Here is a 57,671-nt window from a genome sequence, read left to right on the forward strand (position 1 = left end):
CCGGAAGTTTCGTTGCCGTCGGTGACGAGGACGATCCGCTTGGCGGCGTCTTCGGGGAAGGTCGCCCGGGCCAGCTTCAGCGCCGAGGCGAGATCGCTCGCGTCGGTCCTCAGTTCCAGCGAGCTCTCGATCGACCCGAGCGCGGGGATGTCATCCTCGAACGGAGGAATCTCGACCCGGGCTTCGCGTCCGAAGACGATCAGGCCGGCCCGGTCCTCGCGTTGGGCGTTGCGATGCCGCGCGACTTCGGAGATGACGTAATTGAGCGCGGCCTGACGCTTGGCGGGCGAGACCGATTCCGACTGATCGACGACGAAGATCGTCGTCATCTTCTCGCTGACGCGCCGGACCTGCACCTCGGCCAGCGCGAGGACGAGCAGCAGGCAGACGATCGAGCGCAGGCCGAGCGCGAGCGCCCGGCGCCATTTCCCGAGTCCGCTGAGGCTCTTGTACGAGAACCACCAGAGCGCCGGCAGCAGGATCAGCAGCGCCAGCCACGCCGGTCGATCGAATCCGATATGCCAACCCCACATGGGCGGTCGCGGCCTGTTGCGAGATCGATGCGTGACGAAGGCCCGTCGCGAGAGACGACGAGCGAGCGATAAGGAGCGACGCCAGGACGAGGAGCGGCGAAACGTCGGCGGCAAGCCGTCGGCGACGAAAACGCCGAAGGGCGAGGTCGATTCTAGCCGAACGTTCAGGCCCGCAATAGCGATCCGGCGACCCGGCCGTAAACGACGGAACCGCGGCGCTTCGGCAAGCAGATTCGCCGGTCGGACGCGAATCTTGGTTCCTATCCGAAACCTTGTCCCGAAGAATTTCGCGCGAAGAGCGGTTAGGCGACCGTTGCCGCATGCGGTGGAAGGACGCAGAGGACGACTTACCCGAGGCCGCACGACGCGGCGCCTGCACCGACCGCGAGCTAGCGCGCAGCTTATCGGTCGGGCGGATGAATCGGGGGGAGTCGTCGCCTCTACCTCCTGCCGAAACGCTCCCTGCCGCGGTGTTCCGCGGCGCAACTTAAGGTCCCTGGTTATGAAGAAGCTGTTCGCTATCGCCGCGGTGTTCTGCGGTCTCGCCTCGTTCTCGGTTCTCTCGGCTGACGAGAAGCCCGCTGCCGCCGCCGCCAAGAAGGGCACGGGCGACATCGTCGACGTCGCCGTCGGCGCCGGTTCGTTCAAGACGCTGGTCGCCGCGGTCAAGGCCGCCGGTCTGGTCGAAACGCTGAAGGGCGAAGGCCCCTTCACCGTCTTCGCTCCGACCGACGAAGCCTTCGCCAAGCTGCCGGAAGGAACGCTGGAAGAACTGCTCAAGCCGGAGAACAAGGCGCAGCTCGTCAGCATCCTGACCTACCACGTCGTACCCGGCAAAGTCGACTCGTCGAAGGTCGTCGGCCTCAAGAGCGCCAAGACGGTCAACGGTAAGGAAGTCGCGATCAAGGTCGAAGGCAAGACCGTCATGATCGGCGAAGCCAAGGTCGTGAAGGCCGACATCGAAACCTCGAACGGCGTCATCCACGTCATCGACGCCGTCCTGCTCCCGTAAGCGGAACGCGAAAGCTCGAGTCACCCTCCGGGGCCGCGGACGTCATCTGACGTTCGCGGCTTTTTTCGTCGGCGATCGCCAGCCGAAATCGAACGGGCGAGCGGGGGATGGAAATCCTCCGAGTTCGTCGATCGAGCGCAGCGAAGATCGAGCATCGAGTCCCCGGGTGGCTCAGGTTGCTCGTCAACGTCGCTTGTCCACTTTGGTCGACGAGGTCTCCAAAAGCAGCGGCAGCCGGACGATTCGGCTAGATCGAACGACGTGGCGAACGAACCGTCGATCCGGGCCTCCCGAGCCGAGGCTCGGCACGCTTCGAGCGTCATGCCTGAGTCGACGCCCGGTCCGGTTCGGCGGTCGGCAGCGGCACGTCCAGCCACTCACGGACGGGAATCGCCAGCCGGCGGAAGGTGGCGGTCGGCATCGTGATCGTGTCCCACCGGGGCGAAAGCAATCGCGCGTGGGCGAGATAGTTCGCCAGGCGGATCGCGACGAAGCCGAACAGCTCGCCCCGGAAGGCGAACAGATCCTCGGGCGCCGTCGGGGACCGCTCCCCCAGCACGCGATAAGCGAAGACGAACCAGGCCGAGGCGCCGTCGCCGAATCGTTCTTCCCACCGCGTGAGCGACGCCACGTCCTCGCGCGTGGTCCAGTTCCGCCAGTACTGCTGGCGACGCTTGCCGGATGGGAAACGCCGGCCCTTCACGTCGACGACGTAAAACTGCCCGGGCGACGGCTGCAGGACGAAGTCGGGGCTCTTCAATGACGCCGCGCCGTCGGGCGCCCGGCGAGCTTCGTCAGTCGCGAGATAGGGAAAGCGGAGGCGCTGCAGGTAGGCCTCGAACGCCGCCTCATAAAGATTCGACCGGATGACCATCGTCCGCCTGCCGGCTTCCGCGACGCTTGTACAGTACGCGACGCCCCTGTTGTAACGATCGTGCGGGTCGCAAGGAAGCCGAACGCGTCCTTCCGCCGACGACGGCACGGGAAGTTTGACCCGGGCGAAGCGCGACCTACGCTTGGGCAGCAATTGAACTTCGAACGTCGATCCGGAACGTCGGCAGACTGCCGCGGTCCGGACGCATCGCCGCTTTCAATTCACGTTTTCGAACGCCGACGCAGTCGAGATGTTTCCGATGACCGAGCCCGCTTCCCCCGCCCCCTTCGTGGAACGCCGGGGCGCCAGACCCGACGGAGCGGTCGGTTCGGAGCGCCGGCAGTTCTCGAACAGCTATCGGGAACTCTCGCCCGAAGCCCGGGAACTGGCGCTGGCGATCGATCGCTACAAGGTCGAACGCCACCGTCGCATCATCAGCTTCGAAGAGATGCTGGCGGTGATGCGCGAGCTCGGCTATCGCAAGACGGACGCCGTCCCGACCGGCACTCCCGGCGGAGACTGAGGTCGTATCGCCGAGCGACGCAGGGCTGACCGATTCAGTCCGAGCCCTGTGTGCCATGCCGGAAATCGAGCAATCGGCGCACCGCTGCCTGTTTCGCGAACTTCGCTTCGGCGCCGGAAGACCGTCCCGCGCCCGCCCGTACGGTTTGGCTCATCCGGCCTCCCGGAAAGCGCCGAAGACTAGTCAGAGCGTTTCGTCGCGCGCTTCCGCAAGGATCGTGCGCGCCGCCATTCTCCCCGGGAGCCACGGATGGCCCGAATCGCCCGCGACGCGTCGCCTGTTCGACCGCCGGCAGTTCTTTCCGAATCGCTCTCGCACGCGATTTCGTCCTCGATGACTCCTTCGACGCCGGCGTCCGGGGCAGGTTTCGTGCTGGGACGCCGCAGCTTTCTGGGCTTCCTCGGGGCGCTCGCAATGGGCGGAGCGTCGCCTCTCTTCGCCGGCGCTCCGTCCGAAGCCGATACGTCGGACGAAGCCCGCCAGAAGGCGATCCAGGCGATTCCGTTCGACCGACTGACGCCGCAGTCGCAGGCCCGGCTGAAGGAAGCCCTGACGGGCGCCGGCACCTACCGCCGCGCTCCGGTCGAGGTCTTCCCCTGCGACCCGGATCTCTACCTGTTCCTGGTGCGGAACCCGGAAGTCATCGTCAACCTCTGGCGGACGATGAACGTGACGCAGCTCACCTGCAAGAAGGTCCAACCCTACGTCGTCGACGCCGAAGACGGCATGGGCACCTTCGCCCGGGCGGAGCTGCTGTACGGCGATCCCGCGCTGCACGTCGTGCTGGGCGAGGGGTATTACGAGGGGGCCCTGCTCCGTCGCCGGACGCACGGCAAAAGCGTGATGATCCTGACCAGCGGCTATTTCCGCGGAGATGACGGATCGCCCTACGTCTCGGCGCAGCTCGACTTCTTCCTTGACGTCGAATTCGGCGCCGCGGACCTGCTCACCCGCACGTTTCAGCCGATGGTGGGCAAGTCGATCGACATGAACTTCTCCGAATCGGCGAAGTTCCTGGGGAAGGTGCACCAGGTCTCCGAGACCAACGGTCCCGGCATGGCCGAACTGGCCGGCAAGCTGCACGATTGCGAGCCCGCGACGAGGCAGGAATTCGCCGCCGTGGTGCAGAGCATCCACGATCGCTTCCTGGCGCGGCACGGAATGGGGGAATCTCTCGCCGCGAACGCGACGCCCGGCGCCGGCACGATTCTTGCGACGCCGCGGAATTAATCGATTTTTCGGCAAGGCACCGTCGTGCCTCGTCTCCGAAGCGACGACGCCCGGGGCGGGCTCCGAATTTTCGCTCCAAGAGCGTTCGATCGACTCCGAATTACGATGCAGTCGCATCGCAACGAGGAGTCGTCATGCCGTCCCGTCGATCGCTCCGCTTTCTGTCGCCGTTTCGCCTCTTCGCGGCGTCGCTCCTGGGGTTCGGGCTGCTGTTCGTCGACCCTGCGACGCTGCACGCCGGGCCCGCGGTTCCCCCGCCGGCTGACGCCGCACAGTCCGCGCCGACGCCCTTGGCCGAGGCCAGAGCCGAGCTGAAGTCGCACTACGAAGCGCACCGGGAAGCGGTCGCGGCGGCGAATACTGAATCGGAACTCGCGAAGGCGGCGACGGACCTCCAGGAGGCGAAGTCGACCCTCGCCCGGCGAACGACGGAGTCCGCCCAGGCGGCGCCGCAAGGCGTCGAGACCGCCGAGCTTCTGACGTTCGTCCTCAACGAACTGCCTGCGACGGAGTCCGCGCCGGAAGCGGCGAACCTTCTCGCGCAGGAGCATCCCGCGAAAGGGGTGAGAGTCGCTTTCGCGGTCGCCGTTCAACCGCAGCCCTGGAGCGAGGACTTCTTAAGCGCTCTCGCGGCGTCGCCGAATCTGCCGGCGAATCAACGCATGCCGGTCGAGTTCTGCGGCGCCATGCACCAGCGCTCGCTCCTGTTTCTGCGGGACGAGGCCCTCCGCCCCTTTCCCGAGGCGATCGAGCTTCTGAAAGCGAGTCGCGGCGAAGCGTTCGTCGCCTGGCTCCAGTCGCTCGACGGCGACGACCTCGCCGGCGACGCGATCGCGCGGTTCGAGAACCTTCGCGCGGCATACGGCCCGAAGAAGCTGGGCGGTCCGACGGTGGAGGAGCACGCCGACGCTTCGATTCGAGCCGTTCGCGAATTCCGGCTCGGAATGCCGGCTCCCGCGATGACCGGGAAGGATCTCGAGGGAGAGCCGATGGATCTCGCTGACTCGCGCGGCAAGGTCGTGCTGGTGACCTTCTGGGCTTCGTGGTGCGCTCCCTGCATCACGGAGATGGCGCGAGAACGGGCTCTTCTTCAACGCTTCGAAGGCGCGGATTTCGAGATCGTCGGCGTCTGCCTCGACGAGAATCTCGAATCGGCGAGGAAGACGGCGCAAAACGCCGGCGTGACGTGGAAGTCGTTCGCCGATCGCAATCACTCGCTCGCCGAGGCGTGGTTCGCGATGCAGCTTCCGACGTGCGCAGTCGTCGATCGCGACGGCGTCCTCCAGGCGCGCGGCGTGCCCCTGGAGCGTGCGGAGAAAATCGTCGGGCGCCTGCTCCGCGAACCGATCGTCGACGCGGCGAAGGACTGATAGAGCGCGTCTCGCGAAACGGTAGCGGCCTGTGAGCCGATTCCGTGGCGATTCACATCGCCGGGTACGTTATTCGTCAGTGCGACACGCACGAGCGTCGCGACTCAGCGTCCCGTGCCGGCGTAGGCGCTTTCGACGGACTCATCGACGCGGATGTCGAGGACCGGGTCGCTGATCGCGCGGTCGATCGCTTCCCGACTGCCCAGGCCGAGTTCCATCCGGTCGCCGACGCGGATCTTGCCCATCCGGACCAGGATATGGGCCGAATCGGGCTGAGCGCCGGTCGTGGCGCCGAGCACGAACAGTCGCACCGGCTCGCCGAACGACGCCCCGTCCCGCGACAGCGCCAGTTCCATCTCGCCCGTCTGCGGATCGACCACGTGGCCGCGGTAGACGCGGGAATGGGTCGAAATGGCGATCTCCTGCCCCGCGGAGAGTTTGCGGACCGAGACCTGGTCGAGCGCCGCGTCCCGGCTCTGCTCGGCAGCCGACAGCGAGCCGCCGACGAGCGAGGAACCCGGGCCGAAGGCCGAAGCGGCGCCGCACAGGGTCAGAGCGCTTGCGAAGAGCCAGCGTTTCATCCGGCAATCCTTCCCTACGTCGAAGAGAGACGCGCGTTCGACCGAAGACGACCGCGACTTTAACGAAAAGAGCTGAGAAAAGAGAGAGCTAAACCGTGGGGATCATTTCGTCGCTGATCGAATTGCCGATTTCCCGGCCGTCGATCCCTGCGTCCCTAACGGTGAGCTAAAGGGACCGTATTACGAAACGGTTCCGGGTGCGGCGCTTTTCGTAAGCTAGCCGCCTCGACGGATGAGAAACCTTGTCGATTTCGCCGATTCTGCCGACCCTGCGGGGCGAATCGACTTTTCCGCCGCGCCGGCGATTCAGGCACCCTGGCGTGCCGCTGCGGGTCGCCCCGCTCGTTGTCGTAGGCGCCGTTGTCGCATACGCTTACGACTCGATTTCCACCTGACCGCTCCCGCTGCGTCGCCTGCGGCCTGCCGCACCGCCTGCGGCGCATTCCAATGCCCGTGGCGCGAAACAACGCGTACCGCAATCCCGGCTTCCGATGAAGAACGTCCGTCTACGACCGCGCAAGGCCCTTCCCTTTTACGGGCGCCATCCCTGGGTCCTCGATTCCGCGATCGAGAAGGTCGACGATTCGATCGCCCCGGGCGACGCCGTGGGCCTGGTCAACGACAAGGGCAAGTTCATCGCCCACGGGCTCTACAACCCGAACAGTCGCATCCGCGTCCGCCTCTACTCCTGGCGGGAAGAGACGCCGCTCGACGCCGCCTTCTGGAAGGACCGCGTGCATCGCGCCGTCCGCCTGCGCGAGGATCTGAACCTGCTCGGCGAAGACGAGGCCTGCCGTCTGATCTTCAGCGAATCCGACGGCCTCTCCGGCCTGATCGTCGATCGCTTCGCCGAGTGGCTCGTCATCCAGCCGACCGCGCTGGGCATCTACCAGCGTCGCGACGAGATCGTGGCCGCGCTGCAAGAACGCCTCAATCCGCGGGGCGTGCTAGTCCGTGCCGACGCTTCGACCGCGGAGCGCGAAGGCTTCGAAGAGGCCGAGCCGCAGTGGTACGGCGAGACGCCTCCCGGCCCGATCGTGATCCGCGAGAACGGCATCAAGTACGAGGTCGATCTGGTCTCCGGCCAGAAGACGGGCTTCTATCTCGACCAGCGCGATAACCGCCGGATCGCCGGCTCGCTCTGTCGCGGCAAGAGCGTGCTTGACGTCTGCTGCTACACGGGCGGCTTCGGTCTGAACGCGCTCCAGCAAGGAGCGGCGGAAGTCCTGGCCGTCGATTCCAGCGAACATGCCATCGAGCAGGCCCGTCGCCACGCCGAGATCAACGGCCTGTCGAACTACACGGTCGAAAAGGGGGACGCCTTTCCCTATCTCGAACGACTCGTCGCCGAGGGTCGCAAGTTCGACGTCGTGATTCTCGATCCGCCGAAGTTCGCCGGCCGCCGCAGCCGGGTCGAGGACGCCCTGCGTGCGTACCATCGGCTGAATCGCTTCGCCGTCGATCTGCTCGCGGAGGGGGGCTACCTCGTCACGTGCAGTTGCTCAGGCAACGTCACGCGGGAGCAGTTCCTCGTCAACCTGACCGCCGTCGCGCAGAAGTCCCGGCGAGAAGTGCAGGTGCTCGACCAGCGCGGCGCCGCGCCCGACCACCCGGTCAGCGCGACGTGCCTGGAAAGCGAGTACCTCAAGTGCTTCATCGCCCGCGTCGGCCCGATGGAGCGGACCATCGACCTGCCGGCTCCGGGCGCCGAAGGCTCGGCCCCCCCGGCGCGCGGGCACGGCGTGAAGCAGCGCAAGAAGCAGCCGCAGACGTCAGCGGACGGCACCAAGCACGGCGCCGTCCTCGACTTCGACGACGAAGCGGACGCCGCTCCTCCGGCGGAAGATCAGCGGGACGTGTAGACGACGGAGTTGCCCGCCTTCATCGCCTGCGATCGTCCAATTCGTTCTGTGTGCCATGGCTGGCTTGCCCAGCCGTGCCGCGGACAGCGGGGCGATGGTCTACTTGCGTCGTCTCTCGCACAGTCGGAATCTTCTCCGGGGTCCTGCACGGCTGGGCAAGCCAGCCGTGGGACACGCTCGCTCCATGAGTCGCGGGAGCAAGACGCGCGACTCGCGATGCCCAATCGGCTACTCTGTTAGGGCCAGCTTAAGTCGCGGCAGACGACGTCTTCCCGGCTGAAGTTCCCGCCCTGAAGGAGTTCCAGCCGATGATGCGTCTCTCGTCCCTTGCGCTCCCCGCCCTGCTCTGCCTCCTGCTTTCGTTCGCCGCCAGCGCCGAAGAGCCGAAGCATCTCGACCTGAACGACGACGCGGCCCGTCAGACGGTCGTCGATCGCGAGCCGGGGCAGTACCTGGGCCACGTCTCGACTTATCTGCTCGACGACGGCAAGACGATCCTCTGCGTCTATCCCAAGGGGCATGGTCGCGGCCCGATCCTCTACAAGCGGAGCGAGGACGGCGGAAAGACCTGGTCGGATCGGCTGCCGACGCCGGAGAACTGGGCCACGTCCGAAGAGACGCCGACGCTCTTTCCGACCGTCGACGCCGCGGGCAAGAAGCGGATCCTGATGTTCTCCGGCCTGCGGCCCGTCCGGCAGGCGATCAGCGAAGACGAGGGCAAAACCTGGACGCCCCTCGCCCCCATCGGCAAGTTCGGCGGCATCGTCCCGATGGGCGACCTCTCCGCGAACCGCCATCACCCCGGCGTCTACACGGCCTACTTCCACGACGACGGGCGCTTCATCCACGAAGGATCGAAGCAGGCGAACCCGCGCGTCATGACGCTGTACGCGACCGATACGAAGGACGGCGGCGTCACGTGGTCCGAGCCGCGCACGCTGCATGCCAGCGCCGACGTTCATCTCTGCGAGCCGGGCATCGTCCGATCGCCCGACGGCAAGACGCTGGCCATGCTGCTGCGAGAGAACAAGCGCGTGGCGAACTCGCAGATCATCTACTCGACCGACGAGGGCGCCACGTGGACCGACCCCGCTCCCCTGCCCGCGTCGTTGACCGGCGACCGACATCAGGCCGCCTACAGGCCGGACGGTCGACTCGTCATCTCCTTCCGCAAGGTTTCGCCGACGAAAAGCTTCGAGTGGAACAAGGCGACCGCCAGCGAGAAGTCACCCTTCGAGGGCGACTGGGTCGCGTGGGTCGGCACGTGGGAAGACCTCGCCGGACGCACCGCGGACAATGTCGAGCGAACGCCGGAGCGACTCGATCAACGCCCCGGTCAGTACGTCGTCCGTCTGAAGGACAACACGAAGGGCTACGACTGCGCCTATCCCGGCGTCGAGATCCTGCCCGACGGCACCTTCGTCCTCACCACCTACGGGCATTGGGAGCAGGGCGAGCCGCCGTACATCGTTTCGGTGAGGTTGAAGCTGGAAGAACTCGACGCACTGGCGAAGGCGAAGTGATTCTTCGTAGGGTGCGGCTCGCCGCACCTGTCACGTCGCGGCGAGCTGCCGTATCGGGTTCGCTTGCAGGTGCATCCGCAGCTCGACGCGTCCTTGCCGCTTCTCGGTCCGCGAGATCCCGTCGTGCGAATCGACCGGAGCCTCCCGATCGATCATCGTGAGAACGACAGGTGCGGCAAGCCGCACCCTACGAAACTAGATCAGTTCGCAGGGCGAGCGGTTCGCCCTGCGAACTGCGACGGCGGCATCCCATGCGCCCTCTTTCCTACGACGGAGACCGCAGTTGGAAACGGCTTATCATCCTCCCGGCGTGAAGTCGCTGTCGGACATCGACCCGGCCAGCGTCGACTACGACGAAACGACGACCCTGATCGAGGGAATCGTCGGTACGCGCAGCGGCTGCAGCGTCTGGAACGGCGAGAGTTACGACGTTCAGATCCTCGAGCTCGACGGCTACCGCATCGCAGGGAAAGCCTTTCAAGAACGGAAACTGGTCGTCCTGCTTCCGCTCCCCTCCGGCCAGCCTCCTCGCCGCGACTTTCCGCACTATTCGTTCTGGCAGATGACGGCGCTGCTCGCGAAGAGCGGCGACCGAGCGGTGCTGACGGCGTGGGAACCGTGCGCCGCGGATAAGGAGTCGCGAGCCTATGCGAGCCGCTTGCGCAAGCCCGCGATCGTTCGCAGCGAACTTCTGGGCGACTTGAAGCTCGATCGGGGCCTGAACCTGTTCCTGGGAGAGGCCGAGTGGAACGGACAGCCGGTCTCGGTTCTCCTTAAGTCGGACGCCGCCGGATCGCCCAACGCCGCGTTGAAGACGGCGAGCGCCCTATGGCCGGACCAGACCGCATGGAAACGACGCATCGACGAATTCGCGGCGGCGGAGTTGCTGGACCTGTTCAACGGCACGTGGCGTCAGGAAGACGTTCCCGAGCATTCCGCGGAAATGTTCGTCGCGAGAATGGGCCTGTCTTCGATCTCGCTGGCACCTGACGGCAAGTTCGAATTCTGGCATGACGACGACGAAATGTTCTTCGGCCATTCGATTCAGATCTGCGGAAACGTCGCGCAAGGCCCGCTTTACGCCGACATTCCCGGCTGAAGTTGACCGGATCGCGAGGCGTGTCGAGGCGAGTTGCCGCATCGGGTTCGCTTGCCGGTCGAACCGCCGTTCGATGCGACTTTGCCGCTTCTCGGTCCGCGAGATCGCGTCGTGAAAATCTACCGGCAGCTCCCGATCGATCGCCGTGAGAACGACAGGTGCGGCAAGCCGCACCCTACGAAGCTCCGCAATGCGCCGTGTTTCGCGGACGCGCTGTTTCCTGCATCTTGACGACGGGAGCCTGCCGGCCCGATGAAGATCGACATCGACCGCGTGCCTTACAAGCATCGATTCGCTGCGGCGTCGGCGCTGATGGCCAAAGGAAATCGGCTTACCGGCTTGACGTCGTTCGACGCCGAGCCGCTATCGAAGAAACAGATCGCCAAGATTCGCGAGGGGCTGTCGTATTACGACCTGGCCCTGTCGTTGCTCAAGCCGCACGATCCGAACTTCCAGACGCTGCTCAACTGGAAGTGCCTCGCGCTGATCTCGCTCGGTCAGTATCGCGACGCGCGAGAATGGTACGAGGAACTGGTGCGAACCGACGTCCGATCTCAGGGCGACGCGATTCGCAGCGCGACGGCGAAACTGGCTCTGGACCAGATCGTCGCCCTCGGAGACAAGGAAAACGAGCCGCTTCCCGATTTCGACCTGCGGGAGACGTCGCTGTTCGATGACCCGGCGTTCTGCACGGCTGCGGAAGATTTCTGTCTTCAACTTCGCGAAGGAAAGTTCTCGCACGCCCATCGGTTCCTCTCGCCGGCGCTGCGCACGGAATACTCGCCCGACGCTCTGAAGCGAGCGTGGCGTGAGCTGATCGGCGGAGCAAGGGACGTCGACGTCGGGCTCGAACGCTACGAACTCCTTCCGCCCGGTTCCGACCGGGACGAAATCGGGTGGTGCTACGTCGCCGTGCGAAGCGAAGGAGTCTCCGAGGCCATCAGCATGGGCCTCGGCATTGCACCGTCCAACGCCTTCGAGATACGGTCGCTCGAATTCGGTCGGCCGTAGGATCTTCGAAGGAAGCGTTTCGACGATCGTACAGCCTTTCGGTGAGGCTGAGGTTAGAAGAACTTGACACGTTGGCGAAGGCGAAGTGAATCCCTGCGCAAGACAGTTGCCGCATTCGCGGCGGGGCTAAGAAAGCGATCGACCGATGGATGTCGTCTACATTGAAACGTCGATCGTCAGTTTCGCGGCGGCTGCACCAAGTCGCGATGTGCAAACTGCCGCGTTACAGCAGCAGGCTCGAGAGTGGTGGACGACCGAGCTTCCGAGATTCGAGCTCGTCACCTCGCAACTGGTGATCGCGGAGGCGTCGGCGGGCGATCCGACCGCGGCCGCGAATCGACTCAAACTTCTCGAAGGCATTGCGATCGTTCCGATCGACCTCGTCGTCGAAAGACTCGCAGCGAAAATCCTCGCGGCTCACTTGATCCCCGAGAAGGCTGCCGCAGACGCTCTGCACATTGCCGCCGCAGCGGTCGCGGGCGTAGATTATCTATTGACGCTTAGCTGTAAGCACATCGCGAACGCCCATGAGCTCCCTCGCGTCTATCAGTTACTTCTCCGCGAAGGGCACAAACTGCCGCTCATCTGCACCCCATCACAGTTCCTCGGCGACGATGACGACCCTTCCGATTCTTGAAGAGCTTCGCGCGGTTCGCGAACGACTGCTCGCCGAATCTGGCGGTACGTTGGCTGGGCTCGTCTCGCGCCTCCAGCGCGATCAGAAGTCCTCGGGCCGAACGATTCGCGAGCGAGTCGCGGTTGCACCTTCGTCCGACGAACGTGCGGAAGAGGCTTCGTCTCGACGAGACCAGCGCTGAACGCGAGCACGACGCGAAAGCCTCACCCCTTCGGCACTTCCTCGATTCGCGCTCCCGCCAAGGCCGCGATGATGGGCGCCTGAGTCGGGTCGATGATCAGGCCGGCGACGGAGGCGGGGTCGAGGTGCAGGCCGTCGATGCGCGAGCCGCGGAGGTCGACGTTTTCCAGCGTCGCGCCGACGAAACGGACGCCGGCCAGATCGCACTCGCGAAAGACGACGTTCTTCAGCGTCGCGCCTTCGAAGCTGGCTTCGGCCAGGTCGCAGTCCTCGAACCGGCAGGAGTCGAACCGCGTCTGCTGCCAGACGGCCAGCCTGCCGGGCGACTTCCGGACGAGCACGTCCCGCCAGCGACTCTCGGCCGAGGCGAAGCCGATCAGCTTCGTCCCGACGATCTCCGATCTCACGAGCGAAGCGCCGGACCACTCGGCGTTCGACAGGTCGCATCGGTCGAATCGCACGTCGCGCAGGGCGACGTCCGGAAACTTCGATCGGGCGAGCGCGGCGCCGACGAAGAGCGCGGCTTCGAACGTCATGCCGGCCGCCGACTTCTCCCGCCAGTCGACGTCGTCGCCGCGACGCTCGACGAACTCCGCGTTGTCGGCAGGAAGGGCTTTCGCGAAAGGGGCGAACGCGTCTGCGTCGTTCAGCTTGGGCGAAGCGACGTTCGTCCGGTCGGTCATGGTCGTTCCTTCGGGCAAGACTCGTCGTCCGCAGGCTCGCGGAGAGAGGACGAATTTACCCGATGAAGGACGGGAGGTCATGCGAGGGACGAGCGGCCGGCTTCCTCCGTGTGCCATGGCTGGCTTGTCCAGCCGTGCGAATCCTCGAATCGGTCGAGAGTCCCTTCGCGCGGGACGAATCGCTTCGATCTCGCAAGAATAGGCGGACTACTCCTTGGTCAGGGCACGGCTGGACAAGCCAGCCATGGCACACAGGTCTTCTGACGCGCGGCAGTTCGCGAACCTACGCCGTCGCGCGATAATCGCTGGGATTGGGGCGCGAGGCGATAGCGTCGAGGACGATCAGTTCGATGCGGGCGCGTTCTTCGCCGACGAGGGGCATGCGGGGGAGGCGGACGGTCTCGCTGCCCAGGCCGGTGAGCTGCATCGCGAACTTGATGTACTGCACCAGCTTCACGTGCGTATCGAGATGCAGCAGGGGCATGTACCAGCGATAGACTTCGCGGGCCTCGTTCCAGCGACCTGCCGTGGCGAGATCCCAGATCAGGCGGTTCTCCGCCGGGAAGGCGTTCACGAGGCCGGAGATCCAGCCGGTCGCGCCGAGCATGCAGGCTTCCAGCGCCAGATCGTCGACGCCGCAGAAGATCGTGAAGCGATCGCCCGTGACGTTGATCAGGTCGGTGATCCGGCGGATGTCGTCGGACGATTCCTTGATCGCGACCAGATTCTCGACGTCGGCCAGCGCGGCGAACTCCTCCGGCTTGATATCGACGCCGTAGGAGACCGGGTTGTTGTAGGCCATGCAGGGTCGGGGCGTCGCTGCGAAGACCTGGCGGAAGTGAGCCGCCGTCTCCCGCGCGTCGGACTTGTACCCGACCCCGGGCAGCACCATATAGCCGTCGACGCCCGCGGCGTCCGCTTGCTCGACGAATCGCACGGCCGCGCGGCTCGATCGTTCGGAAACGCCCGAGAGGACCGGGACGCGGCCGTCGATCGCGGCCGTCGCCTCGCGGAGCAGTTCGATCTTCTCCTCCGGATCGAGCGAGCCGTTCTCGCCGACCGTGCCCAGCAAGATCAGCCCGTTGACCCCCTCGTCGACCAGCAGATGGAGATGCCGGACCGTCGAATCGATATCGAGCGATCCGTCTTCATGGAACTGCGTCGTCGCCGCGGGAAACACGCCTCGCCAGTCGCTCATGGTCGCCGATCCTGCTGTTGTACCCAAAAACAGATTTGTCGCCCTATTCTTGCCGATCCGGATACCGGATGCAACGGCCTTTCGTTTCGGCTTTTCTAAGCGGAAACTAATGGGAGAGCGTTGGGGGGATCGTCCGCCTGGAGAGAGCGAGAGCACGCGAATGTCCGACGGCGCCGCAATGACCGCTTCGCCCGCGCTGACGCGGCCGCTGCTGTCGTCCATGATCAAGCGGGATCTGGTCGCCTGCGTGGGCGAGGGAGCCGCCCTGCCCTATGCGCTGACGCTCAGCGCCATTTCGGATCACTACGCGGTCAGCGTCACCCCGGTGCGTCAGGCGGTCGCCGAGCTGATCCGTGCGGGCGTGCTGAACAAGCTTCCCAACGGGCGGCTGGAACTGCGCTCGGGCCTCACGCCCCATACGCTCGCGGCGGCGAGCGGTCCCCATCCGTCAGGTCCGGGGCGGGCCGATCTGGAGGTTCTCGTCCAGAAGCACGTGATCGAACTGGGCCTGGCAGGCGAGGCGAAGTTCCTCCGCGAAGAAGCGACGGCGGAAACCTTCGGCGTCGGGCGAACGGCCCTGCGGCAGACGTTCGGACGCCTCGCCGAGCGGGGCCTGCTGATCCATCGCGCGCGTCGCGGATGGGAGGTCCGCACGTTCAACCTGGGCGAGATCGATTCCTATCTCGACGTGCGCGACGCGCTCGAAGCGCTGGCGCTGTCGAAGGCGTTCCGCAAGCTCGATCGGGCGCAGCTTCTCGCGTACCGCGAAGGCAACCTGCCGACCGGGGAGGGCCAGCCGCAGATCGATAACCGCCTGCATCAGTACTGGATCGATCTGTCGGGCAACGCGACGCTGCAACGGTTCTTCGAACGGCAGGGGCAGGCGTTCAACCTGCTGTTCGACTACGCCGCGCCCGAGGCCGACGCCGTCCGCGCGATGGCGGCGGAGCATGTGGCGATCCTCGACGCGGCGATCGAGGGGGACCTGGAACGCTGCTGCCGCGAGAACTCCCGGCATATCGCTTCGCAGAAGAGCAATCTGCAGAAGCTGCTCGCGCGGCGACGCGGGCTCGAATCGCGAAGCGCGTAGTGGGCGAACGGGATGCAGTCGTTGTCTCGTAGGGTGCGTCTTGACGCACCTGTCGCGACAAGGCGAGCTGCGGCATCGGATTTCCGCGGACGTCGACACAAAGGTCGACGTGCCCTCAGCCTTCCTGTCCGTGAGTTCTCGTAGCGAGAATCGACCGGCGGCTCCTTATCGAGCGTCGTGAGAACGACAGGTGGGTCAAGACCCACCCTACGAGAGAGGGCGCCGCGTCCTCAATATTTCAGCATGCACCAGACGGCGCGAAAGGCGTCTTTCAGGCCGATCTTCTTGCCTTCGGCATAGGTCCGCTTGTCGTAGCGGATGGGCCGTTCGGCGAAGCGGGCGCCGGCGCGGACGAGCTTCATCGTCAGCTCGATCTCGATGCCGAAGCGTCGCTCCCGCAGGGTCGGCAGCAGGGGCGACAGGACCTCGCGGCGCATCAGCTTGTAGCAGGTCTCGACGTCGGTGAACGACTGGCCGCTGCGGAGGTTGAACAGCGTCGTGATGACCTGGTTCCCCATCCGATGCCACCAGGGGGTGACCAGCCGGTCGTTGGACGAGAACCGGCTGCCGTAGACGACGTCGGCTTCGCCCCTAAAGATCGGCTGCAGGAGCCAGCGGAACTCCAGCGGGTCGTATTCCCGGTCGGCATCCTGCACGGCGATCACGTCGCCGGTCGCCGCCGCGAAGCCGGTCATCAGCGCGGCGCCCTTCCCCTGATTCCGCTCGTGCAGGATCACCCGGCAGCCGGACGCCTCCAGGGCGGCGAGCTTGTCGCGGGTCCCGTCGTGACTGCCGTCGTCGACCAGAATGATTTCGGCGTCGGGTTCCGCCCGGCGGACCCGTTCGACGACCGATTCGATCGTCTTCGTCTCGTTGTAGATCGGGATCACGATCGAGAGCAGAAAGTCCGCCGGCGGCGCCGCGATCCCCAGACGCCGGCAGAGTTCCGTACCGAGCAGCGATTCGAGCAGGGCCGCCCGTTCCCGCGTCGGATGAGCCGCGGCCGGTGAGAACGCCTCGTCCGCGGAGCTCGCGCCGTCAGCGCGCACCGCCTCCGCGAGCAGCCGTACCGCTTCCTCCCGCGAAACCGTTTCCATGCCGAAACCGTGCTCCGGTGCCCTGTCCCGATTCTTACGCGTCATTCTGACCCGCGGCTCCCGGGCAGGAAAGCCGCATCGCTCACGGCCTTGGCGGGCGGACTCCATCGAGCCTCGCCAAGGTGAACGAACACGCCCTACTTGAACTGGTACGGCGAGTCGGCTTCCGTATGGAATTCCACCAGGTAAGAAACGTTGTCCTCAACCTGTTTCACCAATTGACGTTACGTCGTTCAACAAGAATCCGCCGGGACCGCGAAATCAGCCGCGAACGCCTTCGGCAGGCGGAACGTGGGACAAGTTCGGCAACGGACTAGAATCTGCCCTGCCGCTACTTGACGCACCAATTATCAAAAGATTTAATCATAGGTTCGCCGATTATTGAACGCGTCGCTGGTTCGTTCGCTTCGCGAACTGCTCTTCGTATCGCTCTCAGGAGGAGGCGACCGACCGACGACGGAGTTTTCCCGACGTACGTGCCGCCCCTCTCCCAGGCCGGTTCGGAATGCACCTGAAGCACCTCAAAGTCTTTTGCGACGTCGCCAACCTGCGAAGCTTTTCGCGGGCAGCGCGGGAGAACAACGTCTCCCAGCCGAGCGTGTCGCAGATGGTGCATCAGCTCGAAGAGCACCTGAAGGTGCAGCTCATCGATCGCTCGCGGCGCCCCTTCCTGCTGACCGAGGAGGGGAAGGTCTTCTACCAGGGCTGCAGCAAGCTGATCGAGCGATACTACGCCCTGGAAGAACGCGTCCGGACGCTGCATAAGGACATCGCCGGTCAGGTTCGCGTAGTGTCGATCTATTCGGCCGGCATGTCCCACCTGAACGGCTACATCACGCGGTTCCTGGAACAGCATCCGCAGGCTCGCGTTCGGCTGGAGTACCACACGCCGGACCGCGTCTATGAAATGGTCCGCAACGATCAGGCCCATCTGGGACTGGTGAGCTATCCCCGGCGGAGTCGGGTCATCCGCGTCCTGCCGTGGCGCGACGAGTCGATGGTGGTGGTCTGCAACCCGGACCATCCCTTCGGTCGGCTGGAACAGGTGACCCCGGCGATGCTGGACGGCCAGAAGATGGTCGGCTTCTATTCGAATCTGCGCATTCGCCGGGAGACCGACCGCTTTCTCGCCCAGCACGGGGTGACGGCTCCCATCGCGATGGAGTTCGACAATATCGAGGTGCTCAAGAAGGCGGTCGCCATCAACGCCGGCATCGCCCTGCTGCCGCTGCCGACCGTCGAGCGCGAGATCCAGATCGGCGACCTGAAAGCTCTCCCCATCGAAGGGGTCGATCTCAAACGTCGCTTGGGAATTATCGTCCGTCGCGGCAAGGGACTCGGTAAAACAGCCCAGGCGTTCATCCGCCTGCTCCGCGAACAGACGCCGGCGACGACCGAAGAGGAATCGGACGCGACCGAGGCTCTCGCCTCCGCCGTCGGTCTCCCGGTTCCGTCGGACGTGGCGGCAGAGTCGCCGAACGCGGACGGCATGACGACCGAGACGTCCGACCTGCCGGCGATCGACGCGGAGTCCGACTCCGACCAGCGCGTGCCGGCGACGGTCGGCGAAACCTGAGTCGGCGTGCCGGGCGAACCCGGGTCACTGCGACTCGCTCTTCCGTTCGACTTCTAATTTCCACTGCGGCAGTCCGCGGCTTTTCGCACGCGGCAAGCCGCGAACGGTCCAACGCGGCACGCCGCGAAACTACCTCGCGGCCTGCCGCAAAACATCCATCGCGGCAAGCCGCGACGTCGCATCCGAGGGGTGCGACTCAGGTCCTGACACTCCAGCGCCCGACGACGAAGATGTCCGCTAATCACGCACCCAACGGCTTTCCCGAAAAGCAGGGCCTCTACGATCCGCAGTTCGAGAAGGACTCCTGCGGCGTCGGCTTCGTCGCGCACGTGAAGGGCGTGGCCAGCCGTCAGATCGTGCTCGACGCCGATCACATGCTCCGCCGGATGAACCATCGCGGCGGATGCGGATGCGAGCCCAACACGGGCGACGGCTCCGGCATGCTGCTGGCCATCCCGCATCCCTTCTTCGCGCGGGTCGTGAAGGAAGAGCTCGGCAAGACGCTGCCCGAGAAGGGCCGTTACGGCGCCGGCATCGTGTTCCTGCCGCGGGACGCCAAGGAGCGGGCGTACTGCAAGCAGAAGTTCGAGGAACTGATCGCCGAACAGGGCCAGGTTCTGGTCGGCTGGCGCAAGGTGCCGCAGCAGACGGACGTCGCCGACGTCGGTCCCGCCGCCCGCGCCTGCGAGCCCTGGATGGAGCAACTGATCGTCGCCGCGCCCGAAGGCGCCGGCGCGGCCGAGGGATCGAACGGCAAGGCGTTCGACTCGGACGCCTTCGAGCGCCAGCTCTATCTCATCCGCAAGCGGGCGAGCAACCTGCTTCGCACCGACAAGTCGCTCAAGGAGGCGAAGACGTTCTACGTCGTGAGCCTGTCGAGCAAGATCATCATCTACAAGGGGATGCTGACCCCCGATCAGATCGTCCCCTACTACCCAGACATGCAGGCGGAGGACTTCGTCAGTCACCTGGCGATGGTCCATTCGCGGTTCTCGACCAACACGTTCCCCAGTTGGGACCGCGCGCAGCCGCTGCGGTTCATGAGCCACAACGGCGAGATCAACACGCTCCGCGGCAATCAGAACTGGATGCGCGCCCGTCAGGGCGCGGCGAGCAGCCCGCTGTACGGCGAAGAGCTGTCGAAGCTCTTCCCGATCGTGGAGCCCGACTGTTCCGACTCCGGTTCGTTCGACAACGTGCTGGAATTCCTGCTGCTGAGCGGTCGCTCGCTGCAGGAATCGGTGATGATGATGGTGCCCGAGGCGTGGCAGAATCATCGCACCATGTCGGAGACCAAGCGGGCGTTCTACGAATACCAGTCCTGCCTGATGGAGCCCTGGGACGGGCCCGCCTCGATCGTCTTCACCGACGGCAAGACCATCGGCGCCGTGCTCGACCGGAACGGCCTGCGGCCCAGCCGGTACTACCTGACGCACGACGACCGCGTGATCATGGCCAGCGAAGTCGGCGTCGTCGAAGTCGACCCGGCCATCGTCAAGGAGAAGGGTCGCCTGCAGCCGGGCCGCATGTTCCTGGTCGACTTCGACAAGGGATGCCTGATCCCCGACGAGGAGCTGAAGGAAGAGTTCGCCCGGCGGCAGCCCTACGCCCAGTGGCTGCGGGAGAACCGCATCGAGCTCTCCGAACTGCACACCGAAGAGGAGCCGCACGGCTTCTACCAGGAGACGCTTCTGCCGCGGATGCAGGCGTTCGGCTACACGGTCGAAACGATGCAGTTCATGCTCCTCCCGATGATCAAGGAGAAGCGAGATCCGCTCGGCTCGATGGGGAACGACTCGGCGCTGGCGTGTCTCTCCGATCAGCCGCGGCTGCTGTACGACTACTTCAAGCAGCTCTTCGCGCAGGTCACCAATCCCGCGATCGATTCGATCCGGGAAGAGCTGATCATGACGCTGGAGTGCTACATCGGACCGGAGCAGAACCTGCTCGAGCCGGAGCCGGGCCACGCACACCGCCTGCTCGTGCCGCACCCGATCCTGACCAACGAGGAGCTGGCTGCGCTGCGGCATCTCGATCATCGGGGCTGGAAGAGCCGCGTGATCGACATCACCTTCCCCCGCAGCGAAGGGAAGGCCGGCATGGTCGCGGCGCTCGATCGCATCTGCGCCGAAGCGGAAGCCGCGATCGACGAGGGCGATTCGCTGGTGATCCTCTCTGATCGGGAGATCTCCGCCGACCGGGCGCCCGTCAGCTCGCTCCTCGCCACGGGAGCGGTCCACCATCACCTCGTTCGCAGCGCGAAGCGGACCCGCATCGGCCTGATCGTCGAATCGGGCGAAGCGCGGGAAGTCCATCACCACTGCCTGCTGATCGGCTACGGCGCCGACGCGATCAACCCGTATCTCGCGTTCGAGTCGCTCTGGCAGGCGCAGCGCGACGGCCTGCTGTCGGGCGAATCGTTCGTCGGCGCTTCCGAAGTCGTCGACAAGAAGATCGTCGAGTCCTACCGCAAGGGCGTCCGGAAGGGCATCCTGAAGGTGATGGCCAAGATGGGCATCTCGACGCTGCAGTCCTACAAGGGCGCGCAGATCTTCGAGGCCCTCGGCATCAAGGACGAAGTCATCGAACGCTGCTTCGCCGGAACGGCCAGCCGCGTCCAGGGCGTCAGCTTCGACGTCATCGCCGAAGAGACGCTCCGCCGTCATGCGCTCGGCTACCCGACCGACGCCCGCAGCCGCTCTTCGCAGCTCCCCAACCCGGGCGAGTATCACTGGCGGGCCGAAGGCGAGAAGCACGCCTGGGAACCGCAGACGATCGCCAAGTTGCAGATCGCCGCGCGGACGGGCGACAAGAACGCCTACTGGGACTTCGCCAAGATCTGCGACGGCGAAGCGCGGCGCCTCCGCACGCTTCGCGGCCTCTTGAAGTTCAAGCCCGCCGTAGACGGTCCGATCCCGATCGAAGAGGTCGAACCGGCCAGCGCCATCGTGAAGCGCTTCTGCACCGGGGCGATGAGCTTCGGCTCGATCAGCGCCGAGGCGCACGAATCGCTCGCGATCGCCATGAACTCCATGGGGGGCAAGAGCAACACGGGCGAAGGGGGCGAAGACCCGGCCCGCTACGCTCCCCTGCCCGACGGATCGAAGAACCCTCGCCGGAGCGCGATCAAGCAGGTCGCGTCGGGCCGGTTCGGCGTGACGATCGACTACCTGACGAACGCGGACGAACTGCAGATCAAGATCTCGCAGGGCGCCAAGCCGGGCGAAGGGGGCGAGCTTCCGGGCAAGAAGGTCGACGCGAACATCGCTCGCATCCGCCATTCGACCCCGGGCGTGGGCCTCATCAGCCCGCCGCCGCATCACGACATCTATTCGATCGAGGATCTGGCCCAACTCATCCACGATCTGAAGAACGCCAACCCCGGCGCTCGCATCAGCGTGAAGCTGGTCGCCGAGGCGGGCGTCGGCACCGTCGCCACCGGCGTCGCCAAGGCGCATGCCGATCACATCCTGATCGCCGGCGATTCGGGCGGCACGGGCGCTTCGCCGCTGACCAGCATCAAGCATGCCGGTCTGCCCTGGGAACTGGGTCTGGCCGAAACGCACCAGACGCTGGTGCTGAACGACCTGCGCAGCCGCGTCACCCTTCAGACGGACGGCGGCCTCAAGACGGGCCGCGACGTCGTCCTGGCGGCGATGCTCGGCGCGGAGGAGATGGGTTTCGCGACCGCTCCGCTGATCGCGCTGGGCTGCATCATGATGCGGAAGTGTCACCTCAACACGTGCCCCGTCGGCATCGCGACGCAAGACCCCGAACTTCGCAAGAAGTTCGCCGGCAAGCCGGAGCACGTCGTCAACTATCTCTTCATGGTCGCCGAAGACGCCCGGCGGGTGATGGCCGAACTGGGCGTGAAGAACCTGGACGACCTCGTCGGTCGGACGGATCTTCTGGAAGCCGACGAAGCGATCGCGCACTGGAAGGCGGACGGTCTCGACCTGGCGCCCCTGCTGCGACCGGCGAAGCGCGCCCATGAGGGCGTCGGCGTCCGGAAGACGATGGAGCAGGATCACGGCCTGGACAAGTCGCTGGACGTGACGAAGCTCGTCCCGGCCTGCGAACCCGCGATCGAACGGGGCGAACCGGTGAAGGCCGAGTTCGACATCGTCAACATCAACCGCACGGTCGGCACGATCCTGAGCCACGAACTGACCAAGCGTTACGGCGCCGCGGGCCTGGCCCCGGATACGGTCCACCTCAAGTTCAACGGCAGCGCGGGTCAGTCCTTCGGCGCGTTCCTGGCGCCGGGCGTGACGCTCGAACTCGAAGGGGACGCCAACGACTACGTCGGCAAGGGCCTCTCGGGCGGGCGGATCGTGATCTATCCGCCGAAGAACAGCGGCTTCGCGGCGGAGGACAACATCCTCATCGGCAACGTCGTCCTGTACGGCGCCGTCAAGGGCGAGTGCTTCTTCCGCGGCCGCGCGGCGGAGCGCTTTTGCGTCCGGAACAGCGGCGCCGAAGTCGTCGTCGAAGGGGTCGGCGACCACGGTCTGGAATACATGACCGGCGGTCGCGCGATCATCCTCGGCCCGACCGGAAGAAACTTCGCCGCGGGCATGTCGGGCGGCATCGCCTACGTCTGGGACGCTGCGGGCGACTTCGAACTGAAGTGCAACCTGGAAATGGTGGAGCTCGATCCGCTCGACGAGCAGGACGTCGCCTTCGTTCGCGACGCCGTCGCCCGGCATGTCGATTACACCGGCTCCGCCGTCGGCCAGCGGGTTCTCGACGAGTGGGACACGATCGGCGACCAGTTCAAGAAGGTCATGCCGATCGACTACAAGCTGGCTCTGCAGCAGCGCAAGGTCCGCTCGGGCGACGAAGAGGAAGAATCCGCTTCCGCCGGAGCAGGCGCCCCCATGGTCGTCCGCCAGAAGGAAGTCTGAGACGCCGAACAATCGAGTTCGCTCGAAGCGAGGTTCGGCCCGTGTGCCACGGCTGGCTCGTCCAGCCGTGACTGAGGGTCGGAAGACGCCGAGACGTTCGATCGTCAGACACTACCGATTCGATGTAGTTTCGGATTCGATCTCGATGGATGGCGGAATCACGGCTGGACAAGCCAGCCGTGGCACACGGGCATGTCCCCGAGGAACGCCGCTCTAGGTCGACTCCGCATTTCATATTCCGCCCTCTCCGCCGCTGCCGTTCGTACGCCCATGGGAAAGCCCACCGGATTCAAAGAGTTCGCCCGCAAGACCGTTCCCTACCGGGATCCGTTCGAACGTGCCAGCGACTATCTCGAGATCTACACCCCGCCGGTCGAGGAGAAGCTCCGCGAGCAGGGCGCGCGGTGCATGGACTGCGGCGTGCCGTTCTGCATGTCGGCGACGGGCTGCCCGGTCGACAACCTGATCCCGGAGTGGAACGACCTGGTCTTCCACGGCCGCTGGCGGGACGCGCTCGATCGTCTGCACAAGACGAACAACTTCCCCGAGTTCACCGGTCGGGCCTGCCCTGCCCCGTGCGAGGGGGCTTGCGTGCTCGGCATCACCGATCCGCCGGTCACGATCAAGAACATCGAGAACGCGATCATCGACCGCGGCTTCGAAGAGGGCTGGGTCGTCCCCAATCCGCCGCAGCATCGCACGGGCAAGAAGATCGCGATCATCGGGTCGGGCCCTGCCGGTCTGGCCGCCGCGGCGCAGCTCAACTCCGTCGGCCACTCGGTCGAGGTCTTCGAGCGGGCCGATCGCACCGGCGGGCTGCTGATGTACGGCATCCCGAACATGAAGCTCGAAAAGCAGGTCGTCGAACGCCGCATCGAGCTGCTGCGCCAGGAGGGGGTCAAGTTCCGCACGAACGCCGACGTCGGCAAGAACGTCGACGCGAAGAAGCTCTATTCGGAGCATGACGCGGTGCTGCTGGCCGTCGGCGCGACGAAGCCCCGTGACCTGCCGATCCCGGGACGCGATCTGAAGGGGGTCCATTTCGCGATGGACTTCCTCCGCGCGAACACGAAGAGCCTGCTCGATTCGAATCTCGAAGACGGCGCCTACGTCAGCGCGAAGGATCTCGACGTGATCGTGATCGGCGGCGGCGACACGGGAGCCGACTGCATCGGCACGTCGCTGCGGCACGGCTGCAAGTCGATGGTCAACTTCGAACTGTTCGGCAAGCCGCCCGCGCTGCGCGGCGCGGACAATCCCTGGCCCGAGTGGCCGCGGATCTTCCGCGTCGACTACGCCCACGAAGAATCGGCGAAGCGCTTCGGCGACGATCCCCGGCAGTACTGCATGAGCACCAAGGAGTTCATCGGCGACGAGCAGGGTCGCCTGAAGGCGCTGAAGACGGTCGAGATCGAGTGGACGTTCGAGAACGGACGCCCCAAGATGACGGAGGTTCCTGGTTCGGAGAAGCTCTGGCCGACGCAGCTCGTCACGCTGGCGATGGGCTTCCTCGGCCCCGAGCATTACGTCAACGAGACGTTCGGCATCGAACTCGACCCGCGGTCGAACTTCAAGGCCGACCACGGCGTCTTCACGACGAGCGATCCGAAGATCTTCGCCGCGGGCGACTGCCGCCGGGGTCAGTCGCTGGTCGTGTGGGCCATCAACGAAGGTCGCGGCGCCGCGCGGGCCATCGACCAGGCGCTGATGGGCCGCAGCGAGCTTCCCGCCCCGGGCGTCACGATGGGAACCGCGCTGGTCTAAACGCATCCCTGCGTCTCGACACGCCGCACCGCATTCGAGCGCCGGTCCTCTCATCAGGGCCGGCGCTTTTTCGTGCGCGAGTCAGAGTGCAAGCTTTTCGCGATCGAAGTCGGCAAGCCTTATGATGAACCGATCGGAACGGTCCCGACCGCGATCTCGCGGCGCTCGCTCGTCCACTCGCGAAAGACTCGCCTGCCATGAAGGTCTTCCTGCGCATCGTCGGCGTCGTGGTCACGCTGGTCGTGGGGATCCTGCTGCTCGGGTTCCTGCTGCCGCAGGCGATCGTCATCGAACGCTCCGTCCTCACGTCGGCCGCGCCCGAGACGCTCTATCCGCTGGTCGCCGATATGAAACGGTGGCCCGACTGGCAGGCGTGGAACAAGGAGATGGATCCGACGGTGACCTACACGTTCTCCGATCCCTCAGTGGGCGAAGGAGCGTGGTACGAGTGGAAAGGCGAAAAGCTCTCGACCGGCAAGGTAGCCGTCACCGGCGTCGAGGAGGGCTCGCTGGTCGCCTACACCGTCGACTTCGCCGGCAGCGGAGCCAACCCGGGGACCATGAAGTTTCTGCCGGCTGGCAAGGAGTCTCAGACGAACGTCACCTGGAGCTTCCAGTGCGACATGGGCTTCAGCCCGATCGGACGGTACGTCGGCCTGATGATGCGGGGCATGCTCGAGCAGGACTTCGACACGGGGCTCGCCAATCTGAAGCGTCTGGCCGAAAGCGAAGCCGCAGCGACGAAGCCCGTGACTTCTCCCGAGTCGTCCGCAGAAGCCCCCGCTGAGCCGGCGACGGCGGAACCTGCCGCCTCTGAACCGGACGCCGATCCGAACGATGACGCATCGGCGACCGACCCGGTTCCTGGCGACGCAGGGGCGGGCGCCGCGGCGGCTCCCGAAAGCGCCTCGTCTGACGCGGTCGATGACGTCACGGAGACGCAGGAAGAGGCATCGAAGGAGGCGCCGACCGATCCGGTCGACTGAGTCGGTCGAGCGAACCCAGCGGGCTCTAGAGGTCGCCCCGGCATAGGGTTTGCGTATTAAGTCCGGACTGCGCTGCCATTCCAGCGCGAACGCCTGCCGGGAGATCTCGGGGCGCCGTCGCGGACGACCGACGCTGCCTTACGACTCCCACTCGCCCTTCCACGATGCGTCGTCAACAAGATGGCGCACCGACGTCACAAGGAGCACAGCTTCATGATTCGCTACGTGCTTGCGGCCGGAGCGGCCGGTCTCGTCGGAGTCGCAGTTCTTGCGAACTCTGCGCGAGCGCAACAGCTCCCCCCTCCGCCCGATTTGCCGACGAGCGAAGTCCCGGTCCCCGGGGCGGAGGAACCCGTCGATACGTCGGCGGACGGTTACGAGGTTCTGCTCCGCGGTCCGGTGCACGAGGCGTACGCCTCGCCCATCACGGAGACGACGGAGCTGGCGCCGGTGATCGCCAAGCAGCCGCCGGAGCCGATCGACGAGCTTCCGCCGGAATACGAACTCGACGACGCTTCGGCGACGTGGATTCCCGGCTACTGGGCCTGGGATCCCGAGCGAGAGGATTACCTTTGGGTCAGCGGCGTCTGGCGAAAGGCTCCTCCGGGACGTCGCTGGGTTCCCGGCTACTGGGCCGAAGCGGACGGCGGCTTCCGCTGGACGGCGGGCGCCTGGATTTCCGAGGAACTGGAGACGGTGACGTACCTGCCGCCCGTTCCGGAATCGGTCGAAGAGGGTCCCTCCTCGGAAGCTCCGTCGGAGAACCACTTCTGGGTGCCGGGCGCCTGGCAGTACCAGTCGGACGACTACAAGTGGCGTCCCGGCTACTGGACTCCGCATCAGGAGAACTGGGTGTGGGTGCCTGCCCATTACCTGAACACCGCGGGCGGCTGCATCTTCGTGGACGGCTATTGGGATTACCGCGGTCCGACGCGCGGCGTGCTGTTCGCGCCGGTCTATTACTCCCGGCCGATCTACACCCAGCCGAACTACTTCTGGTCGCCGACCGTCGTCGTGAACACGCAGACGTCGCTGTGGCTGAACCTGTGGGCGGCGCCGCGATATCAGCACTACTACTTCGGCAACTACTACGGTTCCAACTGGAACAGCTTCGGCTTCCACCCGTGGTACCAGGCGCGAAACAACCCGCTCTGGTACGACCCGATTTTCACCTACAACAGTTGGGCGTATCGTCGTCCGGGCTATTCGTACTACGACACGCTGCTGGGGTGGAACAACTACTACGTCGGTAACCCGGGCTTCCGTCCGCCGGTCTCGTACTTCGGGCTCTCGGCCTGGGGTCGCGGATTCGGAGCCGGCGGTTTCCCGGGCGGCATCTCGCCCCTGGGGATCGGGTTCAACTCGTTCGTCCGCGGGCCGAACGTGCCGTATAACTTCCGGCCTCTGGGGCTCGACGCGCGGCGAGGCTACGCGGATCCGATTCGGTCGTTCCGCAACATCTCGATGCAGCGTTCGCAGCTCGAGCGGGGCCTGCCTCTCGCAGGCGGACTTCCGGGCGCAGGCGGACTTCCCGGGCGCGGCGGACTGCCTGGTGCAGGACTTCCGGGCGCAGGCGGACTTCCGGGACGCGAGGATCTCCCCGGCGCAGGGGGACTTCCGCGACTCGATCTTCCGGGCCTCCCGACGGGCGGTCCGCGAGTCGGCGGCGTTCCGGGACGCGGAAACGGCGGACGGCCCGGCGCGGGCGGCCGCACTCCAGGCGGCCCTGGCCCTGGTTCAGGTCCCCGCGGCGATGGACCGGGAGCCGGTCTTCCCGGCGGACCGGGTCGCGGTGACGGTCCCGGCGCGGGCGGTCCCGGCGGACCGGGACGTGGTGATGGACCGGGAGCCGGACTTCCCGGCGGACCGGGACGCGGTGACGGACCCGGCGCGGGCGGTCCGGGCGGACCGGGACGCGGCGGACCTGGCGCAGGCGGCGGCCCGGGAACTCCTGGACGTGGCGATGGACCGGGCGCCGGACTTCCCGGCGGACCGGGACGCGGTGACGGACCTGGCGCGGGCGGTCCTGGCGGACCGGGACGCGGCGGACCTGGCGCAGGCGGCGGTCCCGGAACTCCGGGACGCGGCGATGGACCCGGAGCCGGCGGACCTGGCGCACCGGGTCGCGGTGACGGACCCGGCGCTGGACTGCCTGGCGGTCCTGGTCGTGGCGATGGTCCCGGAGCGGGTGGACCTGGCGCACCGGGACGCGGCGGACCTGGAGCCGGCGGACCTGGTGGCCCCGGAGCGGGCGGATCTGGTGCACCGGGTCGGGGCGGTAGTCCCGGCGCCGGACTTCCCGGCGGCGGTGGCGGAGCTGGTCCGCGACCCGGCGGCGGAGGAGCCCCTGGTATCGGCGGCGGATCCCGTCCCGGCGGCGGCGCTGGACTTCCCGGCGGTGGCGGTGGAGCTGGTCCGCGTCCCGGCGGCGGTGGCGGTCTTCCCGGAGGCGGAGCTGGTCCGCGACCCGGCGGAGGTGGCGGTCCCGGTATCGGAAACCCCGGCGGCGGCGGCGGACCTCGTCCTGGCGGCGGCGGAGGAGGAGGAGGAGCTGGTCCTCGTCCGGGCGGCGGAGCTGGTCCGCGACCCGGCGGCGGCGGCGGTCCCAACCGCAGCAGCTTCTCGGTTCCCCGGCCCTCCGGCGGATCGGGCATTTCCGGTCTGAATCCGGGACGCAGCATCTCGTCCCCGCCGGCTCTCGGCGGCGGGCGAAGCGGCGGCTCGGCTCCTCGCATCGGCGGCGGAAGCGCTCCTCGCTCGATCCCCTCGATCGGGGGCGGCGGCGCTCGACCTTCGGCGCCCTCCTTCGGCGGAGGCGGTTCGCGACCTTCGGCGCCTTCGTTCAGCGGAGGCGGAGGCTCGCAGCCTTCGGCCCCTGCGATGCGCGGCGGCGGCGGCGGACGACCTTCGGCTCCTGGCGGCGGCGGTCCTCGCGGGGGCGGTCCCCGCGGAGGCGGACCTGGTCGCCGGTAAGCGTCCGTTCCGTCGAACGCTGAATCGATTCGAACGCCTTCTTCCTGCCTCAGGAAGAGGGCGTTTTTCGTGCGAGAAGGGCGAGTCCCACGCTTCGCCAGTCGAAACCTTCAGGCGCCTTCGCTCCGGCAGCGAGCCGCCAATAGCCCGTCGATTTTCGCCGTCGTGGCGAAAATCACGCTCGGCAGGTTCGAAACAAGTCTCTCACGCCTCGCAAAACAGCGGAAAGACCGCTGTTTCGACGCCGCATCCGTGCGGCGAACGCAGCCCCGTTGAGAGAATCAACGGGCTGCTAAGATAGTCGCTCGCCGGCATGCTTCTCCTCTGCCGCAACGACGTCCTTCTTACGATACCGCCGCATGGCTTCGCTGCTCGTCACCGGCGCCGCCGGGTTCATCGGCTTTCATCTGGCCCGGCGTCTGCTCGACGAGGGTCATGCGGTCGAAGGCTGGGACGACCTGAACGCCTACTATCCCGTGCGTCTGAAGCAGGATCGTCTGAGCCAGTTGACGGCGCATCCCAGCTTTCGCTTCCGGCAGCTATCGATCGAGGACCGACTGGCGACCGAGGCCGCATTCGCCGAAACGCCGTTCGACGCGGTCGTCCATCTCGCGGCGCAGGCCGGCGTGCGGTACTCGATCGAGAATCCGCGGACGTACGTCGAAAGCAATCTGGTCGGCTTCCTCAACATGCTGGAAGGCTGCCGGCATCGGAAGACGCCGCATTTGGTTTACGCCTCGTCGAGTTCGGTCTACGGATCGAATACGAAGATGCCCTTCTCGGAAGGCGATCCGTGCGATCACCCGCTGTCGTTGTACGGAGCGACGAAGAAGGCGAACGAGGCGATGGCTCACTCGTACAGCCATCTCTACGGTTTGCCGACGACGGGCTTGCGGTTCTTCACCGTCTACGGACCGTGGGGCAGGCCCGACATGGCGATGTATCTCTTCGCCGACGCGATCAGCCAGGGGAAGCCGATCCGCGTCTTCAATCACGGCGACATGCGGCGGGACTTCACCTACGTCGACGATATCGTCGAGGGGATCGTCCGCGTGATCGCGAAGCCGCCCGCGGCGAATCCAGAATGGGACGCCGCGTCCGGCGATCCCGCGACGAGCAGCGCCCCCTACCGCGTCTATAACCTCGGCAATCACGAGCCGGTCGAGTTGCTCGAACTGATCGGCCTGATCGAGAAGAACCTGGGCCGCGAAGCGATTAAGGAACTGCTTCCCATGCAGGCCGGCGACGTTCCGGAGACCTACGCCGATATGGACCGCTTCGCCCGGGACTTCGACCTGCGTCCCTACACGCCGCTGGCCGAAGGCGTGGCGAAGTTCGTCGCGTGGTATCGGGAGTATGCAGGAAGAGCGACGTAGTCGGGCCTGTTCGCGATAGCATGTAAGCGACGCAGCGATCCACCCCTCCTCAGGCGGAACCGACCATGAGACCGATCCTTCTGGCGTTCTGTTTCGTCGTCATGCTGTCGGCGCCGCGGTTCGCCGCTGCCGAAGAGGCGCCGCTCCCGATTCAGGTCTTCATCCTGGCCGGGCAATCGAACATGGAAGGTCAGGCGGTCGCCGACCTCGCGGGCAAGGACTACAACGACGGACGCGGCACGCTGCTCTCCCTGCTGAACGATCCGGACAAGGCTCCGGGTTTTCGGCATCTGCGAGCTGCCGACGTATCGTGGACGGTGCGCGACGACGTCTGGTGTCGGTACCAGCGCGAGCGGGGGCCGTTGCTTGCCGGGCCGCTGACCGTCGGCTTCTCCGTCTATGGCGGCACGCATCACTTCGGCCCGGAACTCCAGTTCGGTCACGTCCTGGGCGATCGACTCGATGCGCCCGTGCTGCTGATCAAGACCGCTTGGGGCGGGAAGAGTCTCTACCAGGATTTTCGTCCGCCGAGCTCCGGCGGAGAGACCGGGCCGTACTACACGAAGATGATCGCGGACGTGCGCGAGGCGCTCGCGAACCTGAAGACCGACTTTCCCGGCCTCGGCGATCGCTACGAACTGTCGGGCTTCGTCTGGTACCAGGGCTGGAACGACGGCGTCGATCCGCAGAACGCGGTACCGGAGTACGAGGCGAACCTCGTCAATCTGATCAAGGACGTCCGGAGCGAATTCGAAGCGCCGAACCTGCCAGTCGTGGTCGGAGAACTTACGGGCCCGTGGACTGACGCTCCCGAGGGCTGGAGCGACTTACGGAAGGCCCAGGAGGCGGCCGTCGCGAGGCCGGAGTTCGCCGGGAACGCGGTCTTCGTTCGAACGCGCGATTTCGTGCGCCCTGCCGAAGACTCCCCCAATCCGACCCACGGCCATCACGAGTTCGGCAACGCGGAGACGTACGTTCTCGTCGGCGACGCGCTGGGACAGGGGATGATTTCGCTGCTCGATCGCGCGAAGTCGCCGAATCAGAAACCGTAGCCTTACGCCCGATAGATCTTCTCGCGGCCCTCGGTCACCTTCCCGGTCGCATTCCGGGCGTCGACGACGCAGCGGGAAAGGCGAACGACGCGGGCGTAGTCGACGGCGCTGTGATCGGTCGCGATCAGCAGGCAGTCCTGCGAGGCGAGGAAGTCGTCCGTCAGCGGCTCGCTCGCGAGCGGCGGCACGTCGAAGCTCCGCATCTTCGGCAGCGACGGAATGTGGGGGTCGTGATACGACAGGTCGGCGCCCCGCTTCTGCAGCAGTTCCAGCAGCCGGAACGACGGGCTCTCGCGGGGATCGTCGACGTCCTTCTTGTACGCCATCCCCAGGATGCAGATCCTGCTGCCGCGGACGGGCTTGCCCAGATCGTTGAGCGCGTCGATCACGCGGTCGACGACGTATTCCGGCATCCGCTCGTTGATCTCGCCCGCCAGTTCGATGAAGCGCGCGGTCGCGTCATACTTGCGCGCGATCCAGCTCAGGTAGAACGGATCGATGGGGATGCAGTGGCCGCCGAGGCCCGGGCCGGGATAGAACGCCTGGAAGCCGAACGGCTTGGTCGCGGCCGCGCGGATCACCTCCCAGACGTCGATCCCCATCCGGTCGAACACGATCTTGAGCTCGTTGACGAGCGCGATGTTGACGCAGCGATACGTGTTCTCGAGGATCTTCGCCGCCTCCGCCGCCTCGCAGCTTGAAACGGGCACGACCTCGACGACGGCTTGCGCGTACAGGGCGCAGGCGGCGTTCAGCGCCGATGGCGTCAGGCCGCCGACGACCTTGGGAATGTTGTTGGCGGTGAATTTCGCGTTGCCTGGATCTTCGCGCTCGGGACTGTAGGCGAGGAAGAAGTCGCTCTGCGCGGACAGGCCCGAGGACTCGAGGATCGGGCGAACGACGTCCCGCGTCGTGCCGGGATAGGTCGTGCTTTCGAGGACGACGAGTTGCCCCCGTCGCAGCCGCTTCGCGATCGCCCGGGCCGTCGATTCGACGTAGCCGAGATCGGGATCCTTATGCTCGTCGAGCGGCGTCGGCACGCAGATCAGCGCCGCGTCGACTTCGCCCAGTCGGTCGAAGTCGTCGGTCGGATCGAACAGGCCTCGCGCGATCCAGTCGGCGATCGCTTCGCCCGAGACGGTCTTCACGTACGACTCGCCGGCGCGGAGGCGATCGACCTTGGACCGATCGACGTCGAAGCCGACGACCGAGACTCCCTTCTCCGCGAACGCTCGGGTGAGCGGAAGGCCGACGTAGCCGAGCCCCAGCACGCCGACGCGCACGGAGCGGTCGGCGACGCGTTCGAGGAATCGGGCTTCCAGATCGGCGGTCGACGGGGCGTCGGGCATGGTTTCGATGCGGCGCTGAGGCGAGGCGGCGAGGGCTGACTTCAGGGAACCTGTGCGACGGGGGAGACGCCGCGGATCACGCAGGAGAGCCCATCGTACAGCCTACGTCGCGCCTGCCTGAGGACGGATGGGTTTCGCCCTCCGTGGTTTCGCGACCTTCCCCTCCGCGACTCTTTAGCGGCGTCTAGAATCCCTTACGCCGTAAGGCTTGCCGATTTTCTCGATTCTTCCGTCGATTTTAGGGCAGAAGCCGCCTCTCGAACGTTTGCGGAAAGCCGCGGGGCCCGCCTAGAATAGAGCCCCCGCCGGCGCTGCCTGGAGACAGCCTCTCCGCGGCGTCGCTGCGTTCGTCCGAAACCGCTCTCCCGGAGAAGACCGCCTTGAACATCGCCTGGACGCCGGAACTCACCGCCGCCTGCGACGCGGCGTTTCTCGCTGCCCGGCTCTGCCGCGCGGTGCAGGCGGGGCGAAACGCCGCCTCCGTCGAAAAGAGCGACCGCAGCCCGGTCACCATCGCCGACTTCGGCAGCCAGGCGCTGATCTCGCAAACGCTGGCCGTGCGCCTGCCCGACGACGGCATCGTCGCGGAAGAAGAAGGCGACAAGTTTCGCCAGACCGACCCGCGGTTCATCGAACAGCTTCTGGGTAAGCTCGAAGCGCTCGGGACGCCCTCCGACGAAGAGACGATCGCGACGGCGCTCGACCGGAATCGGGTCGACGGCACGGGCGACCGGTTCTGGACCGTCGATCCGATCGACGGCACGAAGGGCTTTCTGCGGGGCGAGCAGTACGCCGTCGCGATCGCGCTCGTCGTGAACGGGAAGGTCGAAATCGGCGCCCTCGCGTGCCCCAATCTTCCCCGCGGCACGCTGATCGCTCCGGACGCACCCGACACGCCGGGCCTGCTGACGGTCGCCATTCGCGGCAAGGGCGCCTACGGCTTCGCGCTCGACAGCCAGGGCGAACCGCCGCTCTGGCTGAGCATGCCGGCCGTTCGGCTGCGCGTCAGTCGCCAGCAGTCGGCGTCGCTGTCGCGGATCTGCGAATCGGTCGAAGCGGCCCACACCGATCAGGGCGATTCGCACCGCCTGGGCGACTATCTCGGCATCGCTTCCGAGCCGCTCCGAATGGACAGCCAGTGCAAGTACGCCGCGGTCGCACGGGGCGACGCCGAGATGTACGTCCGGATCCCGACCGATCCGCTCCGCAAGGAGAAAATCTGGGATCATGCCGCCGGGATGCTGATCGTTCAGGAAGCGGGCGGCGTCGTGACCGATCTCGCCGGCAAGCCGCTGGAGTACCGCCTGGGCGATGCGTTCGGCGCCAACTACGGCGTGCTGGCGACGAACGGTTCGCTGCACGATTCGGCGCTCGACGGTCTGCGTCAGCTCGGCCTGGCGGGGCCTGCCGAGGCGGAAGCGGTCTGAGCGGCTGGCGTGCGAATGGCGAGCGGAGGGTGTAAGCCCTCCGTGTGCTGAACGCTGACTCGACGCCGAAAGCTCGGGGGGTTCACACCTCCCGCTCAGGCGCCAGCGACCCTACGGCGTCTGGCCGACTTCGGATACGCCGTCGAAGTCGGGGATCAGCACGAGACGGAAGCCGAGCGTGGGCGAAACGACCCCCGGCTTCGCCTGACGCCGTTCGGAAAAGTCGCGAGTCTCCACAGGGTCCGCGAACGATCCGCCGCGAACGCTCCGTCCGGCAGCTTCGACGGCGACCCAATCGGCAGGCGCCGGCGCGGGCGAGTAGACCTTCGCGCTCGCGGCGTCCTCGACGGCGTAGGCTGATGCGTCGTAGACGTCAGCGCACCATTCGGCGACGTTCCCCAGAAGATCTTCGGCGCCGCACCAACTGCGATCCGCCGGATCGACGCCGACGTCGCGCGCTTCCTGTCCCGTCGACGGGGCGGGTTCGTCCGTGCCGGCATCAGCGGAAAGCGAGTCGGGACGCAGGACGCTATACGGTCCGCGGGCCGCGTACTCCCATTCGATCTCCGTCGGCAGTCGCACGTCGAACTTCGACTCTTCCGCGACCCACAGGCAGAAGAACTTCGCGAGCGCCCAACTGACGCTCGCCGCCGGTCGGTCCAGATCGTCGCGGGCCTTGATCGCCGCGTCGACCTTCGGATCGTCGGCGTAGTTCGCGCGCAGGAACGCGACGAACTGCTCGTCAGTCACCTCGTGACGGGAGACGAAGAAACCTCGGTCGACGACGATCTCCTGCGCGGGCGCGGCGACGCTGTTCGCGATCGCGGCCTGGCTCTCCGCGGCGGTGCGCCCCATCCGGAAGCGACCGGGCGGGACGTAGACGAAATCGATCGTCGTGCCGCTCTCGTCGCCCAGTTCCAGCGTCAGCTTGCCGTCCAGCGTCGCGCGAAGGATCTTCGCCGCGCGATCGGCACGGGCCTGTTCAGCAGGGGAAGCATCGACCGCCAGCGAACCGGCGAGCGCCTCGTTCCCCGACGCTGCCGAACCGGGCGCTGCCGAAACCGGCGCGTTCGATCCGTTCGTGGCGACGCCGTCGACCGCCGATTTCAGCACGCTGAGCCGTCCGTCGATGTCCTGACGCAGGGCCGAAAACTGATCTTCGAGCGAGCGCTGTGCCGTGGAGAGCGAACGGATCTCGCGGAGGATCTCCTCATGCCGGTCTTCTGCCGAGAGCGGCGGCGAGAGGGCGGGCCGCGGAGCTGCGGGATCGGGCATCGCTCCTCCCGGGAGCGCGGATTCGGCTTCCGGATCCTCGCCGCTGAGCGGTGCAACGGGAGGAGTCGCCGGCGTCGGCGATCCCGTGGCGGGCGATCCATCGAGCGGCCGCAACCCGCCGCCGTCGCCATCCCCGTCGACGTCCGCGGGAGCGGTCGGTCCGATCGGAGGCGGCACGGCGAGCGATTCCGGAGCCGTCGAAAGGGGCGCCGCGGCGGGGCTCTTCTCCACCGGAGCGATCGGATCCGATGCGAGGCCGGGAGCCGGATCGACGCCCGGCTCGACTGCGCCATCCGCGTCATCGGACGCAGGATCGGCGTCTAACGTGACGGAGGATTCGGCGTCCGGATCCGTTTCTTCGATCGCGACCGGCTTCGCGGCGGTGCGGGCGGCATCGGACGCAGCTTCCGATTCCGCCGAGACAGGCGAACCGTCGGCGACTCGCGGAGCCGAGATGTAATCGTCCTTCGACGGCAGCGCACGCTCGGGACTCTCTTCGTCGTCGGGCGTAGCGTCGACGTCCGGATCAGCAGGCACGATCGGAGCGTCGGGCCGTCCGACCGGCGCCGGTCTCCCCGCGAATTCTTCCTGCAGCCGATCGAGCAGGCCCGGATTGACCCAGACCACGAACAGGATCGGCACGAGCAGAATCAGCGCCGCGAGCAGAAACGTCGAGAACCAGTCGAACGCCTGCGTGCGTGCCATGGACGTGGACCTGCGTAAATCGAGCGACGAAAGGAATCCTGCGACGCGGACGCGCCCGATTCCATGATAGCCATGCTCGCGCTCGATTGCCCGGGACGAATCGGGCGGATCGCCTCTGCCGACTGAGGTCGCGGGCCCGCATCGTTCCGATGGCGCGGGTCGCGCAAACTGGAACGGGTCCGACGAGAGAAAGCTTCCTCGCCGTCTACAGTACGCCTAAAGCTGCGTCGGGTTCGGCGCGTCGCCGTAGACTTCCTGCGGGTCGAAGGTCTTCGCCTCTTCCATGTAGACCAGATCGTCCGGTCCGCCGGAGATTTCTTCGCCGACGGGGACGCGGCGATAGAAGCAGGAACGATAGCCGACGTGACAGCTCGCCCCGCTGCCGAGCACCTCGACGCGGAGCCAGATGGCGTCCTGATCGTCGTCGATGCGGAGTTCGCGGACCTTCTGCACCAGGCCGCTGGTCGCGCCCTTGTGCCAGATAGTCTTACGCGAGCGGCTGTAGTAGACCGCTTCGCCCAGTTCGATCGTCTTCCTGAGGGCCTCGGCGTTCATATAGCCGAGCATCAGGACCTCGCCCGAGGCATGGTCGGTCGTGACGCAGGGGATGAGCCCGTGCTCGTCGAACCGCGGCGCGAGTTCGTTCCCCTCTTCGACCTGTTCGATCGTGCGGCGTTCGGCGAAGCGGGTCATGACGCGGTCGTTCCCAGGACGGACGGTCGGCCGATCGGCCGTGAAAACTTCGGCTTATGGGCCGTGAAACGTCAGGCCGTGCGAACGTCGATCAGCCGGGCGGCCGACCGAGATCAGGCCGGCGCTTCCCGCAGGGAGGCGAGCAGCGACAGCCTCGGCTGACTTATAATAACGAAATCCTCACGAACGAGAAGCGTTTCGCGCGGCGCCGCTACCGGCAAAAGACCGGTTTCGAACGATATCCTCGACGGAATTCGACCGCGACGCCCTTTCCCCTCCCGGCCACTTCGCATGCCGCCGTTTTCGTTCTCCGGCTCGTTTCCGCAGACACGCCTCCGCCGGTCGCGTCGCGAGGATTGGTCCCGCCGGCTGGTCGCCGAAAACGCGCTAACGCCCGCCGATCTGATTCTGCCGCTCTTCGTGGAAGAGGGAACGAACCGGCAGACGCCGATCGCTTCCATGCCGGGCGTCTTCCGCCGGTCGATCGACGGCACGGTCGAGATCGCGAAACGAGCCGCGGAACTCGGCATTCCCGCCATCGCGGTCTTTCCCGCGACCGACCCGAAGCTGAAGACGGACGACGCCCGCGAGGCGATCAACCCGGAGAACCTGGTCTGCCGGACGGTCCGGGCGATCAAGGCCGCCGTGCCGAACCTGGGCGTGATCTGCGACGTGGCGCTCGATCCCTATTCGAGTCACGGACAGGACGGCCTGGTCCGCGACGGCTACGTCGTCAACGACGAGACGATCGAGGTTCTGCAGCAGCAGGCGATCGTGCAGGCCGCGGCAGGCTGCGACGTGATCGCTCCCTCGGACATGATGGACGGTCGCATCGGCGCCGTGCGAAAGGCTCTCGACCAGGCGGGTTACGACCGGACGTTGATCCTGTCGTACGCGGTGAAGTACGCCTCGGCGTTCTACGGACCCTTTCGCGACGCGGTCGGCTCCGCCGGGAACCTGGGTCAGGGCGACAAGAAGACCTACCAGATGAATCCGGCGAACGCCGACGAGGGCCTGCACGAAGCGGCGCTCGACGTCGCCGAGGGTGCCGACTGGCTGATGGTGAAGCCCGGCCTCCCCTATCTCGACATGGTCGCTCGCGTGAAGGACGCCTTCGGCAAGCCGACCTTCGCCTACCAGGTGAGCGGCGAGTACGCGATGATCGCCGCAGCCGCGGAACGAGGCTGGCTCGACCGTCGACGGACCGTGCTCGAAAGTCTGCTCTGTTTCAAGCGAGCCGGCGCCGACGGCGTGCTGACCTACTTCGCGATTGAAGCGGCGGAGTGGTTGCGGGAGGGTTAGGCCAGTTCGATTTGAATTCGATTCAACGCACGATCACCGACGCCGCGTTTCGTACCTCCGGCGTTTCCGCTTGCGACGCCGTGAACGGTTAGCATGAAACGGGGCCTCGTCCTCGGCATAAGGACGACCCTCCGAATCGAGCATCGGTCGATATGTCCCGAACCCGAGTATCGCGTACGCCTTTCGCATCGCGTCGTTGGGCGACGCGGCCGAGAACGTTGCAATACGGCGTAGACGATCGCCTCGCTCTTCTTCGATAAACGGAGGAAGAGCGAGTCCCTCGATTGACGCCGATTGATTTCGGCCACGCCAGACGGAATAGACGCGTCGAGCCATCACACGGTCTCCGTGTGGTACAGGATCAGCAAATTTTCGAGGTGATTGCACTCCGAACACGCCGATGACGTCGTTCTGCGACGCTGGGCGATTCGTCTTGGCAAGCGACCTCCGCCCCGGTAGCCGTCCATCGCCGGATCGTTACGATACCCCCATGATGACCGTCGAAGAACTGATCGAGGAATTCGCCGAGTTCGAGGACTGGCAGGACCGGTATCGCTACCTGCTGGAATTGGGCGACGATCTGCCCGACTTTCCGGAGGAAGAGAAGACCGAGGCGAACCTCGTCCAGGGCTGCCAGAGCCGGGTCTGGATGACCGCGGACATCGACGACTCCTCCGAACGCAAGCTCCGCCTCCGGGCTGACAGCGACGCGGCGATAGTGAAGGGCCTGATCGCGATCCTGGTCGCGCTGTACGACGATCGACCGGCCCGAGAGGTGAACGAAGTACCGATCGAGAGCGTGTTCCAGCGGATCGGCCTGGGCCAGCGCCTGAGCCCGCAGCGCAGCAACGGTTTCTACGCGATGGTGAACCGCATTCGCGACCTCGCGGCGAACGGTCGGTGACCCACCGCACGGGATCCCGATTCGCGTACGCCGACGACGATTCAGCTGCGGCACGGAGGGCTTACACCCTCCGCTCGCCAGGATTGACGTTGCATGCGAGCGACTGGCGCTGTCGTGGTCTCTTTTCGGGCGCTATCGTGGGACGCGCTTCTCTGGACCGCCCTTCTCCCGGATCCGCTTGAAGGGGCGGCAGGGCTTGATCTTCGTGCGGGACCGCCAAGAAAGTTCCGTCGGCAGGATCGCGCATCCCGAGTTGCTCTCCGCTCTTCCGAGGTCGCAACATGAAGAACGTCGTCGCGCTCATCCTGGGGGGCGGTCGGGGCACCCGGCTTTATCCCCTGACGAAGTTTCGCGCCAAGCCGGCCGTGCCGCTGGGGGGGAAGTACCGCCTGATCGACATTCCGATCTCGAACTGCATCAACAGCGGGATCAAGAAGTGCTACGTGCTGACGCAGTTTTTGTCCGTCAGCATGCACGCCCATATCAACCAGGCGTATCGCTTCGATCGGTTCGATAACGGCTTCGTCCAGATCCTCGCTGCGACGCAGACCGAGACTGAAGGCGCCGACTGGTTCGAAGGGACCGCGGACGCCGTCCGCAAGAACCTGCGGTACATCGAGAGCCGGGGCGTCGATTACGTCCTGATCCTGTCGGGCGATCAGCTCTACCGGATGGACTACGGTCAGTTCCTGAACACGCATATCGAGTCGGGCGCCGAGGCGACCATCGGCGGGCTCCCCGTCTCCCGGCAGGCGGCGAAGTCGTTCGGCGTGATGCGGATCGACGGCACGGGCCGCGTCCAGGGCTTCGCGGAGAAGCCGCAGACCGACGAAGAGCTCGACGCCTTCAAGATCGACGCCGAGTGGTTCGCCTCCCAGGGCATGCAGCAGGGGAATCGCGAACTGCTCGCGAGCATGGGGATCTACATCTTCAACCGCGACTTCCTGCTCGACTGCCTGAACCTGACCGACTATCAGGACTTCGGCAAGGAGGTCTTCCCCGCCGCGATCCGCAGCCGGCACGTGCAGGCGCACCTGTTCGACGACTACTGGGAAGATATCGGGACGATCCGCGCGTTCTACGACGCGAACCTTGCGCTCACGCGACCCAATCCGCCGTTCGACCTGCATCTGCCGCAGGCGCCGGTCTTCACCCGGTCGCGGTCGCTTCCGCCGACCCAGGTGGACGGAGCGCAGGTCTCGTCGTCGATCATCGCGGAAGGATGCCGGATCGGAAAAGGCTCGGTCATCGAGAACAGCGTGATCGGCCTGCGATCGGTCATCGGCGAAGGGGTGACGATTCGCAATTCGATCATCATGGGCGCCGACTACTACGAAGACGAAGAAGACACGGCGAAGAACCGGGCCGCCGAGGTTCCTGACATCGGGCTCGGCGACGGCACGCACGTCGAGAACGCCATCGTCGACAAGAATTGCCGCATCGGACGGAACGTTCGCGTCCTCAACGAGGCCGGGGTTCAGGAACATGACGAGGAGAGCTTCGGCATCCGTGACGGCATTCCGGTGCTCTGCAAGGACGCCTTCTTTCCGGACGGCTGGCGTCTGAAGACGAGCTGACGCGAGTCGCTCCTCCGATGATCGGGCCATCATTCCTCCTTCGGGTGCCACTGGCTCTGCCAGTGCCGTATTGGGCGCCGACGCGACCTTAATCGACAGTGGAATCAAGCTGCCGCACTGGCGGAGCCAGTGGCACCCGGCATTGAAGCTCGCCTGCCGTGCGTCTTTCCCTGCTCGATGCGCTGGAGGCCGCCTGGCCTCTGCACGAATGGATCGGCCACCCGGTCGTGGTCGCCTGCTCGGGCGGACCGGACAGCGTCGCCCTGGCGGCAGCGCTGAGCGAACTGACGGAGTCGGCGACCCTGTCGCTCGCGTACGTCCATCACGGCCTGCGGGCCGACGCCGATCGCGACGTCGAAATCGTCGAACGACTGGCCCGGAACCTCGGCGTGGCGGTCGACGTCGCGCACGTCTCGCTCCCCCGCGATACGGCTCAGGGCGAGGGAACGGAAGGTCTCGCGCGGCGACTGCGTTACGAAGCCCTGCGACGGATCGCGCGGCAGCGGGGCGCACGCTACCTCGTCACCGCCCATCATGCGGAGGATCAGGCCGAGACGGTTCTGTTCCGCATGCTGCGCGGGTCGGGCGAATCGGGTCTGCTGGGTATCGCTGGCCGCCGACGGCTGGGGCCGTACGTGACGCTGGTCCGTCCCTGCCTGGGGATCTCCCGGCAGACGCTGCGGGACTACGCCGAAGAGCGGGGCCTCGCGTTCGTCGTCGATCCGATGAACGCCGATCCGAAGTACCTTCGCAGCCGGATCCGCCAGGAACTGCTCCCCCTGCTGGAGGAGCGTTTCTTTCCTGACGCGGTCGCGGCGCTGAGTCGCCTGGCGGAGGATGCGGCGGAGCGCCGGGCCTTCGTCGAGCGCCGGGCGGCAGAGTATCTTGACCGGTTCGCATTGCGCGATCGGGACGAAATCGCCGTCGATTTCGCGGCGGCGATCGCGGAAAGCCCCTTCTTCGTCCGCGAGATCGTCCGATTGCTCTGGATGCGGAACGGCTGGCCCCGACAGAATATGTCTCGCGCGCGGTGGATCGAACTCGGGAATCTCGTCGGTTCGCCAGCCGACGCGGACGCGAGCCCTGCGGGCATGTTTCCCGGGGGAGTTCGCGTCGTCCGGCGGGCAGGGTCCGTCTGGACGTTCGCCGCGCGGGCGGGGGTAGACGAAGCGGACGCGGACCCGCTGGATTGAATCGCTCCGGCTCGCCCTCGACGCAATATGCGTTCGCGATCGAACATCGCGAACCGGACTCGGGGGGTTCACACCCCCCGCTCGCCGGAAGAATTGGAATCGAAGAGAGTCTTGAAAGGATTCGCCATCGTGCCAGCCGACCGCTGCCCCGTCTGCGATTGCAGCGACTTCGTCTCGACCGTGCAGCGCCGGGGCATCCCGGCGATGCAGAACTACGTCTTCAAGACGCGTGACGCGGCGCGGTCGGCGAAGCGGGGCGATCTCGATCTGCGGGTCTGCACCGGCTGCGGCTTCGGCTGGAACGGCGCCTTCGACCCGTCGTTGCTCGATTACGACCTGGGTTACGACAACAGCGTTCCGTCGCGCGTGATGGACGCTTACTACGACTCGCTGGCGGACGAGTTGTACGAAACCTATGAGCTCTCGAATCGTCTGATGATCGACGTCGGCTGCGGCAAGGGAACGTTCCTGCGTCGACTCGCTCGCCGCCGGCCCGACGTGCGGGGACTCGGCGTCGACCCCAGCTTCGAGAGCGAACCGGGCGACGAGGCGCTGCCCGTACAGTGGATCGTCGACCTGTTTCGCCCCGAGCAGGTGACGGAGCGCCCTGCCGTCGTGATCTGCCGGCACGTGATCGAGCACATTCCGCGGCCGGTGGAGTTCCTGCGATCGATCGCCGACGGCCTGGACCGTCATCCCGGGACGCCCTTCTTTCTGGAGGCGCCCGACCTGAGTTGGATCGTCGAGCAGGAGGCGTTCTGGGACTTCTGCTACGAACACTGCAACTACTTCTCGCCGACGAGCTTCGCGGTCGCGCTGCAGCGCGCGGGTTTCGGCGTCGATGGCGTTTCGACCGGCTTCGGCGACCAGTACCTGCATGCCTGCGCCAAGAGCGACGCCGCGATCGAGCGGTCGCCCGCGGTCGCCGACGTCGCGGCGCTCTTCGTGAAACAGTTCGCCGACTATGCCGAGCGCGAGGCCCGCAGCCAGGAAGAGGTGCGGGCCCTGCTCGCGACAGCGAAATCGAACGGTCGCCCGATCGTGCTCTGGGGAATGGCGACCAAGGGCATCCTGTTCGCCAACCTCGTCGATCCCGAGGCGACGCTGATCGACGCCTGCGTCGACGTCAACGAACGCAAGCAGGGAGCGTTCGTGCCCGTCACGGGCCATCGGATCGATTCGCCGAAGAGCCTCCGAGGAACGAGCGATCCCCTCGTGATCGTGATGAACCCGAACTACGCAGGCGAGATCGCGGAGACGCTCCGCGGGCTGGAACTCGATGCGACGCTGATCGACGCTCATGGCGCTCCGCTGCAGGGCGTCGGAGCGGCGTAATCAGGCGGATTGGCGACGCTTCTTCCGGTTCGGCATGGCGCTTGCACCCCTCTCTGGACGTATCGCAACGTTCACGAGAGGAATCGCCATGACGACCGCCACCGACGTCAACAAACACTTTCACGAGATTCTCGAAGACTTCGATTCGGCGATGCTGGTCACGCAGACGCCCGCGGGCCAGCTTCGCGCCCGGCCGATGGCGCTGGCCCACATCGACGAAAACAACGACATCTGGTTCTGCAGCCAGTCGTTCGCGGGCAAGGTGGACGAGGTGCAGAACGACTCCCAGGTCTGCGTCACGCTGCAGAGCGCGACGAAGTACCTGTCGCTCAGCGGCAAGGCGGAAGTCCGCGCCGATCGCGCGAAGATCGAGGAGTTCTGGACCGAGTCCTGGAAGGTCTGGTTCCCCGGCGGGAAGGACGACCCGAGCCTGATCCTGATCCGCGTCGCCGCCGACGTCGGCGAATACTGGGACAACTCCGGCTCCAAGGGGATCGGCTACCTGATCGAAGCCGGCAAGGCCTACCTGAAGGGCGAGCGACCCGACGTCGAAACGCCCGAGCGTCACGCGAAGACGAAGCTGTAAGCGAATAAATCGACAGAGGGCGCTCGACGCTCGCGCCGTCCATCGCGTCGGCAGCGGGCGAGCGGAAACGGTTCCTGCTCGCCTGCGACGTCATTGCAGGAAGATCAGGAACGCGGCTGCAAGCAGAGCCTGATCATCCAGGGTCCCGTCGCCGACCGTCGCGAGCCGCTGTCCGGAAGCGTTGACGACGTACGAGTCCTCGACGCGAAGCAAGACGTCGCCCTCCGGGCGGAAGACGCCGCCGTTCTCGACTTCGGCCAGCGTCTGCCCGTTTAGATTGACGAGGCTCGTTCCGCTGGTCGTCGCGATGGTTCGATCCTCGATGTTCCGGATCTCTCCCTCGCTCAGGCTGAGCAACGCCTGCCCTTGCAGGTTCCTGAGTTCAAGCATCTGAACCCTCCCGGCGACGGGTGACGAACGGTGAACCGTGAAGCGTCGCAGTCCGGTGAGTCCCGGTGCGGCAGTCTGCGACCGCGCGCATTAAGGGCTACGACCCTGCCCTAACCGAAATCGCAGTCGATCGATAACGGCTGGAACCGAAGGAACGCCCGGTTCGACCCCCTTCTGCGCGGTCACGACTCGGTATCCGCCGCATGCCGGTGCGGATAGGGTTCAAGATGGACCAGCACGTCCCGGAGCACGTCGAATTCGGCGACCAGTCGGTCCTTCACCTGATGGCCGATCGCGTGCCCTGCGGAAACGGTCAGGTCGGCGTCGACCTGGACGTGGATATCGGCCAGATATTCCAGGCCGGTCTTGCGCACGTAGAGCTTCTCGACAGCGCGAACGCCCGGCACCGCAGCCGCGGAGGCGCGCACCCGATCGACGAAGGCGGGCTCCGCCTGCGGATCGAGCAGTTCATGCACGCTCGACAGAAACAGCTTGCTCGCCGACCAGAGGATGCCCGCCACGACGACCAGCGCCGCCGCTTCGTCCGCCCAGACCCACGCCTCGCCGCCCCATCGGACGAAGATCAGTCCGGCCAGCACGGCCAGGGAGCAGAACGCGTCGCTGCGATGGTCCCACGCGTTGGCGACGATCGCGGCAGAGCCCGTTCGGCGACCGACGTAAACCTTGTAGCGATACAGAGCCTCCTTCACGACGACGTTCCCTGCGGCGACGGGCAACGTCCAGAGGGGCGGGACGTCGTGCCGCATGCCGAAGCGGGCGATCGCCTCCCACGCGATGAGCAGGGCCGAGCCGATGATGATCACGGCGATGTTGGACGCCGCGACCGCTTCGGCGCGGGTATGTCCGTAGGGATGCTCTTCGTCGGGCGGCGTCTGGGCATAGCGCAGGGCCACGATCGCCACGATCGAGGCCAGCGTATCCCCCAGCGAGTTGACGGCGTCGGAGATCAGCGCGAAGGAGTTGCCGACGATGCCGGCGACCAGCTTGACGATCCCGAGCAGCAGATTGGCGATCAGGCCGATCACCGCCGCGAACGTCGCCTCGCGGTAGTGCGGCGCGGCGTCGACGTTGACCGTCGCGTGAGCTTTGGCCGAGGGCTCGGCCGCCGAGTCCTTCTCGGCCTGGCCGCTCACGCCGGTTCCTTTTCGGCGCCCTCGTTCGCCGCCGTCGCATCCTTCTCGGCGGCCTTCTGCGCGGCAGCGACCTCTTTCCGCAGGCGGTAGAACTCCTGCACGTTCTTCCGCTGGTAGATCTTCGCGTTCGCGTGCGGTCGCGCGAACAGGACCTTCGCCTGGGCCTCCTCGGGCGTAATGTCCAGGGCGGCCACGAGCCAGCAGACGGCGATCGTCGCGCTTCGGGCGCGACCCGCCTTGCAGTGGATGTAGACGTGCCCCCCCTCGTCGAGATGGCGCTGGACGAATTCGACGCCCTTCTCGATATCGTTCAGCTTCATCTCGGTGAAGTCGATCGTCGGCACGCGAAGCTGGTCGATGCCGTGCTTCTCGTACTCGATGATCGGGCCCGCGTATTCCTCGCAGGTGTTGACCACCCCGGTGACGCCCAGCTTTCTCAACGGCGCCACGTCGCGGGAGAAGGGCCGCGCGCCGAGATAGACCCCCGGCGCGACCTCGTCGTACCAGTTGCGCAGCTTCAGCGTCCGACCGAGAAAATAGTTCCAGGCCAGCGTCGGATAGAGCAGCGTTCGCGCCCTGAGCTGTCGCAGGTCCAACGGTCTTACTCGATCGGCAAGCGGGAGAGATCGCGCGTCGCCCGGCGGTCGCCGCGGCAGCGGGGGGACTACGCGACGGGCATGATCTGTTCTAGGCCGACGAGCGCCGTTTCCCAAGGGGGGCGTCGCTCCTGGTAGGCGTCCCACCAGGCCAGCAGCGCCTCCGCGGCCCGCTCTCGATGCGAATCGAACAGCCCCCACCGTTCCAGCGCCAGGGTGACCGTCGCCTCGTCGCAGCGGACCAGTTCCAGTTCTTCCCCCGCCGCGAGCGTCGCCGGCAGCATCGCCAGCGCCGCGATGCGTTCGATATCGTCCTCTTCCAGTTCCTGTTCGTATCGCGGGATATCCAGGCCGAGCTGCGACAGCATCCACGCCAGCCGCAGCGTCTCGGGCAGGTCCGGATGCGGATGGACGAGCATCCCTTCCCACGTCACGCTGTCGGTCGGCAAATGCGCCGAACCGCCCCCGCCGGTGAAGGGATGGACGACGACGACCGTCGCTTCGCTGACGAGCAGGCCCGGCTCGGTAAGGCTTTCGATCGCACGCATCAGCCCGGGGCCCAGCGTCTCCCAGGCCTCGCGTATCGGACGAACGCGCAGCGGAAGCTCCTCCGCCAGTTTAGGCTTCAGGTTCGACAGTTCGCGTTCGATGCGTGCGAAGCGGCCGTCGAATTCCAGCGTCAGATCGAACGGCGCGAACGGAAGCTGGGCCGAGCGTCGGATCGTCCGCTCGATCGCCGCCCTGCGCGTTTCGGCGAGAGCCGTCCAGGCGACGAGTTCGTCCCAGAACTTCGCCGTCGGGAGGTTCGTCTGCCGCAGCGCCGCCTGAAAGTCCGTCGCCTCCCGCACCAGCGCGGGAGAGACGTCGATCGCGTCGCTCCGCTCTCCCCGCCGGAGCGCACGGCCCGCGTAGGCGGCGCTCGCCAGCGTCGGCGTTTTCCAGGTGAGCTTCATGACGGCGCAAGCGAAATTCGTAGAAGGCGACGGACCGAACATAGCCCGCGGCTCGGGGAGGGACCACCGGGGGGGCTGAGGTAGCTCGCCTCTCAATATCGCTGTGGGATACGAGGTCCGCTGAAGTCGGAGTGCCACGGCTGGCTTGTCCAGCCGTGCAGCGGGCAGCGGTTCGTTCCCCCCGACAAGCCTTCGTTTCCCGATGGATTGCGTCGAGATTCCAGCGGCGATTTCGTGACGCATGCTCTCGCGAATCCGTAGTCCCTTCCGGGGCCCTGCACGGCTGGGCCAGCCAGCCGTGGCACACAGACCGATAGCGTCAGCGTTGACTTATAATGCTTCGACGCGGACGAGAGGTTCGCCGAAAGCTCGCTCCAGAGAACGCGATGATCATCATCGGCACGCGCGGCATCACGTCCTCGACCGGGGAGACCGGCGACTTCGCGTGTCCGACGTGCGGCAAGCAGACCGCTTATCGCGAACGACAGATCCGGCAATGGCTTACGCTCTACTTCATCCCGGTCATCCCGCTCGGGCTGGTGGGAAAGTTCCTCGAGTGCGGGACCTGCCGGCAGGCTTACGATCCGTCGATCCTGACCTATGATCCGCAAGCGGATCGGGAGGCCTTCGGACGGGCGCTGGCGGAGTTGCTCACGCGTCTGGCGCTCGAGGACGGCACGTTCACCATCGAGGAACGGCAGGTCATTTTCGACTTCTATCGCCGGACCACCGATCGCGAACTCGATCCCGGCGAACTGACGACCATGGTGGACCGGGTCCGTCGCGAAGGACCGCGGTTCGTCGAATCGGTAAAGGCGGTTGCGCCGATGTGGAGCGGCGAGGCGCTCTCCTGGTTCATTCATGCCGCCTTCAGTCTGGCCTGCGCCGAAGACGACATGCCTGCGGAAAAACAGAAGGCGCTGGCGGAACTTCCCGCCGCGCTGGGCGTATCCAAAGAAGACTTCCAGCGCGTGGTCGCGGCTTCCGCCGAATCCGAACAGGAAACTGACGCATGAACCGGCCCCCTCAACGCCTGCGACGGTCTCTTCGAAGCGCCCTCGCCCTGCTCGCGCTTTCGGGCGGCGCGTTCGCCGCCCCGACGTTCGCGCACGGGGCGGACGAGTCGCCGCGCTCCGTCGCGGCGGAGCCTTCGGCCGAGGCTCTCGTCGAAGCGCTAGGGGACGCGGAGTACTCCGTTCGCGAGGCGGCCGCGGCGAAGCTGCTCGCCAGCCCCTCGTCGAAGGAGGCCCTTCAGGCGGGCGGCGATCACCCCGACCTAGAGATTCGCCTCCGCAGTCAGGAGATCCTGAAGCGACTCGTGCGGGACGATCGGGAACAGAAGTTGTCGGCCTTTCTGGCCGATCCCGCTGCGGTCGAGAAGAGCGAACTACCCGGCTGGGCCGCGCTGGAAGAAGCCGTCGGAGCGGGCCGAACGGCGCGCGAAACGTACGTCGCCATTTATCGAGAGCGGCCGGAGACGCTCGACGCGATCGCGAAAGGTCCGCTCGCAGCCGAAGCCGAGTTGCTCCGCTTGGCGCAGCTACTTCAGGGATCGATGCAGGGCCGACTGCCCGATATGGACGACCTGGTCGCGGCGATGCTCCTGGACGAGTGCGCCGCGAAGGAGGCGTCGTTCGAGCGGGTCGTTCTGATCCATAACCTCCTGTCGAGCATTCAACTGCAACAGTCCGTCGGCACGGAACCCGAGACGACGCCCGCGATGCGGCTGCTCAAGCGCTGGGTGAGGCGCGACCCGGGCCCGACGATGCGGCAGTTCAAGCTCCGCACCGCCCTGCTCTACCAGTTCGGCCCCGAGGCGCTGGACCTGAGCCGCAAGACGCTCGCGACCGGCAGCGCGCAGCAGTCCTCCGACCCGATCGCGACGGCCATGCTGGCGGTCGGACGCTACGGAACGCCCGCGGATACGGCGGCGCTTTCGCAGTACCTCGACGAGGAAGAGGTCTGCCACACCTGGTTCAACGGCAACGCCCAGTCGATCAAGATCCAGGTTCGCGACGTCGCCATGGCGGTGGCGCTCCACCTGCAGGGGCAGGATCCGAAGGCGTTCGGCTTCCCGTTCGTACAGCGGGAGGAGACGTCGCTCTTCGCGATCTACACCCTCGGCTTCGAGAAAGACGTCGACCGCGCCGCGGCGATGCGGAAGTTCGCCGAGTGGGCACGAACCAGCAAGGCGATCGAACTGCCCGCGAAGTTCGACGCCAAAATCCCGTCCGGCGACGCGGCGGAGGACTCCTGAGCGAGAGAACGCCGTGAAGGAAGTGCATGTTGCGCGAATGATCGGCTGAATCGCTGCGCGAATCGTCGCGACCGGGTGGCGCTGGTTGTCCCAACCAGCATCCGCGCAGCGGATCGGAGGCCTTCGCGGCCCGTCGGAATCCTCGCCGCCGGTTCCCGTCGAAGCTTTTCCTCAAAGCAGCTCGGCGACTTTGCGCCGAATTCGCCCCGGGGCCTCCGACGGGCTGCGCCCGCGCTGGTTGAGACAACCAGCGCCACCCCGAGTCATCGCCGACGGCAAACTGCGAGACGCTCTCCGAGCCGTTGGGCGCACCTCGCGAATTGCGCGCATGGTCTGGGTGGCCCGGATTGCAAGCAATCCGGGCCACCCAGACCATGCATTTCGCCGAGACTGACGACGCGTCGTGAAATGTCGCTGTACGACACGCGAACTCCGATGCCAGTCGCGAACCGCGAGACGCTCTCCGAGCAGTAACCGGCTGCCGATCGGCCTTGCTGTTTCGGCGCGGACCTGCCTATCCTCCTGGCGAGTCCAAGGACCAACGCTCGCTGCAAGGAGGCAGGTATGACGGTCGTGAAGTTTTCGATCCTCACGCTGATCGCGGGAGGATTCTGCACGCTGCTCGGAATCGGAATGTGGATGGGGCCGCAGGAGACGCCCTGCAGCGCCCAGACCGGCACGACGACGGTCGCCGTCGCCGAGTCCCCCGCGCCCTGCAAGAGTTGTTGGTCGCAGCCGTCCGACGTGACGTTCAGCGTCGACGTCGTCGCCACGGAATCGCAGCGCTGCGGCGGCGGCCCGTGCAGTCTGCCTCCCAGTGACGCTTGCGAAAGCGGCGCCTGCGATCTGGTGGCGTCGTCTGCGCCTGCCGAACCGACTGCTTATGCGACGTCGGCGCCTGCTCATGCGGTCGTCCCGCGCATTCCGCCGGCGTCGTTCGGCGCTTGCGACTCGGGCGTCTGCGTTCCTCCCGGCGCTTCTTACGCCGTCGGCGGCTTCTGCCCGCCGGGCGTTCCCTGCCCGCAGCCGCAGGGCTACGCGGCGCCGGTCTACCATGTCGCGCCGTGCTCCGGCCCCGATTGCCCGCCGCCCGCGTACTCAAGTTCGTACGCGGTCGTTCCGGCGCACCACTACCCTGCTCCGGTCTATTCGGCCTACGCCTCGTCTCGCGAGGTCGAGCCCCGCTCGAACGACGAGCCGAGCATGGAGATGATCGAGGCGTTCATGGAAGAACGCGAAAAGCGCTACGAGTCGCAGATCGAGTCGCTCGAAGCGATGATGGAACTGAAGCTCGAAGCCCAGGAAGCCCTGCTCAAGGCTGAGCATCAGGTCGAAATGGCCAAGCTTCACGCCGAGGCTTACGTCAAGCTCGCCGGCATGGAACAGGCCCTCCGCGAAGAGAAGGCCTTGCTGCAACTGGTCGCCGACGGAACCCTTCCGACCGAGTCGCTCCGGGCCATCCTCGCCCGGAATCATGCGAACGGCCACGGCTCGCCGGTTCAGCAAGCGTCGACCGCCGCCGCCGACAGCGCGTGCGAGAAATGCGCCTGCGAAACGTGTAAGTGCGAACAGACCGTCTCGATCGCCGCGCCGGCCTGCGGATCGTGCCAGACGTCGGCTTGCCAGGCGTCCGCGTGCGAAACGAAGGCCTGCGGGACCGTCGCTTGCGAAGCGGTCGTTTGCGAAGCCGCCACGTGCAAGGCGTCCGCCTGCTGCAAAAGCGGCGACTGCCAGCCCTGCGAAGCGACCACGGTCGTCAGCGTCGAGGCTTGCGAAAAGTGCGCGAAAAGCTGCGAAGCCTGCGTGAAGGCGTGCGGCGAATGCAAGGTCGCCGGCGCTACGCTCTCGTGCGACGCGCTGACCGTCTCAGCTGACGGCAAGACCTGCACGATCGTGCTCGGCTGCCCCAGCGGAGCGTGCAAGTCGGGACAGTGCACGATCGCCGCATGCCCGGTCGCGAATGGCCCGGTCGCCGCGAGCGAGACGGGCAAGTGCGGGACCTGCGACAAGTCGACCCCGGTCAAGGCGACCGACTCTCCCTTCGTCTGCGAGAAGGACGGCTGCGAAGTTCGGTTCGACGTCACGGGCGACATGCCGGACCTCTCGAACATCCCGTACCTCGGGCGACTGTTCCAGAATCCGGTCGCCGCGGAAGCGGCCGAGGAAGCTGCTCCTGCCGAAGAAGCACAGCGCTGACGACTGAAGGCGGTTCAGGCTCGATCGTCGGCTTACTCGATCGACGGACTCGGGGGACTTCCGTCCCCCGCTGGCCCGCACGATAGGGAGACGCCGGTCGCGTCGCGGTCGAAGCTTTCGAGCATCTCCGCGAGCAATTCCAGGGGGAGTCCGACGACATTCGACGGGCTCCCCTGTTCGATGCGCAACCAGTCGTTGCCGTCCTGGTAGCCGAACGAGCCCGCCTTGCCTTCCCACAGGTGCGTGTCGAGGTACTCCTCGATCGTCTCGTCGCTGAGCGGCTCCATCTCCAGCTTCGTCTCGGCGCCGCGGACGAGTCGCCTTCCGGTCGCGGCGTCCCACAGGCAGACGCCGGTGTAGACGCGATGCCGCGTCCCCTGCAACCGGCGAAGCATCTCCCGCGCGTGCTCGCGATGCGCCGGCTTGCCGAGCGCGGTCCCCTGATGTTCGGCCAGCGTATCGGCAGCGAGAATCATCCCCCGCTCCAGCTGCCCCTGCCCCATACGTGCCGCAACGTTCTGCGCCTTCTGAAACGCCAGGCGGATGACCGTCTGCGGCGGCGTCTCGCGGGAACAGATGCCGCATTCGGCGCCGTCGTCCGGCACGTCGACGCGAAAGCGATAGCCCGCCTCCTCCAGCAGTTCCCGCCTGCGCGGCGAACCGCTCGCCAGGATCAGAAACGGCGACTCTGCCGAAGCTCTGGGGACGGGAACGTTCGGATCGGGAGGCATGGCGCTGCGGGTGGGTCTACCGTTCAATGTGCGGGGCGGAACGTGCGCCATGCCCACATCTCCGCAGGAAGGGTGGGCATGCTGACGGGCGGACGACAGCGAGAGCCCTCGTGACGCCGAACCTGCCGTGCTGAGCTGGGACGCGCTTTTTTATGCCCTGCGGACATGCCCTGCTTCGCGATGTGGGCATGGCACACCAAGAAGCTGTTCTAACCTCGTCGGTCTCCGGTGGCCATGCGATCGCCTCTGCAAGTTCTGTACGAAGACAATCACCTGCTCGTCATCGACAAGCCGCCGGGCCTGGCGTCGCAGGGCGCGGCGGAGGACGAAGAGAGCGCCGTGACGCTCGTGCGGGATTATCTCAAACGAAAGTACGACAAACCGGGCAACGTCTACGTGGGCGTGGTCAGCCGGCTCGATCTGCCGACGACCGGGGCGCTGCTTTTCGCACGGACCTCGAAGGCGGCCGCCCGACTGAGCGAGGCGTTTCGAACGCACGCGGTGAAGAAAACTTATTGGGCGATCGTGGAAGGAAAGCTCTCGCCGCCGTCGGGCGAATTGAGCCACTGGCTCTGCGAGGACGCCGCCCGGCGGTCGAGCCGCATCTGCGACGAGAAATCGCCCGGCGCCAAACTCGCCCGCCTGAGCTATCGCACGCTCGCTTCGGGAAACTGGCAGTCCGGCCATGTCTGGACAGCGGTCGAGATCGAACTGCTCACGGGGCGCAAGCATCAAATTCGCGTGCAGTTCGCCGACCTGGGGCATCCGGTGCTGGGCGACGGAAAGTTCGGCGCCACCATCGATTTCTCGCCCGGCATCGCCCTGCACGCCCGGCGGATCGAGTTCGAGCATCCGGTCCGCAAGGAGCCGGTCGTCGTCGAGGCTGCCGTCGGCCCCGCCTGGAAGCGCCTCTGGCCGGAAGCTTCCTGAATCGCATCGGAGCGAACCATTCCGCGCTTTCCTGCGTACTAGATCCGCCGGCCTCTCCCTCGCCCCCGCCTGAGTCGGGCTCCGTTCCGTTTGACGGGAGCCCTGCGCCCCCTACAATCGATCCCAGCGCGGCTCAACTCCGCGTACGACATTTCCCGCAAGGAGTTCGAATATGATGCGCAAGTTCGCCTTGGCTTCTGCCGTCGCGGTCGCTGCCGGATTCGCCGGCGTCGCCTCGGCGGAAGTCGCCGTCGGTCAGAAGGCTCCCGCGATCGAGGGCGTGCAGGATACGACCGGCGCCGAGACCAGTCTGAAGCAGTTGCAGGGCAAGAAGGCGACCGTCATCGCCTTCACCTGCTGCCACTGCCCGGTCGCCGTGGCGTACGAAGACCGGTTCGTCGAGTTCGCCAAGGCCTATAAGGACAAGGGCGTCAACTTCGTCGCCGTCAACGCCAACGCGGGCGAGACGATCGAAGAAATGAAGGAACGAGCCGAGGAGAAGGATCTGCCCTATCCGTACGTGCTCGACGCCGATTCGTCGTCGGCCAAGGACTTCGGCGCCACTCGCACGCCCGAACTGTACGTCCTCGACGGTCAGGGCAACGTCGTCTATCACGGCGCCTTCGACAGCAACATGGACAAGACGCAGGCCGACGATCAGTACGTCGTCGCGGCGGTCGAAGCGGTCCTCGCCGGGAAGAAGCCCACGGTCAGCGAGACCAAGGCCGTCGGCTGCGGCATCCGGTTCGCGAAGTAAGTCGATCGCTCCTCCCGGAGCGCATGCGTCCGAATCCAAACCGCGAGGCGCCGCTCCAGCGCTTCGCGGTTTTTCCGTTTAGAAGTTCCCGCCGTCTGCCTGCCGAGTTCCGATCATGCGCGTCATGCACTCGCTTCGTCTCCGCCTCGTTTCTTTCGATATCGCGACGTCGACCGTGCTGACGGTCGGCCTCGTCGGCTGCGCTCCCGAAGCGGCGAATGAAGCGCCTGCGACGGAAACCCCCGTCGTCGTCGTTCCGGGGAACGCGCAGTCGATGGAAGCGCCCGCGACCGAGGTGACGGTTCGAACCATCGACATGGCGGGCCTGAACGAGGTCCTGGATGAACACGACGGGAAGGTCGTGCTCGTCGACTACTGGGCCACCTGGTGCGGCCCCTGCACGGAGCAGTTCCCGCATACCGTGGCCAAGGCGAAGGAACTGGGCCCCCGAGGCTTCGCCGCCGTCTCGGTCAGCTTCGACGACCCGGCGGATCCGGAGCCGATCCTGGAATTCCTGAAGGAGCAGAACGCGGCCCCCGTCACGAACCTGGTCAGCGCACATGGCGCCTCGCCCGATTCGAACGAGGCTTTCGACATCGGCGGCGGCATCCCCTGGTACCAGCTTTACGACAGGTCCGGCGCGCTGAAGTACGTCTTCTGCGACGCGCCCGAACCCGGCGTGGAGGCCCTGCCCGTCGATCAGCTTGACGCGAAGATCGAAGAGCTGCTGGGCGAACAGGCTACCCAACCATGAACGACGATCGATTTAGCGACGCAAGGGCGGATCGGGCGCTTCTCGAGGAAGCGCTTCAGAGTTTGCGTCGACTTGAATCGAGCCGGGCCCGACTGGAGATCGCAGCGTGGATCCTCGTGGTCCTGGCGGTTCTATCGTTCGCAGGCCTCCTGGTGTTCGGAGCGATCGCGACTCGGGCTCTTCTGCAAACGACGGAACTCGCGGAGTCTCTCGACGCTCCGTGAGACTGGTCTTCGATCGCGCGAAGCTGATGCGCCGTTCGACTCGCAAGCAGCAAGTACGATAGTGGCAGCCTCGCGTCGCTTCTGCCCGCTTTCCCCGGTCCTGCCTGTGTCAATCCGCTTCGTTCTTCGCTGCGCGATCGTCTATCTCTGCTGGTCGTCGTTCAGCTTGGTGACCGGCGACGAAGCCTTCGCCGAAGAGCTTCGCATCCCGGCGAACACGGCGTACGTCGATCCCGACGCGAACGGCCTCCGCATCCGCGACATCGGAGCGGGGCCCTGGGAAGACCCGACGCAGTCGCTCTCCTGGTTCGGACGAATCGCGAAGCCGGGGAAGCTGAACGTCGCGACCGAGGTCCGGCTGCCGGCAGATTCTTCGGCGAAGCTGACCCTGCGCATCGGCGAAACATCGGTCGAGCGATCGGTGGAGGGCGTCGCGGGGGAGAACGTACGCGTCGATTGGGGATCCTACGAGATCGCCGAGCCGGGCTACGTGCAGTTCGAGTTGTCCCGTCTCGGCGACGAAGCCGGCAAGTCGCTGCGCATCGTCGCGCTGCTGCTGGACGGCGAAGCGGTCGAGGGCGCGCACTTCAACCTGGAGCCGCGCCGCAACGCGTCGTCGGTACACCTGATGTACCCGACGCCGAAGGATGCGGCGATCGACCTGTTCTATTGCGAAGTCACGGGCGTCGAGGAGCCGATCGGCACGTTCTACATGGCCTGCGGCTTTCACCGCGGCTACTTCGGCATGCAGGTCAACGGACCGGATGAACGCCGCATCATCTTCAGCGTCTGGGACAGCGGCGACGAAGCGATCGACCGGGACAAGGTGAAGGGGGAGAACCGCGTCCGCCTGGTCGAGAAGGGCGAAGGGGTCGACGCCGGAGACTTCGGCAACGAAGGGACAGGCGGCCACAGCCATCTCGTCTACGACTGGAAGACGGGCGAGACGCAGCGCTTTCTGCTCGCCGCGAAGCCGACTTCCGAGACGCGGACGACGTTCACCGGCTGGTGGTTCCATCCCGAGAAGAAGGAGTGGATGCAGATCGCCAGCTTCGACGCGCCGCACGAAGGTGGCCATCTCCGCGGGCTGCACAGCTTCAGCGAGAACTTCATCGGGCAGAACGGCCACCTGCGTCGCAAGGCGCTCTACGGATCGCAATGGATCCGCACGACCGACGGAACGTGGACCGAACTGACGACCTCCAAGTTTAGCCACGACCCGACGGGACGGACCGCCCGCCTCGATCGGTTCATGGGCGTGGAGGAAGGGAAGTTCTTCCTCTCGCACGGCGGTTTCGTCGAAGGCTTCAGCGAGTACGGCGAAGCGTTCGAGCGGCCAGCGACGGATGGTCCGCCGAGCGATCTGCCGACAGCGGTCACGAGCGCGGCGAAGTAATTTTTGTAGGGCTGGCGCCCTCGCCTGTCATCGCAGCGGGTACCAGCGTCGTGGCACGCGAGGGCGCCAGCCCTACAAAACCGTCGCGCCGACCTACCGCACCAGCCGTCGTTCCGGCTTACGCCCGAGGATGACGGCCCAGCCGTGATCGTGGACGGGGCCGTACGAGCGGTCCTCTTCCATGAACTCGTCGTACTTCACGACGTCGAAGTCGGCGAAGCAGCGATGCAGCTCGCCCGTTGCGAAGTAGTGCGCGATCCCGCCTGCGGTTTCGCTGACGCCCCTGCTACTGCGATCCAGATAACCCGGATCGGCTTGGGTCAGCACGCAGCCGAAGAAGACGCCGCCCGGTCGCAGCGCCCGGCGGATCTCCTGCACGACCTCCGACCGACCCGGCTCGTCGAGGTGGTCGAGAATCGTCGGGAAGACGATCAGGTCGTACTGCTCGTCGCCGAAGTCGAGTTCGGTCACGTCTTCGCAGAACGCTTCGATCGAAAGTCCGTTTTCCATGGCCGCGCCGGCGAGTTTCCCGACGCCCACGCGGGACCGATCGACGGCCGTCACGTGACAGCCCCGCTCGGCGAGCGCGATCGAATAGCGACCTTCCCCGCAGCCCAGATCGAGCGCTTCCCAGCCAGAAACGCAGGTCGCATGCAAAAACCGGGCGAGTTCCGGACGGACGGAACGACCGTAGTAGCACTCGGTCGAGGCGTAGCGTTCGTCGAAAAGCGAGACGCCGCGGTCGGTCGCCAGCGATTGAATCATCGTTGTACGCTTTCGGGAGAGGACGAACGTCGGCCTACCGCCAATACGTTCAGCAGACGGAGGGGTTCTGAACGCGAACCGCATGCCAGAGCCGGGGCGGGGCCGACGCCGGAGCGGGCCGAAGCGGAAACGAGTTCCTTCAGCGACGCGTAAGGGCGAAGCCGCTTACGTTGACGCTCCACCAAGCCGCTTCTAAAATCGCCGCTTGTCCCTTCGGTTCGCCGGCGGGGCCCCTCGCCTGCCCGAAAGGGCGCCTCTCCTCCGCTTCCAGGGTTTCCGAATGAGCGCGACGCCGGCCAGCCGACTCGATACCGTCATGATCGAGGACCGGCTCTTTCCGCCGTCGCCGGAGTTCGCCGCGAAGGCCCGGATTCCGTCGTACGAGGCCTACCAGGCGCTCTACGACGAGGCGGCCGCCGACCCGGTCGCGTTCTGGGAGAAGCTGGGGCGGGAAGAACTGCACTGGTTCGAGCCCTTCCGCGAGACGCTGGCCTGGAAAGAGCCCTTCGCCGAGTGGTTCGTCGGCGGCAAAACCAACGCCAGCTACAACTGTCTCGACGCGCACCTCGACGGACCGCGGCGCCACAAGGCCGCGATCGTCTGGGAAGGCGAACCGGGCGAGCAGCGGACGCTCACCTATCAACAGCTTCATCGCGAAGTCTGCCTGTTCGCGAACGGCCTGAAGTCGCTCGGCGTGCAGCAGGGCGACGTCGTCTCTTTCTACATGCCGCTGACGCCGGAACTGGCGATCGGCATGCTCGCCTGCGCCCGGATCGGCGCCGTTCACTCCGTCATCTTCGGCGGATTCTCCGCCGAGGCGATCGCCGAGCGGAACAACGACGCCAGCGCCAAAGTTCAAATCACCGCTGACGGCGGATGGCGTCGCGGCAAGCAGCTCAACCTGAAGGCGACCGTCGACGAAGCGCTCGCCAAGTGCGACACCGTCGAGAAGTGCGTCGTCCTCCGCCGGACCGGGCAGAACGTGTCGATGACCGAGGGTCGCGACGTCTGGTGGCACGAACTGGTCGCTGCCGCGTCCGACGACTGTCCCGCCGAGCCGCTCGACAGCGAGGCGCCGCTGTTCA

Annotated in this window: 48 protein-coding genes (2 of these 48 running past the window's edge); 32 read left to right on the plus strand and 16 right to left on the minus strand. The window is 66.1% G+C overall.

Features of this window, described 5'->3' with window-relative positions:
- On the minus strand, positions 1 to 533 hold the beginning of the coding sequence (locus tag SH602x_RS22835; RefSeq protein ID WP_479474468.1) for a VWA domain-containing protein. 2,557 nt of this gene lie to the left of the window's left edge; only the first 533 of its 3,090 coding nucleotides appear in the window; its start codon is at positions 531 to 533; its stop codon lies beyond the left edge, outside the window.
- A 502-nt stretch (positions 534 to 1,035) separates the two neighbouring features.
- Between SH602x_RS22835 and SH602x_RS22840 the strand changes: the two genes are divergently transcribed.
- Positions 1,036 to 1,545, plus strand: coding sequence for a fasciclin domain-containing protein (locus SH602x_RS22840; RefSeq protein WP_479470813.1), 510 nt, complete (start codon positions 1,036 to 1,038; stop codon positions 1,543 to 1,545).
- A 319-nt stretch (positions 1,546 to 1,864) separates the two neighbouring features.
- Here SH602x_RS22840 and SH602x_RS22845 read toward each other — a convergent pair whose 3' ends face one another.
- A complete protein-coding gene (locus tag SH602x_RS22845; protein WP_479474469.1) occupies positions 1,865 to 2,419 on the minus strand; it encodes an HYExAFE family protein in 555 nt (184 codons plus the stop codon).
- A 259-nt stretch (positions 2,420 to 2,678) separates the two neighbouring features.
- On the opposite strand from SH602x_RS22845, the gene SH602x_RS22850 reads away from it, so the two are divergent.
- The 3 genes from SH602x_RS22850 to SH602x_RS22860 all read left to right on the plus strand — a co-directional run bounded on the left by SH602x_RS22850 (position 2,679) and on the right by SH602x_RS22860 (position 5,542).
- Entirely contained in the window at positions 2,679 to 2,942 is a 264-nt protein-coding gene (locus tag SH602x_RS22850; protein WP_479474470.1) for a hypothetical protein, read from the plus strand.
- A gap of 333 nt (positions 2,943 to 3,275) precedes the next feature.
- Complete coding sequence (locus SH602x_RS22855) at positions 3,276 to 4,172, plus strand: hypothetical protein (RefSeq protein ID WP_479474471.1); 897 nt, start codon at positions 3,276 to 3,278, stop codon at positions 4,170 to 4,172.
- A gap of 134 nt (positions 4,173 to 4,306) precedes the next feature.
- Positions 4,307 to 5,542 (plus strand): TlpA family protein disulfide reductase, encoded by a 1,236-nt coding sequence (locus SH602x_RS22860; protein WP_479474472.1) that lies wholly within the window; start codon positions 4,307 to 4,309, stop codon positions 5,540 to 5,542.
- A 104-nt stretch (positions 5,543 to 5,646) separates the two neighbouring features.
- Here the strand turns inward: SH602x_RS22860 and SH602x_RS22865 are convergent, their stop codons facing one another.
- Positions 5,647 to 6,123 (minus strand): hypothetical protein, encoded by a 477-nt coding sequence (locus SH602x_RS22865; protein WP_479474473.1) that lies wholly within the window; start codon positions 6,121 to 6,123, stop codon positions 5,647 to 5,649.
- 491 nt (positions 6,124 to 6,614) lie between these two features.
- Between SH602x_RS22865 and SH602x_RS22870 the strand changes: the two genes are divergently transcribed.
- A complete protein-coding gene (locus tag SH602x_RS22870) occupies positions 6,615 to 7,985 on the plus strand; it encodes a class I SAM-dependent rRNA methyltransferase (protein WP_479474474.1) in 1,371 nt (456 codons plus the stop codon).
- 308 nt (positions 7,986 to 8,293) lie between these two features.
- Positions 8,294 to 9,508, plus strand: coding sequence for a sialidase family protein (locus tag SH602x_RS22875; RefSeq protein ID WP_479474475.1), 1,215 nt, complete (start codon positions 8,294 to 8,296; stop codon positions 9,506 to 9,508).
- 30 nt (positions 9,509 to 9,538) lie between these two features.
- Here the strand turns inward: SH602x_RS22875 and SH602x_RS22880 are convergent, their stop codons facing one another.
- Positions 9,539 to 9,664, minus strand: a complete 126-nt coding sequence (locus SH602x_RS22880) for a hypothetical protein (protein WP_479474476.1) — start codon at positions 9,662 to 9,664, stop codon at positions 9,539 to 9,541.
- A 127-nt stretch (positions 9,665 to 9,791) separates the two neighbouring features.
- Here SH602x_RS22880 and SH602x_RS22885 point away from each other — a divergent pair, with 127 nt between their 5' ends.
- The 3 genes from SH602x_RS22885 to SH602x_RS22895 all read left to right on the plus strand — a co-directional run bounded on the left by SH602x_RS22885 (position 9,792) and on the right by SH602x_RS22895 (position 12,255).
- Positions 9,792 to 10,607, plus strand: coding sequence for a DUF2262 domain-containing protein (locus tag SH602x_RS22885; protein ID WP_479474477.1), 816 nt, complete (start codon positions 9,792 to 9,794; stop codon positions 10,605 to 10,607).
- A gap of 252 nt (positions 10,608 to 10,859) precedes the next feature.
- Positions 10,860 to 11,618 carry a hypothetical protein gene (locus SH602x_RS22890; protein WP_479474478.1) on the plus strand — a complete coding sequence of 253 codons (759 nt, stop codon included), beginning with the start codon at positions 10,860 to 10,862 and terminating at the stop codon, positions 11,616 to 11,618.
- A gap of 145 nt (positions 11,619 to 11,763) precedes the next feature.
- On the plus strand, positions 11,764 to 12,255 hold the full coding sequence (locus tag SH602x_RS22895; protein ID WP_479474479.1) for a type II toxin-antitoxin system VapC family toxin: 492 nt from the start codon (positions 11,764 to 11,766) through the stop codon (positions 12,253 to 12,255).
- 203 nt (positions 12,256 to 12,458) lie between these two features.
- On the opposite strand, the gene SH602x_RS22900 is transcribed toward SH602x_RS22895, so the two are convergent.
- Both SH602x_RS22900 and SH602x_RS22905 read right to left on the minus strand, forming a co-directional pair.
- On the minus strand, positions 12,459 to 13,118 hold the full coding sequence (locus SH602x_RS22900) for a pentapeptide repeat-containing protein (RefSeq protein ID WP_479474480.1): 660 nt from the start codon (positions 13,116 to 13,118) through the stop codon (positions 12,459 to 12,461).
- Between the two features lie 283 nt (positions 13,119 to 13,401).
- Entirely contained in the window at positions 13,402 to 14,316 is a 915-nt protein-coding gene (locus SH602x_RS22905; RefSeq protein WP_479474481.1) for a dihydrodipicolinate synthase family protein, read from the minus strand.
- Positions 14,317 to 14,476: 160 nt separating this feature from the next.
- Here SH602x_RS22905 and SH602x_RS22910 point away from each other — a divergent pair, with 160 nt between their 5' ends.
- Positions 14,477 to 15,406 (plus strand): GntR family transcriptional regulator, encoded by a 930-nt coding sequence (locus SH602x_RS22910; RefSeq protein WP_479474482.1) that lies wholly within the window; start codon positions 14,477 to 14,479, stop codon positions 15,404 to 15,406.
- A 230-nt stretch (positions 15,407 to 15,636) separates the two neighbouring features.
- On the opposite strand, the gene SH602x_RS22915 is transcribed toward SH602x_RS22910, so the two are convergent.
- Positions 15,637 to 16,503 carry a glycosyltransferase family 2 protein gene (locus SH602x_RS22915; RefSeq protein WP_479474483.1) on the minus strand — a complete coding sequence of 289 codons (867 nt, stop codon included), beginning with the start codon at positions 16,501 to 16,503 and terminating at the stop codon, positions 15,637 to 15,639.
- A 505-nt stretch (positions 16,504 to 17,008) separates the two neighbouring features.
- On the opposite strand from SH602x_RS22915, the gene SH602x_RS22920 reads away from it, so the two are divergent.
- From SH602x_RS22920 to SH602x_RS22950, 7 genes are all read left to right on the plus strand, one after another.
- Complete coding sequence (locus SH602x_RS22920; RefSeq protein ID WP_479474484.1) at positions 17,009 to 18,079, plus strand: LysR family transcriptional regulator; 1,071 nt, start codon at positions 17,009 to 17,011, stop codon at positions 18,077 to 18,079.
- A gap of 230 nt (positions 18,080 to 18,309) precedes the next feature.
- Positions 18,310 to 22,986: a glutamate synthase large subunit gene (gltB, locus tag SH602x_RS22925; protein ID WP_479474485.1), complete on the plus strand. Its 4,677-nt coding sequence runs from the start codon at positions 18,310 to 18,312 to the stop codon at positions 22,984 to 22,986.
- 270 nt (positions 22,987 to 23,256) lie between these two features.
- Entirely contained in the window at positions 23,257 to 24,750 is a 1,494-nt protein-coding gene (locus SH602x_RS22930; protein ID WP_479474486.1) for a glutamate synthase subunit beta, read from the plus strand.
- Between the two features lie 197 nt (positions 24,751 to 24,947).
- Positions 24,948 to 25,736: an SRPBCC family protein gene (locus tag SH602x_RS22935; protein ID WP_479474487.1), complete on the plus strand. Its 789-nt coding sequence runs from the start codon at positions 24,948 to 24,950 to the stop codon at positions 25,734 to 25,736.
- A gap of 180 nt (positions 25,737 to 25,916) precedes the next feature.
- Positions 25,917 to 28,709, plus strand: a complete 2,793-nt coding sequence (locus SH602x_RS22940; RefSeq protein ID WP_479474488.1) for a single stranded DNA-binding domain-containing protein — start codon at positions 25,917 to 25,919, stop codon at positions 28,707 to 28,709.
- Between the two features lie 359 nt (positions 28,710 to 29,068).
- Positions 29,069 to 30,085, plus strand: coding sequence for an NAD-dependent epimerase (locus SH602x_RS22945; RefSeq protein ID WP_479474489.1), 1,017 nt, complete (start codon positions 29,069 to 29,071; stop codon positions 30,083 to 30,085).
- Positions 30,086 to 30,150: 65 nt separating this feature from the next.
- The gene (locus SH602x_RS22950) at positions 30,151 to 31,137 is read left to right on the plus strand and encodes a sialate O-acetylesterase (protein ID WP_479474490.1); all 987 of its coding nucleotides are present in this window, start codon (positions 30,151 to 30,153) and stop codon (positions 31,135 to 31,137) included.
- A 2-nt stretch (positions 31,138 to 31,139) separates the two neighbouring features.
- Here the strand turns inward: SH602x_RS22950 and SH602x_RS22955 are convergent, their stop codons facing one another.
- Entirely contained in the window at positions 31,140 to 32,486 is a 1,347-nt protein-coding gene (locus SH602x_RS22955) for a nucleotide sugar dehydrogenase (protein ID WP_479474491.1), read from the minus strand.
- A 380-nt stretch (positions 32,487 to 32,866) separates the two neighbouring features.
- Between SH602x_RS22955 and SH602x_RS22960 the strand changes: the two genes are divergently transcribed.
- Positions 32,867 to 33,913, plus strand: a complete 1,047-nt coding sequence (locus SH602x_RS22960) for a 3'(2'),5'-bisphosphate nucleotidase (protein ID WP_479474492.1) — start codon at positions 32,867 to 32,869, stop codon at positions 33,911 to 33,913.
- Positions 33,914 to 34,024: 111 nt separating this feature from the next.
- Here the strand turns inward: SH602x_RS22960 and SH602x_RS22965 are convergent, their stop codons facing one another.
- Entirely contained in the window at positions 34,025 to 35,893 is a 1,869-nt protein-coding gene (locus tag SH602x_RS22965) for a formylglycine-generating enzyme family protein (RefSeq protein WP_479474493.1), read from the minus strand.
- Between the two features lie 216 nt (positions 35,894 to 36,109).
- Entirely contained in the window at positions 36,110 to 36,586 is a 477-nt protein-coding gene (gene hisI, locus SH602x_RS22970) for a phosphoribosyl-AMP cyclohydrolase (protein WP_479474494.1), read from the minus strand.
- 291 nt (positions 36,587 to 36,877) lie between these two features.
- Between hisI and hemB the strand changes: the two genes are divergently transcribed.
- The 6 genes from hemB to SH602x_RS23000 all read left to right on the plus strand — a co-directional run bounded on the left by hemB (position 36,878) and on the right by SH602x_RS23000 (position 43,483).
- Positions 36,878 to 37,888: a porphobilinogen synthase gene (gene hemB, locus SH602x_RS22975; protein ID WP_479474495.1), complete on the plus strand. Its 1,011-nt coding sequence runs from the start codon at positions 36,878 to 36,880 to the stop codon at positions 37,886 to 37,888.
- A gap of 490 nt (positions 37,889 to 38,378) precedes the next feature.
- On the plus strand, positions 38,379 to 38,792 hold the full coding sequence (locus SH602x_RS22980) for a SufE family protein (RefSeq protein ID WP_479474496.1): 414 nt from the start codon (positions 38,379 to 38,381) through the stop codon (positions 38,790 to 38,792).
- 281 nt (positions 38,793 to 39,073) lie between these two features.
- Positions 39,074 to 40,369, plus strand: a complete 1,296-nt coding sequence (locus tag SH602x_RS22985; protein ID WP_479474497.1) for a glucose-1-phosphate adenylyltransferase — start codon at positions 39,074 to 39,076, stop codon at positions 40,367 to 40,369.
- A 158-nt stretch (positions 40,370 to 40,527) separates the two neighbouring features.
- Positions 40,528 to 41,562, plus strand: coding sequence for a tRNA lysidine(34) synthetase TilS (gene tilS / locus SH602x_RS22990; RefSeq protein WP_479474498.1), 1,035 nt, complete (start codon positions 40,528 to 40,530; stop codon positions 41,560 to 41,562).
- Positions 41,563 to 41,691: 129 nt separating this feature from the next.
- The gene (locus SH602x_RS22995) at positions 41,692 to 42,897 is read left to right on the plus strand and encodes a class I SAM-dependent methyltransferase (protein WP_479474499.1); all 1,206 of its coding nucleotides are present in this window, start codon (positions 41,692 to 41,694) and stop codon (positions 42,895 to 42,897) included.
- An 88-nt stretch (positions 42,898 to 42,985) separates the two neighbouring features.
- Positions 42,986 to 43,483 (plus strand): pyridoxamine 5'-phosphate oxidase family protein, encoded by a 498-nt coding sequence (locus tag SH602x_RS23000; protein WP_479474501.1) that lies wholly within the window; start codon positions 42,986 to 42,988, stop codon positions 43,481 to 43,483.
- A gap of 90 nt (positions 43,484 to 43,573) precedes the next feature.
- Here the strand turns inward: SH602x_RS23000 and SH602x_RS23005 are convergent, their stop codons facing one another.
- The 4 genes from SH602x_RS23005 to SH602x_RS23020 form a co-directional block, all read right to left on the minus strand.
- A complete protein-coding gene (locus SH602x_RS23005) occupies positions 43,574 to 43,924 on the minus strand; it encodes a 5-fold beta-flower protein (protein ID WP_479477135.1) in 351 nt (116 codons plus the stop codon).
- 131 nt (positions 43,925 to 44,055) lie between these two features.
- Positions 44,056 to 45,027, minus strand: coding sequence for a cation diffusion facilitator family transporter (locus tag SH602x_RS23010; RefSeq protein WP_479474502.1), 972 nt, complete (start codon positions 45,025 to 45,027; stop codon positions 44,056 to 44,058).
- The gene (locus tag SH602x_RS23015) at positions 45,024 to 45,623 is read right to left on the minus strand and encodes a dual specificity protein phosphatase family protein (protein ID WP_479470781.1); all 600 of its coding nucleotides are present in this window, start codon (positions 45,621 to 45,623) and stop codon (positions 45,024 to 45,026) included. The genes SH602x_RS23010 and SH602x_RS23015 overlap by 4 nt, the downstream gene beginning before the upstream one ends.
- Before the next feature lie 68 nt (positions 45,624 to 45,691).
- A complete protein-coding gene (locus SH602x_RS23020) occupies positions 45,692 to 46,576 on the minus strand; it encodes a hypothetical protein (protein WP_479474503.1) in 885 nt (294 codons plus the stop codon).
- A gap of 386 nt (positions 46,577 to 46,962) precedes the next feature.
- Between SH602x_RS23020 and SH602x_RS23025 the strand changes: the two genes are divergently transcribed.
- From SH602x_RS23025 to SH602x_RS23035, 3 genes are all read left to right on the plus strand, one after another.
- A complete protein-coding gene (locus SH602x_RS23025; RefSeq protein ID WP_479474504.1) occupies positions 46,963 to 47,592 on the plus strand; it encodes a zinc-ribbon domain-containing protein in 630 nt (209 codons plus the stop codon).
- Positions 47,589 to 48,833: a hypothetical protein gene (locus SH602x_RS23030; protein ID WP_479474505.1), complete on the plus strand. Its 1,245-nt coding sequence runs from the start codon at positions 47,589 to 47,591 to the stop codon at positions 48,831 to 48,833. Before SH602x_RS23025 ends, SH602x_RS23030 begins: the two co-directional genes overlap by 4 nt.
- 564 nt (positions 48,834 to 49,397) lie before the next feature.
- The gene (locus SH602x_RS23035; protein ID WP_479474506.1) at positions 49,398 to 51,029 is read left to right on the plus strand and encodes a hypothetical protein; all 1,632 of its coding nucleotides are present in this window, start codon (positions 49,398 to 49,400) and stop codon (positions 51,027 to 51,029) included.
- 32 nt (positions 51,030 to 51,061) lie between these two features.
- On the opposite strand, the gene SH602x_RS23040 is transcribed toward SH602x_RS23035, so the two are convergent.
- Positions 51,062 to 51,760, minus strand: a complete 699-nt coding sequence (locus SH602x_RS23040; protein ID WP_479474507.1) for a Maf family protein — start codon at positions 51,758 to 51,760, stop codon at positions 51,062 to 51,064.
- Positions 51,761 to 51,994: 234 nt separating this feature from the next.
- On the opposite strand from SH602x_RS23040, the gene SH602x_RS23045 reads away from it, so the two are divergent.
- From SH602x_RS23045 to SH602x_RS23060, 4 genes are all read left to right on the plus strand, one after another.
- Complete coding sequence (locus SH602x_RS23045) at positions 51,995 to 52,690, plus strand: RluA family pseudouridine synthase (RefSeq protein WP_479474508.1); 696 nt, start codon at positions 51,995 to 51,997, stop codon at positions 52,688 to 52,690.
- A 172-nt stretch (positions 52,691 to 52,862) separates the two neighbouring features.
- On the plus strand, positions 52,863 to 53,447 hold the full coding sequence (locus tag SH602x_RS23050; RefSeq protein WP_479474509.1) for a redoxin family protein: 585 nt from the start codon (positions 52,863 to 52,865) through the stop codon (positions 53,445 to 53,447).
- A 124-nt stretch (positions 53,448 to 53,571) separates the two neighbouring features.
- A complete protein-coding gene (locus tag SH602x_RS23055) occupies positions 53,572 to 54,201 on the plus strand; it encodes a TlpA family protein disulfide reductase (protein WP_479474510.1) in 630 nt (209 codons plus the stop codon).
- A 330-nt stretch (positions 54,202 to 54,531) separates the two neighbouring features.
- Complete coding sequence (locus SH602x_RS23060; RefSeq protein ID WP_479474511.1) at positions 54,532 to 55,821, plus strand: DUF3472 domain-containing protein; 1,290 nt, start codon at positions 54,532 to 54,534, stop codon at positions 55,819 to 55,821.
- Positions 55,822 to 55,914: 93 nt separating this feature from the next.
- Here SH602x_RS23060 and SH602x_RS23065 read toward each other — a convergent pair whose 3' ends face one another.
- Positions 55,915 to 56,586 (minus strand): class I SAM-dependent methyltransferase, encoded by a 672-nt coding sequence (locus SH602x_RS23065; protein WP_479474512.1) that lies wholly within the window; start codon positions 56,584 to 56,586, stop codon positions 55,915 to 55,917.
- A gap of 280 nt (positions 56,587 to 56,866) precedes the next feature.
- Between SH602x_RS23065 and acs the strand changes: the two genes are divergently transcribed.
- Positions 56,867 to 57,671, plus strand: the 5' end (the start) of a protein-coding gene (acs, locus tag SH602x_RS23070; RefSeq protein ID WP_479474513.1) for an acetate--CoA ligase. It continues 1,154 nt past the right edge of the window; only the first 805 of its 1,959 coding nucleotides appear in the window; the start codon lies at positions 56,867 to 56,869; its stop codon lies off the right edge, out of view.

Source organism: Lignipirellula cremea (assembly GCF_056501455.1).

Coding starts and splice junctions, on each gene's coding strand:
- SH602x_RS22840 (WP_479470813.1), top strand. CDS start 1,036: ATGAAGAAGCTGTTCGCTATCGCCGCGGTGTTCTGCGGTCTCGCCTCG.
- SH602x_RS22845 (WP_479474469.1), bottom strand. CDS start 2,419: ATGGTCATCCGGTCGAATCTTTATGAGGCGGCGTTCGAGGCCTACCTG.
- SH602x_RS22850 (WP_479474470.1), top strand. CDS start 2,679: ATGACCGAGCCCGCTTCCCCCGCCCCCTTCGTGGAACGCCGGGGCGCC.
- SH602x_RS22855 (WP_479474471.1), top strand. CDS start 3,276: ATGACTCCTTCGACGCCGGCGTCCGGGGCAGGTTTCGTGCTGGGACGC.
- SH602x_RS22860 (WP_479474472.1), top strand. CDS start 4,307: ATGCCGTCCCGTCGATCGCTCCGCTTTCTGTCGCCGTTTCGCCTCTTC.
- SH602x_RS22865 (WP_479474473.1), bottom strand. CDS start 6,123: ATGAAACGCTGGCTCTTCGCAAGCGCTCTGACCCTGTGCGGCGCCGCT.
- SH602x_RS22870 (WP_479474474.1), top strand. CDS start 6,615: ATGAAGAACGTCCGTCTACGACCGCGCAAGGCCCTTCCCTTTTACGGG.
- SH602x_RS22875 (WP_479474475.1), top strand. CDS start 8,294: ATGATGCGTCTCTCGTCCCTTGCGCTCCCCGCCCTGCTCTGCCTCCTG.
- SH602x_RS22880 (WP_479474476.1), bottom strand. CDS start 9,664: ATGATCGATCGGGAGGCTCCGGTCGATTCGCACGACGGGATCTCGCGG.
- SH602x_RS22890 (WP_479474478.1), top strand. CDS start 10,860: ATGAAGATCGACATCGACCGCGTGCCTTACAAGCATCGATTCGCTGCG.
- SH602x_RS22895 (WP_479474479.1), top strand. CDS start 11,764: ATGGATGTCGTCTACATTGAAACGTCGATCGTCAGTTTCGCGGCGGCT.
- SH602x_RS22900 (WP_479474480.1), bottom strand. CDS start 13,118: ATGACCGACCGGACGAACGTCGCTTCGCCCAAGCTGAACGACGCAGAC.
- SH602x_RS22905 (WP_479474481.1), bottom strand. CDS start 14,316: ATGAGCGACTGGCGAGGCGTGTTTCCCGCGGCGACGACGCAGTTCCAT.
- SH602x_RS22910 (WP_479474482.1), top strand. CDS start 14,477: ATGTCCGACGGCGCCGCAATGACCGCTTCGCCCGCGCTGACGCGGCCG.
- SH602x_RS22915 (WP_479474483.1), bottom strand. CDS start 16,503: ATGGAAACGGTTTCGCGGGAGGAAGCGGTACGGCTGCTCGCGGAGGCG.
- SH602x_RS22920 (WP_479474484.1), top strand. CDS start 17,009: ATGCACCTGAAGCACCTCAAAGTCTTTTGCGACGTCGCCAACCTGCGA.
- gltB (WP_479474485.1), top strand. CDS start 18,310: ATGTCCGCTAATCACGCACCCAACGGCTTTCCCGAAAAGCAGGGCCTC.
- SH602x_RS22930 (WP_479474486.1), top strand. CDS start 23,257: ATGGGAAAGCCCACCGGATTCAAAGAGTTCGCCCGCAAGACCGTTCCC.
- SH602x_RS22935 (WP_479474487.1), top strand. CDS start 24,948: ATGAAGGTCTTCCTGCGCATCGTCGGCGTCGTGGTCACGCTGGTCGTG.
- SH602x_RS22940 (WP_479474488.1), top strand. CDS start 25,917: ATGGCGCACCGACGTCACAAGGAGCACAGCTTCATGATTCGCTACGTG.
- SH602x_RS22945 (WP_479474489.1), top strand. CDS start 29,069: ATGGCTTCGCTGCTCGTCACCGGCGCCGCCGGGTTCATCGGCTTTCAT.
- SH602x_RS22950 (WP_479474490.1), top strand. CDS start 30,151: ATGAGACCGATCCTTCTGGCGTTCTGTTTCGTCGTCATGCTGTCGGCG.
- SH602x_RS22955 (WP_479474491.1), bottom strand. CDS start 32,486: ATGCCCGACGCCCCGTCGACCGCCGATCTGGAAGCCCGATTCCTCGAA.
- SH602x_RS22965 (WP_479474493.1), bottom strand. CDS start 35,893: ATGGCACGCACGCAGGCGTTCGACTGGTTCTCGACGTTTCTGCTCGCG.
- hisI (WP_479474494.1), bottom strand. CDS start 36,586: ATGACCCGCTTCGCCGAACGCCGCACGATCGAACAGGTCGAAGAGGGG.
- hemB (WP_479474495.1), top strand. CDS start 36,878: ATGCCGCCGTTTTCGTTCTCCGGCTCGTTTCCGCAGACACGCCTCCGC.
- SH602x_RS22980 (WP_479474496.1), top strand. CDS start 38,379: ATGATGACCGTCGAAGAACTGATCGAGGAATTCGCCGAGTTCGAGGAC.
- SH602x_RS22985 (WP_479474497.1), top strand. CDS start 39,074: ATGAAGAACGTCGTCGCGCTCATCCTGGGGGGCGGTCGGGGCACCCGG.
- SH602x_RS23000 (WP_479474501.1), top strand. CDS start 42,986: ATGACGACCGCCACCGACGTCAACAAACACTTTCACGAGATTCTCGAA.
- SH602x_RS23020 (WP_479474503.1), bottom strand. CDS start 46,576: ATGAAGCTCACCTGGAAAACGCCGACGCTGGCGAGCGCCGCCTACGCG.
- SH602x_RS23025 (WP_479474504.1), top strand. CDS start 46,963: ATGATCATCATCGGCACGCGCGGCATCACGTCCTCGACCGGGGAGACC.
- SH602x_RS23030 (WP_479474505.1), top strand. CDS start 47,589: ATGAACCGGCCCCCTCAACGCCTGCGACGGTCTCTTCGAAGCGCCCTC.
- SH602x_RS23035 (WP_479474506.1), top strand. CDS start 49,398: ATGACGGTCGTGAAGTTTTCGATCCTCACGCTGATCGCGGGAGGATTC.
- SH602x_RS23040 (WP_479474507.1), bottom strand. CDS start 51,760: ATGCCTCCCGATCCGAACGTTCCCGTCCCCAGAGCTTCGGCAGAGTCG.
- SH602x_RS23045 (WP_479474508.1), top strand. CDS start 51,995: ATGCGATCGCCTCTGCAAGTTCTGTACGAAGACAATCACCTGCTCGTC.
- SH602x_RS23050 (WP_479474509.1), top strand. CDS start 52,863: ATGATGCGCAAGTTCGCCTTGGCTTCTGCCGTCGCGGTCGCTGCCGGA.
- SH602x_RS23055 (WP_479474510.1), top strand. CDS start 53,572: ATGCACTCGCTTCGTCTCCGCCTCGTTTCTTTCGATATCGCGACGTCG.
- SH602x_RS23065 (WP_479474512.1), bottom strand. CDS start 56,586: ATGATTCAATCGCTGGCGACCGACCGCGGCGTCTCGCTTTTCGACGAA.